Source organism: Pseudomonas brassicacearum subsp. neoaurantiaca (assembly GCF_013608025.1).
Lineage (GTDB): Bacteria > Pseudomonadota > Gammaproteobacteria > Pseudomonadales > Pseudomonadaceae > Aquipseudomonas.
Genome location: NZ_VDLV01000029.1, coordinates 219 through 56,033 on the forward strand (window position 1 = coordinate 219; position 55,815 = coordinate 56,033).

Genomic DNA, 55,815 nt, shown 5'->3' on the forward strand with positions numbered 1-55,815 from the left:
GGCCTTCGACCTTGACGGCTCGCGCCGGCACGTCGCCTTGGGCATCCTGCAACTGATCGAACTGAGCGGACTGCTGGCGAATCGCGCGCTGGATAACGTCGACCCCCGCTAGTCGAAACAACACATCCCCCTGTGGCGAGGGAGCTTGCTCCCGCTGGGTCGCGAAGCGGCCCCAAGATTCTGAGTAAATCCAAAAAGCTTGGGCCCGCTACGCAGTCCAGCGGGAGCAAGCTCCCTAGCCACAGAAGCCAGTGCGCTACCGCCCGGCCAATTCCATGATCATCCGCGACAGCAGATAAATCCTCGGCACCACGCTCTCGACCTCGGCGTATTCCTCGGGCGTATGAATATTCCCCCCGACGATGCCAAAGCCATCCAGCGTCGGCGTGCCAACCCCGGCGGACAAACTGGCGTCCGCCGCCCCGCCGCTGCCTTCTTCGGTGAGTTTGCGCCCCAGTTCGCCATAGATGCCCTGGGCCATCGCCATCAATCGATCCGATTCCTTCGTCTGCGGCATCGGCGGTAAGCCACGCTGCAGGCTGGTGGTGACTTCAGTATCGGCGATCAATTTATCCTTCGAGACTCGGGCCAGGTCTTTTTCGATGCGGTCGAACTCCTCTGGCACCGCCGCACGCACGTCGGCCTTCGCTGTGGCCTGGTCGGGAATCACATTGGTCCGGTCGCCCGCCTTGAGCACCGTGAAGTTGATGGTGGTCTTCTTCTCCGCGTCGCCGAGCTTGCCCAGTTGCAGAATCTGGTGCGCCGCCTCCATCGCCGCGTTACGCCCCAGCTCCGGCGCCACACCCGCGTGGGCCGCCTTGCCCTTGACCTCCACCAGCGCCGTTGCGCTGCCCTTGCGCCACACCACCAGACCGTCAGCCGGGCGCCCCGGCTCAAGATTGAGGGTTACGTCATGGGCCTTGGCGGTTTTCTTGATCAGGTCAGTGGCGGCGTCCGAGCCGGTTTCTTCGCTGGCGTCGAGCAGGAACGTGATCTGCGCGTAATTTTTGAAATCCAGGTTCTTCAATACCTTCAGCGCATAGATACCCGCGACGATCCCACCTTTATCATCCATCACCCCCGGACCGTAGGCCCGGCCGTCCTTGATATGAAAGGGACGCTCGGCGGCCGAACCTTCCTTGAACACCGTGTCCATGTGGGCCATCAACAGGATCTTCGCCTTGCCGGTGCCCTTGAGCGTCGCCAGGACATGCTGAGTGCCGTCCGAATTGGGCACCTTCTCGATGGTCGCACCCAGCTTCTGCAACTCATCGATGGCAATGTCGCTGACCTGGGTCAGCCCTGGCACATAGCCGGAGCCGGAGTCGATGTTCACCAGCCGTTCCAACAGTTTCAGGGCCTCGCCCTTGTACTGCTCGGCATCGGCCAGCACTTGCTGATGGGGCTGGGCGAAAGCAGCAGGCGCCAAGGCGCCGATGGCCAAACTAAGGCCAAGACTGACAGCCAGACGGGAGCGTAGTGCGGTCATCGTCATGAGTTCATCCTCGTTTCGTGGGATATGCCCGGGAAAGCCTACCTGACTGCGACGCAAGGCTCTAATCGCACACCACACCGTTTCACACCGATCGGTTCCCCCTCCTACGCCCACCAAAGAAGATTCCTTATTGGGCGTGGGAATCAACGCAGCAAAATCGTGAAAAGTAAAAGTGTCGGATAGGCCGAGAGGAACTTTCCCACGAAGTCTGTAGGTTGCCGCTCGGAAGTCGAAAATTTAACCTTCTCGACTCGTTATTAAAACGCTTCATCCAACATATTTTGCCAAGGAAGGCTTCATGCAAAATCAAAACCAACCACCAAAGCCAATAGATCTACCCACAATTGTCATAAGACCTGAACCGCTACCCATACCAACCGCCCCGGTTCGCCCTGGCCAGGGAACTATCGCAAAACCGATTCCTTGGAACGGAAAAACTATAGAAATAGCCAACATCAGTAATTTTTTTAAAAGAAGGGATATAAAATCTCCGTCACAGGCCATGACAATTATTTTCACCATCGCCACCCAGCAAAGGAGCATCGAACAAGCATATGCATCACAGAATCGCCTGATCAGATCCGATTTAAACGAAGAAATATCCAGCAAACTTACGAACAAACCCACAATATCGGAACAACTAAAACACCAAAAGGTCATCACAGATAATCTGCTATTAGAAAAAAAACTGGAGCTGAAGTCCAGCCAGGCCAAAGCAAATCACTTCTACCGGCGTCCCCCTCTAAACAAGGACCACGTAAAAAACGCAGTTGACTTTGCCAACACATTCCACAAAAGCCGAGAGCCCGCCCTTGCAACTTACAACAGCTGGCTATCGTCTATTACCGCGGCTTATACCGCAAAAATGCTATCTGAAAAGGTCAAGGTTCTGACCGAAGATTCCAGGCGGTTGGCCTCTCAAATCGCAGAAACCGAATCGAAGGTCAAACAAGCAGCAGAACGAGCTAACTCGGGGGTTATTCCTGCATCTCCTACTGACGTCAGTTTGGCAAAAAATATTGAAGAAGCACAAAAACTGAAAGAAGCCTCCAAGCTAATTGTCGGAGGCGGTGAAGCCGTAACCCTCGGAATTTTTTATACGAAAGTTAGAAACAAGGGGGAATGGGATTATAAACAGCGCGATAAGACATATGAAGATTTTGGCAATTTTAATTATGGCGCCACTGGCACAGCAGCGGGTATCCCGGAACAAGTTTTACTCAGAGCCGCAGGCGCCGCCCAGTCCATAGCAGGAACTTCAGATGAAAAATTTGGAAACTGGTGGACGGAGTCACCCTATGGTGATGACGAGATAGACCAAATATGGATCACGGCAGGTATCAAATATGCTAAATCAAAAGATTTTTAAAGTTGCTCTCGTTATTTTATCGATAGCATGCATACTTCAAGCATTCTACATTTTCCTCACGACTCCCAATCCACCGGAGCCGACCGAAATAATCTCCGTAACACCACTCGACACACAGATAGCCGTTTACGAAGTACTGTATGACTCAGGAGGCGCCACTGTTCCATTTATCTATCGTTATTTTATATTGGAGAGAAATATCGACGACTCCAAAATACTCAACAGAATCAAATCCTCCTCACCATTTCTCGTTACGAAAAGCTCAAGCGCAGTCCAGGAAACCTCACCAGACAGAGTAAAACTTAAGACAACGGACGCAGTGTACGAATATAGGAATATCGCCTATCCGAAAATAAATGGAGAATTGAAAATAGTTACCCTTGAACTGATCGCCGAGCCTCCAAAACTGCGTTTACCTCTATCCAACTAGGCGTAATGCTCGGGGCCGAGGCTCAGGTTTGGGTATTAAGAGATAATAATTCCCCGCCAAAAACCAGCCGATGTCGCTGACAGACAACCCGATTACGCCCGCCAGTCTTGGCCTCGTAGAGCATCTGGTCAGCGTCGTTGAGCCATGCGCTGGCATCGCCATAAGCCGGGCTGAACGCCGCCAGGCCAATGCTCAGGCTCACTTTCAAAGTCGGATCCTGTTCATAAGCGAGCGTGGCGAAACGCTCGCGCAAACCGTCCATGGCCTGCACCGCGTTGTGCAAGGTCAGGTCCGGCAGGATCACGCAAAATTCGTCGCCGCCATAGCGCCCGACAATATCTGCAGCCCGCAGGTTTTGCCTGAGCAACTTGCCGAGCTGGCGCAAGACGACGTCACCGGCACCGTGGCCGTAGGTGTCATTGATGGCCTTGAAATGGTCGATGTCGATCAGCGCGATCGCGCCCTGGGTTCCGTCCGATGGATGACGCAGGCAGCGCTGGAACTCTTCATCGAGTCGATCTTTCCAGGCGCCATGGTTGAGTAGCCCGGTGAGGCTGTCGGTACGACTCAGGGCCAGCAATTCTCGCTTCTGCCGGCCGAGCGTGTAGGCCTGGCGAAAGCAGATCCAGCCCAGCGCCAGCGGATAAAGACACAGCAATGGCAGGCAGGCATAGAGCTGTGCGGGGCTGGTCATGGGCACGCTGGTCAACGGGAAAATCACGCCACCCACCGCAATGCCGGCCACTTGGGCCGCGGCTCCGACCAGCAGGAAACGCAGGCCACCGATGGCGACATTGTTCATCGCCATCATTGCCAAGGTGACGGCAGTAGGCAGCGGATTGAATTGCATCGCAGCGACCCAGAAGCCGCCAAGAAAAGCATCGATCATCAGGTTACGGTGTTCGGCGTGATACGGCACCGCCGAGCGACGGGCCCACTGATAGGACACGTGCGGCCAGAGCAAGCCGTTGAACAGCATGAAGCCCCAGACCCAGGGCGCCGGGTCAAGGGGATAGACGGCAACACTCACCACCAACAACCCCAGCGTCAGGCCGAGAATGCGCGATGTGTACAGCCTCCTGGCCAGCGAAAGTCCCTTTTTTCCCGTCTTATGCATAGAGGCCTCTGCACCGCAGGTCTCCCGGTTACCGGGATGGGGTTGTTGGGAGTCTATCAGGGTGGCGTCAAATAGCCATTACTCCATGCAAGGGTATTTATCCCACCGGACGGACGTGGTTCTTCGCGTATTTTGGCTATACATGAGAAAGGGAAACTCGTTGCCCGACACAGCGCGTATCAAAGCAGACACGTACCTGGCGTCGCGACATTCCAAGGTTTCAGCTTCACTTACCTTGATCCGTCGGTTCATATCGACGGGTCAACATCCAACGTGACCCATGGAGGGCAAAGACATGCTGGTGTTGTGGGTGGTCCTCGCCGTGTTCATCGCCTGGAGCTGGCTGACGTATCCGGGCATTGGCCACGTGCTGTATGACTTGGGCATGGCCCTCGAAGCACGGCTTTACCGGCTGCACAAGATCACGGTGCCCATCAGTGAAATGACGGTATCGACCTGGCAAGGTGGTCCTTATGAAGCGTCCGGCAGCATCCTGATGCTGCACGGCTACAGTGGCGACAAGAACCTCTGGCTGCGCTTCGCCCGGCATTTTGTCAGCCAGTACCGCGTGGTGATTCCCGACTTGGCCGGCCATGGCGAAACCGGCTTCAAGGCCGGCGGTGGCTATGACATTCCGACCCAGGCCCGGCGGGTAATCGAGCTGCTCGATGCCTGCGGCCTGGACAAGGTCCATGTCATCGGCAACTCCATGGGTGGCCACCTCGCGGCGTGGCTGGCGGCGACCTCACCCGACCGCGTGCTGACCCTGGCGTTGATCGACCCGGCGGGTGTCACCGCCCCCCAGCCCAGCGACATGGAACGCCATCTGGCCGCCGGGCATAACCCGTTCCTGGTGTACACGCGGGATGATTTCGCACCGTTCTACGCCATGACTATGGCCTCGCCGCCCTGGCTGCCCAGCGTGGTGCTGGCGGCGCTGGCCGAACGTTACGAACAGCGCCGGGAGGAACTGGCGGAAATTTTCGTCGATCTTCGCGCCAGCCCACCGATGGAGCCCCGCCTGGCCGACATCCGTGCGCCGTCGTTGTTGCTTTGGGGGCGCAAGGATCGGCTGATCGACGTCAGCAGCGTGCCGGTCTGGAGCAAGGGCATTGCCGACCTGCGCGTGGAAATCTGGGACGGGGTCGGCCATATGCCAATGGTGGAGAAACCCGGGAAAACCGCGGCGTTGTATCGGGATTTCCTGAAGGGATTGGGGCAGTGACAACGATGTAAAAAAGCCATGGACCATTGTGGGAGCGAGCTTGCTCGCGATGCTGCCTGACAGTAAATGATGCCCTGACTGACAAACGATAATAGTTGGGTCAGCTTGCAAAAGTGGTGAATATGCAGCCGCTATCGCGAGCAAGCTCGCTCCCACAGGGATTTGCGTTGACGCTCAGCGCCACGGTGCTCCAGCCTGCGGATCAGTCCCTGACAGAATGAAGTCCTGAAGATTCTTCGTTTGCCGGCATTGGCGAAGGCTGCGATCTTTCGTTCAACTTTCCCACAGCCCTCGCCAGGAATTCTTACGATGAGCTTCGTCAGCCCCGACTTGATCCGCCAACGCTTTTCCAGGGCGATGTCCGACATGTACCGCGACGAGGTGCCGCTGTACGGCGCATTGATGAACCTGGTGGAACAGACCAACGCCCAGGTGCTGGCAAACGACTTACCGCTGGCCGAGCATCTGCGCAGCACCGGCGAGCTCGAACGCCTCGACCTGGAACGCCACGGTGCGATCCGCGTCGGCACCGCCGCCGAACTGGCGATGTTGGGTCGCCTGTTTGCGGTCATGGGCATGCAGCCGGTGGGCTATTACGACCTCACGCCTGCCGGGGTGCCGGTGCATTCCACGGCGTTTCGCGCAGTCCACGAGACATCGCTGCAAGTGAGCCCCTTCCGGGTTTTCACCTCGCTGTTGCGCCTGGAACTGATTGAAAACGCTGAGCTTCGAGATTTTGCCGAGTCGGTGCTGGCCAAACGGCAGATTTTCACTGCCCAAGCCCTCGATCTGATTGAACTGGCCGAGCGCCAAGGTGGCCTGACGGAACACCAGGCTGACGAATTCGTCCTGCAAGCGTTGGAAACCTTCCGCTGGCACCACAGCGCCACGGTCACCGCCGAGCAATACCGGCAACTCAGCGCCCAGCATCGGCTGATCGCCGACGTCGTGGCCTTCAAGGGCCCACACATCAATCACCTGACGCCGCGCACCCTGGACATCGACATCGTCCAGGCCCAGATGCCGCGCAATGGCATCACGCCGAAGGCCGTGGTCGAAGGACCGCCCCGCCGACGCTGTCCGATCCTGCTGCGCCAGACCAGTTTCAAGGCCCTCGATGAACCTGTTGCGTTCACCGACTCGCCTCAATCCCAGGGTAGCCACAGCGCGCGTTTTGGCGAGATCGAACAACGCGGCGCCGCCCTCACGCCCAAAGGTCGTGCGCTGTACGATCAGTTGCTCAACGCCGCGCGGGATGCCTTGGGGGCGTTTCCCAACGAAGCCAACGCGCAACGCTACAACACGTTGATGGCTGAACATTTCGCCCAGTTCCCTGACACCCTCGATGAGTTGCGCCAGCAGGCATTGGCGTATTTCCGCTACTTTCCGACCTCCAAAGGCCTGGCCGCCAAGGGCACGTTGGACAAACCGGTCACACTGGAGCGTCTGCTGGAACAGCAATACCTGCGCGCCGAACCCTTGGTTTATGAAGATTTCCTGCCAGTCAGCGCCGCCGGTATTTTCCAGTCGAACCTGGGCGATGCCGCCCAGAGCCACTACGCCGGACAATCCAATCGGCAGGCATTCGAAACAGCACTGGGACGACCAACCATCGATGAGTTGGCGCTGTATGCCGCGACACAGCAGCGCTCCATCGATGAGTGCATGTCCGCGCTGGGCGCTTAGAAAATGCCGAAGGCCAGACGGCGCAGGAAGTTGCACGGGGCGCTGGCTCCAGTCCAGCGCTTGTCGCCGTTTTAGCCGTCCCAGCGCAGTGTGCAATCGACGGTGATACGCGGCGCAGTCCATTGCGTGAATATCCGGCGTTCGTTGCCAAAGCGGACAGCGAAATTTAACCAAGCCATTGATTTATAGATGCTTTTTATCGAGTGGCACAGCTCTTGATAACTCAGGCAGCCTCGGGACGATTCGCGGCCCGGGCTTTCAGATTATTCCGCAAGGAGAGCATCCATTGGCTACCCCCGCTTACATGTCCATCGAAGGCACCAAACAAGGTCTGATCACTGCCGGCGCGTTTACCGCCGACTCGGTGGGCAATACCTATCAGGAAGGTCATGAAGACCAGGTCATGGTGCAAGGCTTCGAGCATCAGGTGATCATCCCGCGCGATGTCCAATCTGGGCAGCCAACCGGTCAGCGCGTGCACAAGCCGCTGGTGATCACCAAGGTATTCGACAAGGCCTCGCCGCTGCTGCTCGCAGCCCTGACCAGCGGCGAACGCCTGACCAAGGTCGAAATCCAGTGGTTTCGCACGTCAGCCGCAGGCACTCAGGAGCACTACTACACCACCACCCTGGAAGACGCGATCATCGTTGACATGAAAGACTACATGCTCAACTGCCAGGATCCGAACAATAGCCACTTCACCCATCTGGAGGATGTGCACTTCACGTATCGCAAGATCACCTGGACCCATGAAGTCAGCGGCACGTCGGGCTCCGACGACTGGCGCTCGCCGGTCGCCGGCTAAGTCGCACAGGTGTTCGCCCAGTGCGACGGCCTCGGCATTCCATGCACTGGTAAAGAGCCTGACACTGGGCGAACGCAGACAATAATAGTGGAGCTTGCGCGGGATGTCCGTGAGCCCCACTTAAATAATTCTTCATGCCCTGGGGCAAGGAATCCTTGCCCTCTCCTGCCCAACTTCAATCGCGCCGAGCCGTTTTCTGCGCATCGGTTTCCTGCGCATCGGGATTGCCGTGGCGTTGCTCACGCTTGGCCGGGTCGTTGGGCCGCAACGCGTCGTTGTCGCGCTCCACTTCACCAGGCATGGCCGGCTTATCGGGGTTGTGTTCGGATGGGTCGGATGTGGTTTTCATCGTGAGCTCCTTGGGCTGTAGCGCCGACTGCTGGCGTGGGATTGGATGACGGCGATGGCGTTATTAACGCAGGACCGAGTCGTCCCTTTCGCGAGCAGGCTCGCTCCCACATTAGAATGCATTCTTGTGGCTTCCACATTGGAGTGCATTTTTGTGGCTCCCGCATTGGAATGCATTCTTCTGTGGGAGCGAGCCTGCTCGCGAAGAGGCCGTCAGAACATCAGGCGTCGGGGTCTGCCACTTCCGCTGCGACGTTGGCATCCGGCGAGCGCTGGTGAAGTTCCTCGGCCCTGGTCTTCAGTTCTTGCCAACGGTCCAGGTCAATCTCTCCCTGGCCGAACAGATCGTTGACCAGCCGCATCAGCTCGGTGAAATGAGCATCGGGCGACTGCTGGAAATAGGCCTTGTCGTCGAACAGTCGCTGCCAATCGGCCAGCGACGGTGGTTTGAGGTCATCGCTCATGAAGGGCTCCCGCGAGGCATTCATAAGGTATGAGGGGCGACGGATACGGGGAGTTCCGGCGATTCTCAATAGCCCGTCATTTCCAGATAAGCGTTGCCGCCATGACTGCCGCTCACTTGCACCGGCCCTTCCCAGTAGGGAATGCGCAGGTTCATCCAGGCGCCGGGGTTCAGCGCCCGGGTAGTGATGTCGAGCTGTTTGCCGGGGATCTTGACCGACCAGCGCACCGGCATCGCGCGTCCAGCGACCTTGGCGGTGTCCAGCGGTACAAGGCTGATTTCGCCGGCATGCAATGTCGTCGCCTGGCCCTGGGCATCGATCCAGGTTCCCGTCAGATACGGTGCCCCCTCCTTATGGCGCATGCGATAGAGCATCACCTGTTCGCCGCTTTCCAGGTGCAGCGAAAACCAGTCCCATCCAGTCTGGTTTTCCGTCAGCGGCTGGCTGCTCCACTCACGGTCAAGCCAGGCCGAGCCGCTGACTTCGTAGCGCTTGCCGTCGATTTCCAAGTGACCATGGGCCTTGAAGAACGGCTGGCTGTAGTAATACGACGCCTGGCCCTGCTCGGATTTCTGACTGAAGCCCTGGTCGCCTTGCAAGACCAGCGGGCGCGTCGACGTCAGCTGCAGTTCATAGTTGAAGTGTGCGTCACGCGCCTTGAGCTGCATCGCCGCCAAGGGGTCGTTGCCAGCAGCTTGAGTCGTCAATTGCCAATCATCGATCCAGGCGTCGAAAGGCGTTGTCCGCACCCCGGCCTGCCCGACGCCACCCCGGGCGTAGCGCTCGGCGGCATGGTGGACGCTGGCGGAGGTTACGGCGGCGTGGCCGAGCCAGATCGTCTGGTTGCGCCAGCCACTGCCCCGCACCGCAGGATCCTGGGCGCTCCGGAACAACGTCCACTGCACACCGAAATCCCGCCCTTCGGCGTCCTTTAGATTAGCGGTGATGTACCACCATTCGATGCGGAAACCTTCATGAACACCATGATCGGCTGGAAAGCTGAACACGCGCCCGGGCACCACGGGCGTGAACGCAACGGTGTGGGTGCCGAGACCGGCAAAACCCTTTTCCGGCGGCGTCGAGTCATCACAACCGGCAAGCAGTGCAAGGAGCATCAGGCCGACTCTAATCTTCATGGGCGAACGTCCTCAGCAAATCCGCCGGCTGCGTACGGTACAGCGCGTACAGCGGCCAAGCCGACGCCAGCAGCGTGGCGAGCATCGCCAAGGCCAGCAGTTGCGCCAGTTGCAACGGAAAGACCCGCAACGGCAAGCGCCAGCCAAAGGCCTGCACATTGATCACCGCATCCAGGCACCAGGCCAGGGCAATGCCCAGCGGCACGGCCAACAACAACAACGTCAGCAGCGCCAGCAGCCAGGTCTGGCCAAGGTTGAGCAGCATCAATTGCCGCCGCGTGACGCCCACCGCCCACAGCGGTGCCAATTGGCCGAGGCGGCTCTGGCTCTGGGTCAACAGGCTGATGAACAACGCCACCCCGGCCACGGCCAGGGTCAGGCTGTTGAGCGCGGCGGTGGCGGCAAAGGTGCGCTCGAACACCTGGGTCGACCAACCTTTGAGCCGGGCCTGATCGACGATGCGGCTGTCGTCGAGGTTGAACTGGTTCTGCAACGCCGCGAGCAAGGGTGGGATCTTCGACGGTTCGATGCCCAGGTTGAAACGATACGGTGTGAGCTGCGGCCAGTGCGCCAGCAGGTGTTTCGCGTTGATCAACACGTGGCCCTTGGGATTGCCGTAGTCGGCGTAGATTCCGACGATGCGCGGCGTCCACGGGCCTTGTGGGGTCGGGAGGGTCATCCGGTCACCGATCCGCAGCTTCAGGCGTCGGGCCAGTTGTTCGCTGAGCATCAGCGTGTCGGCGCCGGCCAGTTGCTCCCATGCTTGGCCGTCGGTCGACTCCAGCAAGGGCCAGTGCTGGCGATAGGAAGCATGGTCGATGATGCCGAAAATATCCGTCGGCCAGCCCTGCAAGGGAATCGACACCTGCCAGTTGGGCAACACGGCGGTGATCGTCGGTTGTTGCTTGAGCCAGTCGTACAGCTCGCCCGCCTGGGCCGGCGTTTGCGGGCTGATATACAACTCAGCGGTCAATCGTTGCTCCAGCCAGTCGCTGAACGTCTGGCGAAAACCGGCGGTCATGCTGCCGGCTCCGATGTTCGCCGCCAAGGCCAGCAGCAACGCCATCAGCGCCAGGCTCAACGTGGGCAATTGCTGGCGGCAATCAGCGAGAAACCATTGCCCGAGCACCGAACGGCTGCCGCGCAGCAACCGGTTCAACACGCCGTTGAGCAGCACCGGCAAGGCCAGCGCCGCGCCCAGCAACAACGCCGTCATCAAGATGAAACCGCTCGCCAGGCTGTCACCCCAGACCAGCACCAACACGGCGACCAGCGCGGCCAACGTCGCCACCACGCCCTGTCGCCGCAGCCAGCGCGCATGGGCTTGGTGCCAGGCCTGGGGATTGGCCAGTGCCAGCAAAGGCAGGCGTGCTGCGCGCAAAAGACTTTGGGCCCCGGCCAGTAGTGCGCCGAGCAGGCCCAGGCCAATTCCACCCAGCCACCACCAGGGGCTGAGGTTCAGCTGCCCGGGCACTTCCGCGCCGTACAGGCCCCGCAGGCTGGCCGCGACATCGGGCAGCAACAGACTCGCCAGCCAGTATCCACTGAGCACGCCAGCCACCCCGCCCAGCAAGGCCAACGCGCCCAGCTCCAGCGCCAGGCCGATGATCAGCGCCCGCGCGCTGACGCCGCAGGCCCGCAGGGTCCGCAACAGGCTGCGTCGTTGCTCCAGCGCGAGGCCGATGGCGGCGTGAACGATGAACAAACCCACCACAAATGATAGGAACCCCAGCGCGTCTAGGTTCAAATGAAAGCTTTCGGTCAGGCGTGACAGGTTGTTTTCCTCGTCGGCGCGCTTGAATTGCAGCAGGCCGTTGAACGCCTCGGGCAACGTGGCCGTGAAAGTGGCGGGCAATAGCAGTCGCGAAATCTGCTCCGGCAAGCCCAGTAGTTCCTGGGCGAAACCGATGTCCATCAACAACACGCCCGGCGCCATGTCGGGTTGCACATGCAGGGGTGGCAGAACCTGGTCGCCGACAGTGCGAGGCTGGTCATTTTCCTTCAATCCCAACGCTTGCAAGGTCGATGGGGCAATCCAGGTACGGCCGGCGCCGGTGAAAAATTCCACCACCTCGTCAATTTCCCGCGCCTGCCCCGCCACGGCCGAACCCGGCGGCAGCGACACCGGGTCAATGCCCATCACCTGCAGCCGCTGCTCTTCGTGGCCCTTGAGCGTCACCCGCGCCTGCAACACCGGCGACACGGGCCAGCCTTGGCGACGCAGGTCGACAAACCATTGCTGCGCGAAGGTGCCGCCGCCCGGTGCGCTCAGGCTGGCCTGGGGTTCGCCGCCGATCAACTGGCTGGCCCGGGCGTAGCTGTCGCGGGCCTGGCTGTTCAATGCCTGCACGCCGATAAGCAGGCTGGTGGCGAGCCAAAGCCCGGTCAGCACACTGAAGAACTGCACCGGGTGCCGGCGCCAGTGGCTGAGCAGGGCCTTGAGTGTCTGGCGGAAAACCATCAGGCCTGGACCGCCTGTGCCAAGCGCCCGCCTTGCAGCACCACGCGATGCGCGAGACGCGCCGCCACCCGTTGACTGTGCGTGACCATCAACAGGCTGGTGGGGCTGCCGTCGAGCAATTCCAGCAGCAATTGCAGCACTTCGTCGCTGGTGCCTTCGTCGAGACTGCCGGTGGGTTCGTCAGCCAACAGCAACGGTGGCCGTGAAGCCAGCGCCCGCCCCAGCGCCACCCTTTGTTGCTGCCCACCGGAGAGTTGCTCGGGATAACGACGCAACAGGTCCGACAGGCCGAGCCGCTGCACCAGATGCGCCTGCCAGCCGGCATCGAAACGCCCACACAGGCGCGCCTGGAAGGCGAGGTTGTCGTCCACCGACAGGCTGCTGATCAGGTTGAATTGCTGGAACACCAGGCCGATTTCCGTGCGCCGCCAATGGGCCAGTTGGTGTTCGCTCATGCCGTCGAGCTGGTAGCTACCGCTGCGGATGCTGCCTCGGTCCGCTATGTCCAGGCCAGCGACCAGGTGCAACAGGGTGCTCTTGCCGCTGCCCGATTCCCCCATTAGCGCCAGGCTGCTGCCCGGGAGCAACGTGAGATCGACACCTTGCAACACGGGCAGCGGGCCTTGGGGTGTGGCGTAGCTTTTGAAGACGTTGCGGACTTCCAGCATGGGCAAGACTCGGGCGCAGATCGGCGAAGGCGTCAGGATAGCGGAGGTCGTGGAGGTTGTGAGAGTTCCAAAAAGATGCTTGGTCTGGTGTCCAACTGTGGGAGCGAGCTTGCTCGCGATGGCGGTGTGACAGTCGATGAAGATTTTGAATCGGCTGACCTCATCGCGAGCAAGCTCGCTCCCACAAGGGATCTGCGGTGCGCGGCCCCCTTCGGTTATAGCGCTGGCTTAGCCAATATAGCCCCTTCCTTCACTGCCCCGCCGCCACTTCGGTCTTCACCGGCCCTGGTGTGACGATGCTGTTCAGGTCGATGTGTTTCCAGGCCGGCTTGGCCCCCAGCCGGGCATTGAAGCGGTAGTTGAAGGTGAAGTCGTCTTCGGTCGCTTGGTTCAAGGGCTTGCCATATTGGGCGATGACCGCGACCGGGTCATAGCCCATCAGCTCGAGCAGCGTCGGGAAGATGTTGTAGTGGCTGGAGCGGTCCTTGTTCTGTGTCAGGGTGCTGCGCCAATCCAGCGTCTGCAGTTGGCTGCCCTGGATCACGACGAGCGGCACCAGCCCTTCTTCTTCCACCGGATCGCCGCCGCAGTGGGTGTTGAGCCCGGGGTTGCCGCGTTCATGGAGGTCCTGGCCATGGTCGGAGGTGTAGATCAGCACGGCGTTCGTGAGGTTGCCTTCACGGAAAAGTCGTTGGAAAAACTCGCCGACGTTCCACAGCAAGGTGTTCTGGTAAGCGTTGCGGTAGAGCGCCCAATCGCCTTTCTCGCCGTTGAAACCATCGCGGCTGCCGGTGTCGCTCACGTCTTGGAACTGCCCGCGCGGCAAGGCCGGACGGTAGGACATGAAGTCATCGGGGTATTTGTCATGGACTGGAAAATGCGCGCCGACCTTGTTGATCACCACCAGCTCGGCCCGGTCGTTACCCAGCAACTCGACCAGCTTCGCCACGGCCGCCATGTCCCTGTCACGCACGCGGGCCTGGTCGAATTGGACGAATTGATCGATATCTTTTTTTTCAAGCGGGGTCATCAGGTTCTGCAGGTTGCCGCCGGTGCGCTGGGCGTCGATGTAGACCGTGCGCAACCCGGCCTGATGGGCGTACTGCCAGATCGACGGTTGCGTGCTGTTGATGCGCACGTAGTCGCCTCGGGTGCCGCCATAACGCAGGGTAACGTTGGTGTCGGCGCTGCAATTGGCAACAGATGCCGCGTAGCCATAATTGAAGATGTCGACGCCGGGTGGCGGTGTCTTGAGCCCCGTGGGAACGCCGGACGGCGTATTGATATCGAGGTAATTTCCAGCCACGCTTTCGTCGATGATCAGCACAATATCGTGGTCGATTGGAGACGATTGCCGGAGGATACTGACTGGCTCCCGAGGCCCGACGGTGTTGTGCAACGTCTCGTAGGCAAACAGGTTCAGGTAGGCCAGCGGCGTGTACATCACCGGCAAACCGCGCGCGCCTTCGCCCGCCCGCACGAACAGCACACCGCTGAGCAGCAGCACGCCCAGCACGGGCGCGATGATCGGCACGTAGCCGGGCAGCGATAGACGACGCCGCGGCTTGAGGGCGATGCCCAACAACAGCAACACACCGCCGGCCACCGCGCTGATGATGACCTCGCGATATTGATAGGCCGCCTCCTGGATAAAACCACCGGAATACACCAGCGACACGAACTGGCTGTAGGTCAGGTAGCTGTCGGTCACCCGCGTATACACCTCGAAGAACACCGCCGAGACAAACATCGCCAGGGCAAACAGATGCCTGACCAACGCCGGGCGAATGTAGGCGGTCATCCATAGCGCCAGCACCAAGACCAGGAACATCGCGCCAAACAGCGCCGCTGCAAAGCCAACACCCAACGCTGCCAGTCGTTCCAGGTACAAGTCATGCCCCCGGAAAAGGTACAGCACCAGCAGCACTTCCTTGAGGTATCGGGTCATGGGTTTCTCGACGGCGTCGCGCAGCAATGGAAGGTTCGTTTTCTGCACACTAGCAGCGGGTTTTCAAAGCGCAAGAAACTGGACGAACGGCCAGAGCGTCAAAAAAAAGTTAGCCCAAAAGTGACACCTTTGACGCCTCAAAAACATAAAAATCTATGAATCAGTACCGTTCATCGCCTACTTAAAATTCGTTAAAGCCCTTTAAAATCGGCACTTCTTTAAGTCTGTCAATGACTTGATATCAAAAAGCCCCAATCTCTCGAGTTTGCCAACACTGACAACTGTCATTTTGCTGACACGCTTTTCAGAAGCTGCGCTATACCCCTCTAAACAGTTTCATCCGAGTTACATCAATCGGTTTACGAGGCGCGCGAAAGATGGACGTGAGCGTATTTGGAACGGGGTATGTAGGGCTGATACAGGCGGCGGCGCTGGCCGACGTCGGGCACCGTGTCCTGTGCGTCGACATCGACTCGAACAAGATCCGTCAATTGCAGCAAGCGGTACCGCCGATCAGCGAGCCGGGGCTGTCCGGTTTGCTCGAAGACAACATCAAGACCGGACGCCTGTCGTTCAGCTCCCAGGCCAGCGATGCGGTGAACCATGGCGAACTGATCTTCATCGCCGTCGGCACCCCCGCCGATGAAGACGGCTCGGCGGATTTGAGCCATGTGTTGGGGGTCACCCGGCAAATTGCCGATTTCATGGACAGCGACCGCACCCTGATCATCAAGTCCACGGTGCCGGTCGGCACGGCTGACAAGGTGGCCGAATGCGCTCGCCAGGCGTTGGCGCGGCGTGGCCTGAAACAGCTGAATGTCCGCGTTGTATCCAACCCCGAATTTCTCAAGGAAGGCAGCGCCCTGGCCGATTGCATGCGCCCGGACCGGATCATCATCGGCACCGGCGATCAGTTGGCGCGCGATCAAATGAGCGAGCTCTACGCACCGTTCTGCCGCAACCACGAAAAACTGATGTTCATGGACAACCGCAGCGCGGAGCTGACCAAGTACGCCGCCAACGCCATGCTCGCCACCCGCATCAGCTTCATGAACGAACTGGCCAATCTCACCGAACGCCTGGGTGCCGACATCGAGGCCGTGCGCAAGGGCATCGGCTCGGACCCGCGCATCGGCTATCACTTCATCTACCCAGGCTGCGGCTTCGGCGGCTCATGCTTTCCCAAGGACCTTCGCGCCTTGCTGCACACTGCAGAACAAAGCGGCATGCCCCTGCGCCTGCTGCGCAGCGTCACCGAGGTGAACGACAGCCAACGGCACATTCTCTTCGAAAAACTGGCGCAGCAGTTCCCGAGCGGATTGGCCGGCAAATCGATCGCCATCTGGGGCCTGGCCTTCAAGCCCAACACCGACGACATGCGCGAAGCCCCGAGCCGCTACCTGATGGAAGCGCTCTGGCGCGAAGGCGCGCGTGTCCAGGCCTACGATCCGGAAGCCATGTCCGAATGCCGGCGTCTCTACGGCTACCGCAAAGACCTGAACCTCTGTGCCACCCGTGATGACACCCTGGAAGATGCCGATGCCCTGGTGATCTGCACGGAATGGAAGAATTTCCGCGTGGTGGATTTCGACCTGCTGGCCAGCAAGCTGCGCGCCCGGGTCATCATCGATGGTCGCAACCTGTACAACCCCGAGCACCTGGCCGCCGCCGGGCTGCTATATCGCGGCATCGGCCTGCGGCACACCGTGCCCAGCGTCCCGGGGCCACAAGCGTGAACATCCTGGTGACCGGCGCGGCCGGTTTCATCGGTGCCCACTGCGTGCTGCGGTTGCTGCGCGACGGCCACGACGTGTGCGGGCTGGACAATTTCAACGATTACTACGACCCGCAACTCAAGCACGACCGCGTGGCATGGGTGAAGGATCAGGTCGGCGAGTTTTCACTGGCGCACATCGACCTGACCGACGCGTCGGCGATCGATGAACTGTTCCAGTTCCGCCGCCCGGACGTGGTGATTCACCTCGCCGCCCAGGCCGGCGTGCGTTATTCGCTGGAAAATCCCCGCGCTTACGTCAACAGCAATCTCAGCGGGTTCCTGAACGTTCTCGAAAGCTGCCGCCATCATCCGGTCAAGCACCTGATCTACGCCTCTTCCAGTTCGGTGTACGGCGCCAACCAGCGCACGCCCTATTCGGTACAGGACGGCGTGGATCATCCGTTGTCGTTGTACGCGGCCACGAAAAAGGCCAACGAATCGATGGCCCACAGCTACAGCCACCTGTTCGGCATCCCTTGCACCGGCCTGCGTTTTTTTACCGTGTACGGCCCCTGGGGCCGGCCGGACATGTCGCCGATCCAGTTCGCCAAGGCCATCACCGGAAACCAGGTGTTGCAGCTCTTCAACCACGGCGAGCACACGCGCGACTTTACCTACATCGATGACATCGTCGAAAGCATCGCCCGGCTGATCGAACGTCCGCCTCGCCCGACACCGGACTGGAATCGCGAGCAACCGGACCCGGCCACCAGCCTGGCGCCATGGTGCCTCTACAACATTGGCGGACAGCACCCGGTAGCCCTGCGGACCTACGTCGCGCTGCTGGAAAAACACCTGGGCCGCACGGCCCGGATCGAGCTGCTGCCCCTGCAACCAGGGGACGTGCTCAACACCTGCGCCGATGCCAGCGACCTGGCCCTGGCCACCGGTTTCCAACCGCGCATCGAACTGGACGACGGCCTGGGTCGCTTCGTCGACTGGTTCCTCGATTACTACGTGCGCCCCATTGTCCACGCGCCGCTTGCGGCCCAATCCCAGCGGAGGAGTCTATGACCCGACATGAACAAGACATTCCGATCAGCGCCTTCGGACGCGACAAACGTGTCGACCCGGAGCATCGCCGACGCCTGGACGCGGCGATGCACCGCCAGGGTCGCGGCTGGTTGACCGGTCGCGATGGCGGTCGGCCCTGGACGGTCTCGCGGACCAATCGGGTGGTGGCCTGCCTCGGCGCACTGTCGATCCTGGTACTGCTCGCCCCGCTGCTGCTGGGCCTGGCACTGCTGGTCAAATATTCCAGCCCTGGCCCGGTGCTGTTCGTGCAGAAACGCACCGGTTATCGCGGGCGCGTGTTCGGCATGTACAAATTCCGCACCATGGTCGCCGATGCCGAGGCCATGAAAGAGTCGCTGCGCCACCTCAACAAACACGGCGCCGACGCCATCGATTTCAAGATCGACAATGATCCGCGCATCACCCCCATCGGCCGGTTCCTGCGACGCAGCAGCCTCGATGAACTGCCCAACCTGATCAACGTAGTGACCGGCGACATGCGCCTGGTCGGCCCCCGGCCCACCTCGTTCAACGCCTATCGCTACAAGGACAACCATCTTGTGCGCCTGAGCATCTACCCCGGCCTGACCGGCCTGTGGCAGATCTCCGGGCGCAGCAATATCGACTTCGACCAGCGCGTGGAACTGGACCTCAGCTACATCGCCGAGCAGAGCCTGCTGTTGGATTTGAAGATCCTGATGATCACCCCCTTCAAAGTTTTCAGCGGCCACGGAGCGAGTTAAATGGACGGTTCGACGAATATCCTGACCATAGCCAGCCCGAGCGAGTCCAACCTGACCTCGACCGTGCTCGACCCGGATCTGCGGATCCTTCTGATGACGGCCGCCAACACCGGCACCGGCACGAGCACCAGCGCGATGGCGTTGGCTGCCCAGCTGGCGCAGATGAGCAACGGTCGCGTGCTGCTGGTGGACGCAAGCCAGTCGCCGCATAACCTCAGCCAGCAACTGTCGTTGCAAAAAGAGCGCGGCTTCAGCGATCTGCTGTTCAACAGCCTCGCCCCGCCCCTGCTGCAGGACTGTGTGGTGCAGATTTCCAGCCTGCCCTTCGACGTGCTGCCCAACGGTCGTCTCGGGCACAACGCCGAACGCCTGAGTCCCGAGCGACTGCGTCCGTTGTTCCGGCAACTGGCGACGCAATACCGCTTCGTGGTGATCGACGCCGACGCGGTGTACTCGGCCACCGACACCTTGGTCATGAGTACCCAGGTGGACGGCGTGGTGCTGGTGGTACGCGGCGAGGACACCCGCTGGGAAGTCGCCCAGGCCGCGCGGCAGCGCTTGGTCCAGGCCGGCGCGAAGGTCGTCGGCAGCGTGTTCAACCGCCGCAAGTACTACATGCCGAAGTGGCTCTACAACAACCTTTAAGCCTGCAAAAGGATGACGAGATGAACGCCAGAATGCTTGTCCTGCTGTTGCTGCCGCTTGCCGGTTGCTCCAGCCACAACGAAAACACGACGATGCCGGTGCAGATCCTCACGGCCGCGCCGGCCAATGCCCAGGCCACCGACATGCCCCGGGTCGAACAGACGCTGCGGCCGCAGGACGTGCTGGATGTGATTTTTCACATCGACACGACCTCTTCCCAGGCTTATCGCGTGCAGCCGGGCGACCAGGTTGCCCTGAACTTCACCGCTGCCAGCCAGCTCAACGGCACGCAACAGGTGATGCCCGACGGCACTATCGAACTGCCGGGCGCCAACACCTCGGTGAAAGTCGCCGGCCTGACCACCGACGAGGCACGCCTGGAAGTGCAGCGTGCCTACAACCAGAAGATGCTGTTCCAACCCAACCGCAACCAATTGAGCGTCCTGGTGACCAGCCCGATGTCCGGTGAGGCGAACTTGCGCAACACCTTGATCCACCCGGCCACGGGCATGAGCCGGGAGATCATCGTGGGCCGGGATGGCTACGCCGCCTTCCCGGAAATCGGTTCCGTGCCGTTGCAAGGCATGACCGTTACCCAGTTGGAGACCTTCCTCAACGAGCGCTACGCCCAGTTGCCAGGCCACATGACCGTCGACGTGCTGCTCAAGTCCACCGCCGGCAACGAGATCTATGTGCTGGGCGAAGTGGCCCAACCCGGTTCCTACCCGATCCGCCGGCCCATCTCGGTCCTCGAGGCGCTGACGCTGGCCCGCGGCACCAACGTCAAGGCCCGGCTCGACTCGGTGGTGATCATGCGCCGCAACGGCAACCAGGTCGAAACCCGTCATTACGACGTGGAAAAAGCCTTGAGCGGCGATGCGTCGCAGATCGCCTACCTGCAACCGGAAGACATGCTCTTCGTACCCAAGACCGGCCTGGCCAAAGCCGGTGAAATGGCCCGGCAACTGGCCGACGTGGTGCTGTTCCAGGGCGTTGGCGTCAGCTTCGGTTATGACCTCGACAACAATAGCAACGGCAACTGACCCGGGTGAATGATCATGAATCCCAAGGAAAACTACCTGCACGAGTTCTTCAGGATCTTCTTCGCCAACAAGCAGTGGGTGAAGCGCGTCTTCCTGATTTTCGCCGTGATCGCCCTGGTGCTGCCGTTGATGCTCAAGCAGAGCTTCGACATAACCGCCCAGGTGATCGTCCAGTCGAAAAAACTCTCCCAAGGCGATGCCACGACTTCGCTGAACCAGGAAAACGCAACGTTCGTTCCGCCATCCCTGGCGGACATGGAAACCGAGAGCAACATCCTGCGCTCGCCAGCGTTGATTCGCGAAACCATCAAGGCCCTGCGCGACCAGGGGGAATACACCCCAAGCCCGGGCGTCCTCAACAAATGGGTGAGCGAACCGTTCAAGCGCTACATCACCCAGCCGCTGCGCGAATACGTCATCAACCCGGTGCGTGACGGCCTGGGGCTTGAAGTCGACCCCGTGCGCGACACGGTGCTCGACACGCTGACCGACGAGGCGATCGAAAACCTGAAGATCGAGACCCTGCCCGGTTCCAACGTGATCTCCATTGTCTACAGCTTCGGTGATCCGGCCCAGGGCACCCGGTTCGTGGGGCAACTGCTGCAAAACTACCTCACCGGCCGCCAGGACTTGCAGTCGATCGAGTTGCCCCAGACGTTCTATGAGCAGAAGAAAGTCCAGTACCAGACGCGCCTTGACGGTTTGGAAGGCAACCGGCTGACGCTGCTCGAGGGCGTTGGTTCTTCCGATCCCAAGGAAGAAATCACGTTCCGCTTGAATGCGATCAACACCGAAGAGCAGGCCCTGAACCTGTACCAGGATCGCCTGCTGCAAAGCCAACGCTGGCTCGATTACCTCAAGACCAGCCTGGCGGCGGCGAACAGCTCGCGGTTCAACGACTACACCTTCCCCTTCACCTTCACCACCACCGTGGACAACATCGCCTTCGAAGACAGGGAAATCAGGCAATTGGGTGAGCAATTGACCAGCCAGGTCAGCCGCTACATGAACGACCTGGCGATTTTCCAGCCCAGCAGCGAACCGATGTTGCTGGCGCGCGAACAGATCATGCGTACCCGCCAGCAATTCCTGAAAGTGGTGAATAACCGCATCCAGGAACGCACCACCGACCTTGCGGTGGTCAGCTCGGTGATCAATCAGAAAGTCGAACGCATCGCCGCCTTCAAGGACCGCATCCACCAGTTGCAGGAAACCCAGAGCAAACTGCGGCAAATGGACACCGAGATCAACGCGCTCCACGCGGCGTTCTCCACCTATGCCCAACGCTTCGCCGAAGCCAGTTCCGCCCGCTCGCTGGACAACGACCTGTCCAACGCCCGGGTCCTGAGCCCGCCGTTCGAACCGACCGCCGCAGCGTTTCCCAAGCCGGTGCTGATCATCGCCTTCGGCCTGTTCAGCGGCCTGCTGCTGGCGATCGCCCTGGTCTATGTGCGTGAGTTCTTCGACCATCGCTTCAAGCACCCTGCGCAAATCAGCCACCAATTGGATCTGCCGGTGCTGCTGGTGATCAACGAGCAATCGCCCGAACAGATCAACCCGCACCGCAACTGGAGCGTGCCCAGCCTTGTCCATTGGGTGAAAAATTGAACGCGCCGTTCGGCCCGTCCCGCCAAGACAGCCCCCTGTCGATCATTCATCTGCTCGACAGCGGCGGCTTCTATGGGGCCGAGCGGATGTTGCTCGATCATTGCCTGGCGACGCCCGGCCAGCATCAAGTGGTGTTCCTGGCGGCGCCGCCGACGTTGATCACGCGGTTCCGCCAGGCCGGGGTCGATTGCTGCCATTGCGCCAATTGGGCTGAGCTGCTGCAGCATTTGCGGCACCGGCGTGACGAGCGACCGCTGATCAATACGCACAACTTCAAGGGTCTGTTGTTCGGCTGGGCCGCGGCCACGATGCTGCGCCTGCCGCTGGTGATCACTCAGCACGGCTTCACGCCACGCAGTCCCAAGCAGCGGTTCTATACGTGGCTGAGCCTGCAACTGTGCCGCACCGCGCCGGTCAAGCGTGTGGTGTGCGTGGCCGAAAGCATCGCGGCGCTGCACCGCCAGGCCAGCGTTAAGGCGGAGAAGCTCGACGTGATTCCCAACGGCCTGCCAGCCGCCACGACGCCGCTGCCCCACCGCGACGACAGGCAACGCTGGCGGGTCGGCTACGTCGGCCGCTTGAGCAGCGAAAAAGGCCCGGACCTGTTTCTCGACGCCATGATCCCGCTGTGCCAGCGCCATGCGTCCTTGCACGCGGTGATGCTCGGCGACGGCCCGGAACGCCAGACGTTGCTCAAACGCATCGCCGATGCCGGGCTGCCGACGCGTATCGAGTTGCCCGGCTATCAGACCGACATGGACGACTGGTGGAGCCGCCTCGATGCGCTGGTGATCAGTTCACGCACCGAAGGCACGCCGATGATCCTGCTCGAAGCCATGCAGGCCGGCGTGCCGGTGGTGGCGTTCGGCGTCGGCGGTATTCCCGATATCCTGCAGGACCGTCACAACGGCCTGCTCGCCACGCCGGCCGACAGCGAGGAGCTGGCACGCCAGATCGAAACGCTGTACAGCGAACCGCCCCTGGCGCGAATCCTCGCCGACAACGCGCGCCGTACCCAAAGCGACCGCTATGACCTGCGCACGCTGGCCGAACGCTGGTCACAACTTTATATCCGCACGGCACGGGAGGCTCGGCCATGATCGTCCCGCTCTCGATCGTCAGTCTGCTGGGGCTGGTGTGCCTGGCATTGCTGGCCAGTCCTTATCCGTTTCTCGCACCGGGTGCGGTGCTTGGGCTCGTGGGCGTTGCCATGCTGTACCGCAAGCCCACTTGGGGTTTGCTGGGCATTGCCGCGCTGCTCCCGTTCGAAGGCCTGTTCAAGGACAACGCGTTTTCCGGCAGCAAATTCCTCGGTGTGGCGCTGATCCTGATCCTGATGCTGCAGTTGGCCTTGCACCAGATTCCTGCGACGCGCTTGCGCAGCAATATCTGGAAGCCGCTGCTCGGCTTCATGGCCCTGTATGGCCTGAGCCTGTTGATCTCGGAAAACATGGACCTGTCCCTGACACAGCTGCGTGAACTCTCGGTAGGGCTGATTCTGTTCGTGATCACGTTGCTGATTGGCCGCGAGCTGAACCTGGATATGTTCGCCCGACTGATGACCGTGAGCGTCGCCACGGCCTGCGTGCTCGCGATGTTTTCAGCCAAATACCAGGATCAGGGCCGCGCCTCGGGTCTGTTGGAGGACCCGAACGCCTTTGCCCTGTTGATTGCGTTTACCGTGCCGCTGGCATTGTGGTTGACCATTCGCAGCCAGAACTTGCTGCAACGCTTGTTCTGGGGTGGCGGTTTCATCCTGTTGTTGGGCGGCATGACCAAGACCGAATCACGCTCAGGCCTAGTCGTGTTGCTGCTCAGCCTGGTGATCGGGTTGTATCACTACAGGGCGCAGCTGCCACGCATACGTCCCCGGCACCTGGGGTTCGCGATGCTCGGCCTGGCGCTGGCTGTTCCGGCGACAATCGCCTTGATGCCGGCTGGCTACGTGGCACGCATCCAGTCATTGAGCATTCTCAGTTCCGGCGCCAACGCCTACCAGGACGGATCCTTGGGACGCCGCGCCTCGTACATCGTGGTGGGCAGCCAGATGATCCGGGAGAAGCCGATACTCGGTTCCGGCCCGGGAACGTTTCCAGAGCACTACGCCCCCACCGGTTACGCGAAGGCGTTCTCGGCCAATCGCAAACGCGGGGATCTGTACCGCCAGGCCCATAACACCTACCTGGAAATCTTCAGCGAAATCGGCGTGCCAGGCGGCTTGATGTTTGTCGGCATGATCGGGCTGGGGCTCTACAACCTGGTGCGCGCGCGCCAATTGTGGCTCCAGCGCCGGGACTGGGCCCAGGCGGATCTGTTGACGCACCTGGGCATGAGTTTCCTGTCGCTGGCATTGTTCCTGATGTTCCTCAGCGCCCAGAACCACAAGTTGCTGTGGATCATGCTCGCCTTGACCGGCATCTTGCGCTACGACGCCGAACGATCCGCGCCGCTGGAGGCACGTTCATGAGCCGCGTCAGTATCGTGATCCCGATGTACAACGAGGCCCGGCACATCGGCCGCACGCTGCTGGCCGCGCGGGAGGCCGCACGCCAGGCACGACTGGAATGCGAGCTGATCGTGGTCGACAACGGCTCGGACGATCACGGCCCGCGCATCGCCAACGAACTGGGCGCACGTGTGCTGATCGTGCCCGGCGTGCACATCGGCGCCCTGCGCAATCGCGGCGCGGCGGTCGCCCGCGGTGATTGGCTGGCGTTCGTCGACGCCGATATGGAAATGCCGGCCGATTGGCTCAAGTTGCTGATCGAAATGGAAGGCCGCCAAGGTGATGTGCTGGGGCTTGACCTGGACACGCCCGGCCAGGCGCCCTGGTTCGCACAGGCTTGGCAACGCCGCAGCCAGCGGCCGGGGTCCCGCTCCTTGCATCGCGTCCAATGGTTGCCCAGCGCCAATCTCTTGATGCGTCGCACCTGGTTCGATCAGGTCGGCGGCTTCGACGAAACCCTGCGCACGGGCGAAGACAAGGACTTCTCCCTGCGCCTGCGCCAGGCCGGTGCGCAATTGTTGCTGGTCAACGAAAGCCTGGCCGTGCACTGGGGCTACGAAGGTAGCTGGCGCGAGTGGATGAGCAAGGAGTTGTGGCGCCAGGGCAGTCATTGGCAGTTGTTGCGCAGCCATGGGGCGAGCCTGCGCCTGTTGCGTTTTCCGGCGTTGTCGATGGGCGTCTGGGGCCTGGACTTGCTGGCGCTGATCGCCCTGCTCCAGGGCCAGGCGCGCCTGGGGCTGACGCTGTTGTTCATCAGCACACTGCCGGCCTTGGTACTGAGCCTGCGCCAGAGCCAGCGAGACCCGCATCTGACGTTGCAACTGTGGGCCTTGCATGGCGTGCGCCTGCACCTCACCGGCGCCGCGTTACTGCTCAATATTTTTCAATGGAATGCCAGGAGACCTGCCCGTGGCTGAATTCTTTTATTGGTCTTGCCTGTTGCTGCCGGTTTACGCCTACCTCGGCTACCCCGTGCTGTTGACCTCGCTGACGCCTTTTTTTCCGGTACGCCGCTACGGCAAGCCCTTGCCGATGGATGTCAGCATCGTCATCGCCGCCCATAACGAGGCGCGGCACATTGAAGAAAAATTGCGCACCTTGCTGGCCCAGGACTATCGGGCGCATTCGCTGCGGATCATTCTCGCCAGCGACGGTTCCACCGACGACACCGTGGCCTGCGCGCGCAGAATCGGCGACTCGCGCATCACCGTGCTCGACCTGCCACGCCAGGGCAAGGCCGCCGCCCTCAATACCGGCGTGGCCCATAGCTATGGCGAGATCCTGGTGTTCACCGACGCGGACAATCAATGGGCCCCCGACACGCTCGGCCACTTGCTGGCGCCGCTGGGCGATCCGGAAGTCGGCGCCTGCGCCGGGCACATGGACATCCCCGTGCCGGGCAAAGGCCTGAGCCTGGGCGACAGCCTCTATCGGCACTATGAAGGCTGGCTGCGCCGGGTGGAAAGCCGCACAGGCTGCATGGTCTCGGCCGACGGCGCCTTGCTGGCCCTGCGCAGGGCTTTGTTCCAGCCGATTCCGGCCCAGGTCAACGATGATTTTTTCCTCAGTACCTGCGCGCCGGCGGCTGGCAAATCCATTGTTTATGCACCGAAGGCACGGGTGACGGACCAGGGCGTGGATGAAGCCGACAAGCAGTTTCGTCGTCGCCAACGGGTCACCGTCGGCGGGTTGCAGAGCCTCGCCCAGCGTCGGGAATTGCTCAACCCTCTGCGTCATGGGCTCTATGCCATCGGGTTGATCAGTCACAAACTGATCCGCCGCCTGGCGCCAGTGCTACTGCTGCCCTTGTTGTTGAGCAACGCCTGCCTGTGGAACGACCATCCGTTCTATCGCCTGAGCCTGGTGGCACAGTTGCTCGGCTACGCCATGGCACTGATCGGGTTGATGGACGCAGGCCACCGTTTGCCCCGGCCCTTTCGCCTGGCGGCGTTCGTGCTGGTGACGCTGGCGGGCATGAGCATCGGACTCTGGCAGTTCCTTCGGGGCCAGCGCTACAGCCAATGGAATCCCGAGCAGAATCGTTAAGGAGACGGCCGATGTCGATCAAATACGTTTTCAAGCGCACCGGCGGCTGGCTGTACCTGAACACGTCCCTGGGTCGCCATCCGTTGCGTGGCGCCGGCGTCATCCTGATGCTGCACCGGGTGCTGAACAACGACCGTGCTGCCGAACTGCCCCATCGCAATGAGCTGTGCGTGGGGCCCGACGCATTCGAACATTTGCTGATCTGGCTGCAACGGCATTTTGAATGCGTGCCCCTGATGACGTTGCTGCTGGCCGACCCTGAAAGCGTTCCGAACCGTCCGCGGGTGGCCCTGACCTTCGACGATGGCTGGCGTGACAACGCCATGAACGCCTTTCCCCTGCTGCGCCAATACCAGGTGCCGGCGAGCATTTTCCTGTCCACCGATTTCGTCGGCAGTCGCCAGCACTTCTGGTGGGAAAGCATCGGCGAAACCCTGTGGGGCAGCCATGGGCAGGTAGCACGGCATTCGCTGATCGAGCATTTGCAGCATGCCGGCCGGCCGCTGCCGGTACTGCTCGATGATATCGACGACGAACGCCGCAGCCTGGCGTTGCTGCACTATCTGCAAAGCCTCAAGACCCTCGATGCGCGCACCTTGAGCGACCTCACCGAAGCCTGCCCGCACGGAGCCCAGCCCCAGGCGCTGGACTGGCCCCAGGTGCGCATGCTGGAAGATTCCGGCCTGGTCCGCTTCGGCCCCCATGGCGCCAGCCACGCGATTCTGACCGGGCTCGACGACCAGCGCCTGCACGAGGAACTGACCCGCAGCTGGACAGCCCTGGAGAATGGCTGCGCCCAGCCCTTGCCGGTGTATTGCTACCCCAACGGCGACAATGACGTCCGTGTGCGCGAACAGGTGGCAGCCCACGGTTTTCCGTTCGCACTGGGCACCCAGGCCGGACTGTATCGCCATGACGGCGACCCGCTGAACCTGCCGCGTTTCGGCGTCAGCCAACGCAACGCCTGCCACCCGGAATTGTTGGCTTGGCGCATTCGTCGAGGAGCCCGCTCATGAACCGCGCACGTTACCTCAAGCTCCTGGTGTTGAGCATGGGCACAAGCCTGGCGATGCTCTGCCTGCGCCTGTTGCGCAACGTCTTGCTGGCACGGATCCTGGGGCCCAGCGAACGCGGGCTGTTGGCGCTGCTCAGCACCCTGCCGGACCTGATCAGCGCCATCACCAGTGGCGGGCTGAATTCCGCCGTGGGTTATCAGGCGGCGCAGCACCGCTCGATGAGCCTGCTGCTCAGCCATGTACTGGTCTTCGGTTGCCTCCTGGCGGGACTGCTGACGTTGCTGGTGGTGGCGCTGGTACGTGAGTTCGGCGCCGAACTGGACATCGCCGTACAACTGGGGCTGCTGGCCTGGCTGCTGTTGCTGGCCGTACCGCTGGCGGTACTCAAGAGCGGCCTGCTGACGCTGCACAACGCCTCCGGCGGGGTTGGCGCGTTCAACGCCTTGCGGCTGATGGAATCCCTGGTGCCGCTGTTGCTCTTCGTGGCGCTGTTCTGGATATGGAAAGACACGGCGCTGGAAGCAGCGCTGATCAGCTGGCTGGCGGGCCTGAGCCTGGTGGTGCTGGCAGGTTGGATGTGGTTGCGTCGCGATCATTCGATCACCCTGCGCTGGGACCGCACCGGCCAGAACGAACTGTTGCATTACGGTGTCCGCAGTCACCCGGACATCCTGTTCCAGCAATTGATGATGCGCTCGGACTACCTGTTCATCGGCGCACTGCTGGGCAGCACGGCGCTGGGACACTACGCCATGGCCAGCGCCGCCGCGGAACTGCTGCATATCGTCCCGGAAGCGGTCACCACGCCGCTGATGAAAAGGCTCCTGCAGCAAGACACCGATATGAAGCGCCTGACCCCGTTGGCCTTGCGCCTGACCGCCACCGCCATGCTGGGCGCCTGCCTGGGCATGGCACTGGTCGGCGAATGGCTGATCGTCACCCTATTCGGCAGCGCCTATCAACCGGCGTACCCGGCCCTGCTGGCGCTGCTGCCAGGGGTGTTCGGGTTGTGCTATGCGAGCATCCTGCGCCTGGACCTGCTGGGCAAGAACCGACCCGGTAGCGTTTCGTTGTTGATGGGCGTGGGTGCGCTATTGAACCTGGCGCTGAACGTTGTCCTGATTCCGCGCTACGGCATCGTTGGCGCTGCCGCCGCTTCGTCCATTGCGTACCTGGGCGTGACCCTGCCGATGCTCGTCATGTATTGCCGCCTCAGCGGCGTGGCGTTGTGGCAGACGTTGATTATCCTGCCCAGCGATCTGCTGCCGATGCGTCAGATGTTGCTGGGGAAATCCGCGTGAACAGCGTCGCCAGCCAAGCCGCCATCGCGAGCAAGCTCGCTCCCACAGGGTCCGGTGGCGAACATGACATCTGCATCCACCGAAGATCCACTGTGGGAGCGAGCCTGCTCGCGAAAGCGGTGGGTCAGTTTGCGATGATGTTGAAGGTGACGGCCTCTTCGCGAGCAGGCTCGCTCCCACAGAGGAGAATCGCGGCGGGTCTATGTCTTCTGGTATTGGCTTGCTCGGCCCAAGCAGCGGCCATGCAATGGACCGGCATCCGTGACGGCAGCCTGTATCTGCAAACCGACCGCCCGGACACCGTCACCGTCCGCTGGGTGCCCGCCTGGCAAGCCGAGGCCAATGCCGAACATCTGTATCTGCTCGACGGCCATGGGCGATTGGCGGGTGAGCGCCTGGTCAAGGCGGATCAGACCCGTGGCGAGCAGCAATGGCCGCTGCTGCCGGGTGCCGCCAGTTACCGGTTGGAAATTCCCGGCTACAGTTTCCGGCGCTACAGCGTCGAACACGACGCGCGCACCCGTGCCCTGTTCGCCCCGGCCAAGGTGCATTTCAGCGCTGAAGCCCACGATGGCGATGAGCTGTATTTCAAAGTGGCGGCCGGCGAACAGGCGGTGCTGGCAGGCAAGTTCCACGGCGGCGTACATGCGTTGCAAGCCCGGCGGGTTGCGGACGGAAAACAGTTGCAACTGAATCTCAAGCCACAGCGGGCCTATTGGCAATTCGATCAGGTGGCCCTCCCGGTGGCGGACACGGACCAAATCTGGCGCCTGCATCTGCAAGGCAACGGCAAGGTCGCGTTCTGGCTGGACGGCACCGCCAACCTGTTCGCCCAAGACCCGGCGCACTTGCAACCGGTGCGCCAGGATCCGGGGCAGACCCATCTGACGCTGCACGACGAGGCGCTCGGCACGACCCCCAAGCTGGGCATATACCTGCCCTATGAATTACTGCCGCCCTCCAGCTACGCGGTGCTCGATGCGCTCAAACCCCAGGCGGCTACCCTCTACAGCTTCGTTGATGTCATGGCGGCCAAGGTCAATCACGAAGATGCTTTCCGACGCTTGTACCGGGGGCGCTTCGGCATCAGCCAAGACATTACCCTGTTGGCCGCCAGTCAGCGCCGGGCGGATCTGCAGGCCGACCGGACCAGTCTCAGCGGCCTGCAAGCCTGGCTCATGTCGACCCGAGCATCGAGCGACAACGGCGTCCACTACCTCAGTTTTGCCGATGAGCCCAACCTGAACTACCCGGACTTCGCCAGTTTCCAGCAAGTGTTCCAAAGCATGGCTGCCCAGGTCCGCGCCGATCCCGCCAACGCACGCGCCGGTGTCCGCATTGCCATACCCGCCAGCTCCCGGTTCACCAATGGCCCCTTTACCGACAATGCAGCTGACAAGCGCGGGATCGACTGGGCACGGCGCCTGCTCGCGACGTCCGGCGACCAGATCGACGCCCTGGCCTGGCATGAATGGATGATCCGCGACCTGCTGGCGACCCGGGTCTACCGCGACAGCGTCCGTCAGGCCGCCAACCTGGTGGGACTGGACAGCCAGGGCCGGCCCCGCAAGGCTTTGCTATTGGACCAGACCAACATGTCCAGCGGCTCGAGCCTGAGCCCTTACGACCAGGAAACCCACTACGCCGCCTTGTGGTGGACCTCGGTAGCGATCAACGCCTCTGCGGATGGATGGCTCGACATGCTCAACTGGTTCATGCTCGCCGACGAACCTGAATACCCCAAGGGCATGGTGCGGGTGCTGGACAATGAGCGCTTCGAACTCAAGCCCGTAGGCCTGGCCCAGCAGTTCATCCAGCAGCACTGGCTCGACCAGGTGCTGCACCTGGACAACGACGCGTTTGAAGTCGACGTACTGGCCATGGCCACCGGCAAGCAACGCAACCTGCTGGGCGTGAACAAAAGCACGCGAGCCCATCAGGTCAGCCTCGACGGCACGGCCTGCCCCCAGCCAGGCATGAGCCTGCTGTATTTCGGCCCGGACAACCGCAGCCACAACGTTCCGTTTGATTGCAAGGCCGGCCAGGTCGGCTTTCTCCTGCCAGGGGAAACCGTGTTCGCCCTCGGTTGGACAGCGCCGCTTTCACCCCAACCCGCCACCCGTCAGGAGGCACCATGAACACTTTGCAAACATTGCGTGATCGCATCCACAAAAAAGGTCTGCGCGCCGTCCTAAGGCAGCTATCCAGACGCTATATCTTTTCCCACACCCGACTGGTGTGGCTGGAGCACGATATACGGACCCCGCTCCCCCCGCACAACCTCAAGCCCTACCCACCGATGCGCCTGGAATCCATCACAGTCGCCAATGCCGATGCGTTTGCCCGGCACTTCGGCGACCGCGTCGAAACCATGCGCGAGTTGGCGGCCGAAGGCTACACAGGCTTGATGTACCTGGATGATCAGGGCGACAGCGTAGGGTTCGCCTGGGCCAGTACCCGGGACTATTTCGACCGTCATTTCTACCGCTGCAATTTTCCGATCAAGCCTGGCGAGTACTTTCAGTTCGGTGGCGAGGCCATTCGTCAATATTGGGGCACCAGCATCTCGGCGGACATGCAGTTGGAGGTGTGGAAAGTCATGGCGGACCAGGGTTGTCACACGATGGTCGATGTCTGCGATTTGCAGAACGTCCAGGCGATCAAGATGCATATCCGCATGGGCTTCCAGGAGCGCGGCAAGATCACCCACGTGTATCGCCTGTTCGGTCATTGGAGGTTCTTTCGCAACACGCTTTACCGCGGTTCTGTGCTGGACGGCTTTCGTAAACCGGCCCAGCCGGTTACCTCGACAGCAGCGGCCTGACGTCCATGGCGATCCGGTTCCAATGGTGTCGCTCCCTGGGCGCAGAGGATTTCCCTGCAACAGCTTATGAACAGCTGCGAACGCAGGTGGCCGACGCAACACCGTTCAACACCCTGGCCTGGCTGCAAGCGGCGGAATTCGCCCTGGTGCCGGAGCAGCAACTGCATATCCTGCTGGGCTGGCAGGACCAGACCTTGTGCTTCTGCCTGCCCCTGATATCAGGACTGGAACGTATCGGCGGGCTGCGGTTCCGGGTGTTGCGTCATTTGGGTTTTCCAATGGCCGACCGCATCGCCCTGCTGGCGCGCATGGACGCCGAAGGCATGGGCCAGGCGTTGATGCAGATCCGTCAGCATTTGCCTCACGCGTTGCTGCAAATCAATGAAGTGATCGAGCCCGTCGGGGAGCAAAGCGTCCTCAGCGCCTGGATGGCGCTGAGTTCCACCGGAGAGCGGCGCCTCAGTTGCCGGGTTCCGGTGCACCTGATCACTGAAAGCGACCATGAGGAGATTTCTGGCGATCCACGCTACAAGCTGCGTCGAGCGCGCAAGCGAATCGCGGCTTGTGGTGCCGAGATCCGTCGGATAACGCCAGACGCCATCAGTATGGGGCAACTGTTGCGCGCCCTGGCCGATGTCGAGGATGCCAGTTGGAAAGGCGAGGAAGGCGTCGGCATCTTCGCCAACCCCCTTCGCCGGCAATGGATGAACCTCGCCTTCACCGCCCTCGCCGCCCAAGGCCTGGTGCGAGTGGTGATGCTGGAGCTGAACGGCGAGTGCATCAGCTATCGCCTCGGCCTGTTGGACCAAGGCCGGCTGTATGACTACAACCTGGCGTTCCTGCCGCAACACGCCGACCTGGGCAGCGGCCGGGTATTGCTCGAAGAGTGGATTCGCTGGGGGCTGGACGAAAACTGGCGGTGGGTCGATGCGTCGCGCGTCAGCCTGGAAAACTCCAGCCACCAACTGCATGAACGCATGACCGGACAACTGGAACACTGGCGTTGGAGTTTTTATTCCTGGCAACCCGATGGTTTGCTCCTGGGGTTTGCCTTGCGGCTATGGAAGAGCCTGAAACCCTGGCTCGGCAAGCGCAAGGCCAAACCAACCGCGACGACGGCATCGTCTTCCACCAAGCACCAGGAGAATACGCATGCCTCGCCAAGTGATCGTCAACGCTGACGACTTCGGGCTAAGCCTCAGTGAAAACGAACTCATCCTGCGAGCTTTCGAGGCCGGCGTGATCAGCTCCGCCACGGCAATGGCCAATATGCCGGGGTTCGACCAGGCGTGTGAACTGTCCCGCCACCCATTGCTTGAAGGCCGCGTTGGGCTGCATTTCAACCTCAGTTATGGAATGCCGCTGAGCCAGGCGATCAAGTCACGGAAAAGATTTTGCAATGCCGCCGGCGAGTTCGACCTGAACCTCTCGCGATACTGCCTACGCCTTGGGTCGCGAGATCTGGCAGCGGTGGAAGAAGAGCTCCAGGCCCAGTGGCAGTATTGCCTGGACCGTGGCCTGCGTCCCAGCCACTTGGACTCGCATCAGCACGTGCACAACATCTGGCCCGTCGGAGAACTGGTGGCGCGTTTCGCCGCGCGACACGGCGTACCTGTGCGGCTGGCGCGCAACCTGGGGGCCAACCTGAGCGTGCCCAAGCGCGTCTTCAAGACATTGTTCAATCATCGCCTGCGCCGGCTCTGCGGCGCGACCGCCGACTACGTCTGCACACCAGCGGACCTTGACCACGCCGCGCCGCCGAGCCACGGCTCGCTGGAAGTCATCGTCCATCCGCTGGAACTGGACGGTGATTTCGGTGACGCCAGTCTGGTACCGGGCAGCTCACTGACCCAAATACTGCACCAGCGCCTGGCAGGAGTGCCGAAGGTGGGATATGGCGAGAATGGGCGCAGGTTCGTGTTGGTTGAACTGGGCGATGTGCACTGAGGATGGTATGCATGCCTGTGGCGAGGGAGCTTGCTCCCGCTGGGCTGCGCAGCGGCCCCGGCGAGGCGATGCCGAAACCGAAACCGAGGGGGCGCTCCGCGCCCAACGGGAGCAAGCTCCCTCGCCACAGGGGTTGTCGTGTTTCAGTGACCCAGGCTCACCCGCGCCAGCGAGGCGCGGCGATCGATGGCTTCACGCAGCCGACGTTTTTGCGCCTCCCACACCATGGCATCGACCCGGGCCGAACGCATCAACGCCAGCATCGCGGCCTTGGCATTCAGGTATTCAATCCATGCATCCCGGGCCTTGAGCCTGTGTCGTTCTTCAACGCTCATGTCCATGCGCCTGAGCGCCAGGGCGCACTCGTCCTGGATCAAGGGCCCAAGGGTCGTCTGGATCCGGTGAGGTGCCTTGAAGCCTGCCGTACCGGCGACGATTTCCCGCGCCCGATCCAGGCCCCACTCCAGCGCCTGGGGAAGCGGTTCACGCACGGCGCGGTCATGGAATTCCTCGACCCAGACGGAGCCGTTCGGCCGATAAACACAGACGAAAACCTGTGTGATGCTCTGCTGGTTGATCCGCGTCTGGACCTCGACCTGCGTGCCGTCCTCGAGCATTTCTTCGTGGTTGCGACCCGGCAACCGGCTGTTCACCCAAAGCCAATACTGTGCGCTTCTACGTCGCATCCCGTTGCCCTCCCCCTAAGGAACAAGGAGTAAGGCACACGGGCAAAGTATTTTCCAGCCGCCAAAGATGCGCTCCGGACGAATGACAGCGTCGTCTATCGGCCGAGCTTTTTCTCCACCTGGGCGACCTTGTCATGTAGTTTTTCGGCGTCCTGTTCGTGGCTCTTGATCGACTTAGGCGTGATCGTCTTGTCCACGTCCTCAGTAGCAGGATCAGGCTGGCGAACGTCGCGCTCGACCACGTTCACCGGCTCGCCAGAAGCGTCTTTCGCAGGTGCGTTGTTGCCAGGTTGGGTCTGTCCTTTTGAATGCTCGATCGTCATGACGTCGTCCTCAATGTGATGGTTGTCGAATTTTCGAGTGGGGCGAAACGGCGAGAGTTCGATCGGGTTGCGGTGACCCTTTGAGAACAGCGAGGCCTTCGTGGCGAGGGAGCTTGCTCCCGCTCGGCTGCGCAGCAGTCGCCAAAGATCGATGCGTGTTCAAGGCGCAAGTGTCATTCCATCGGGGGCCGCTACGCGACCCAGCGGGAACCAGCTCCCTCGCCACGGGCAAGCTGTCCGAAAACCCTGCGCGCGATCCAGAGAATCTGCTAAAACGCAGCATCTATCCCAGTAGCGAATCCCATCGATGCCCGCATTTTTATTTTCTCGCTTCAAACGGCGTTGGCTGGCCTGGTCGTTGATGATCGCAATGGTGGTCGGCCTGCCCGTGGGCTGCGCGGCGTTGCAGCACAAGGAGCGAGAGCTGGTGTTTCGCATCGAGCCGGGGACGGCGAGCTGGTTCAATGGCCTTCCCAGCGGTCTACAGGAATTCGATCTCAAGCCCAAGCATTTCAAGGCTGGAGAAAATATCCATGGCTGGTGGTGGCCGGCTGAACGCAAGAACGCACCGGCCATCCTGTACCTGCACGGTGTGCGCTGGAACCTGACCGGGCAATTGTTTCGCATCCAGCAATTAAGGGCGCTGGGCTATTCGGTGCTGGCAATCGATTACCGTGGCTTCGGCAAGAGTCAGGGGGACCTGCCGTCGGAAGCCAGCGTCTACGAAGATGCGCGAGTCGCCTGGAAGCGTCTCGAAGTGTTGCAACCGGATCCGGCCCTGCGGCTGATCTACGGTCATTCGCTGGGTGGCGCCGTCGCGGTGGACCTGGCGGCGGAACTGGGTCAGGAGGCTGCAAGCAACGGCACCCCGGTGCCGGCCCGAGGCCTGGTGATCGAATCCACATTTACATCGCTGGGCGATGTCGCCACCGCCATGGCCGACACGTCCTTGCCGGTGCGCTGGTTGCTCTCGCAGAAGTTCGACTCCATCGACAAGATCGGCGAGATCAACATGCCGCTGTTGATTGTCCATGGTGCGGCCGACCGCTACGTGCCCCCCCGCTTCAGCGGACAGTTGTTCAACGCCGCCCGGGAACCCAAGCGTTTGCTGCTGGTGCCCGGAGCCACGCATAACAACAGCATGAGCCTGGCAGGCCGGACGTATCGGCAGGCGCTGGACGCGTTGATGAAAAGTACCCCCTCGCCGGTGGCTGGAAACGCCCAGGCCAGGCCGGACAAAGCGGGTTGATCCACAACCACCTGTGGGAGCGAGCTTGCTCGCGATGGCGGCGGCACATTTACATGGATGCAAACTGAACCACCGCTATCGCGAGCAAGCTCGCTCCCACAGGGGATTGGGTTACTTCATATCCTGGGTAATAAAAAACGGCACCTTTCGGTGCCGTTTTTTATGGCCGGTACAAGGTTACTTGCGCGCCGCCTCCCAAGATTTCAACAGCTCGGTGTAGCTCACGGTTTCACCTTTAGGCTTCTCGTTCGCCAGTTTCGGCTTCGGTGCGCCCGGCTGGTCGAACCAGTATTGCGCGTCGCGCTCAGGGTTCATCTTAGGCGCGCAGGTGGCCTGGGCCTTGGAGCGTTCCAGGCGCGTCATGATCGCGTCCTGGTCCTTGGCCAAGCCATCGAGGGCCTGCTGTGGCGTCTTCTCGCCGCTGGCCGCTTCGGCGATGTGGCTCCACCACAGTTGCGCCAGGCGCGGATAGTCCGGCACGTTGGTCCCGGTCGGGGTCCATTGCACGCGGGCCGGGCTGCGGTAGAACTCCACCAGGCCACCGAGTTTCGGTGCCAGGTCGGTCATCGCCTGGGAGTTGATGTCCGACTCGCGAATCGGCGTCAAACCGACGATGGTCTTTTTCAGCGACACGGTTTTCGACGTCACGAACTGTGCATAGAGCCAGGCCGCGAGCTTCTGCTTCTCAGGCGTGGACTTCATGAACGTCCAGGAACCCACGTCCTGATACCCCAGCTTCATGCCCTGCTCCCAATACGGACCGCGTGGCGAAGGCGCCATGCGCCATTTCGGCGTGCCGTCGGCGTTCACCACCGGCAGGCCCGGCTTGGTCATGTCGGCGGTGAACGCGGTGTACCAGAAGATCTGCTGGGCGATGTTGCCCTGGGACGGCACCGGGCCGGACTCGGAGAAGGTCATGCCCGCCGCTTCCGGTGGTGCGTATTTCTTCAGCCAGTCCACGTATTTGGTGGTGGCGAACACGGCGGCAGGGCCGTTGGTGTCGCCGCCACGGGTGACGCTGGAGCCGACCGGATGGCAGTCTTCGACGCGAATGCCCCACTCGTCCACCGGCAACCCGTTAGGCAGGCCTTTGTCACCGCCGCCAGCCATGGAGAACCAGGCATCGGTGAAGCGCCAGCCCAGGGACGGATCTTTCTTGCCGTAGTCCATGTGCCCGTAGATGCGCTTGCCGTCGATCTCCTTGACGTCCTCGGAGAAGAACTTGGCGATGTCTTCATAGGCCGACCAGTTCACCGGTACGCCCAGCTCGTAGCCGTACTTTTCCTTGAACTTGGCCTTCAGGTCCGCGCGCTCGAACCAGTCGGCGCGGAACCAGTACAGGTTGGCGAATTGCTGGTCGGGCAGTTGATAGATCTTGCCGTCCGGCGCGGTGGTGAAGGAAATGCCGATGAAGTCCTTGATGTCCAGTGTCGGCGAGGTGTAGTTCTTGCCTTCGTTGGCCATCAGGTCGGTGATCGATTCGGTCTTGCCGTAGCGAAAGTGCGTACCGATCAGGTCCGAGTCGTTGACCCAGCCGTCATAGATATTCTTGTCCGACTGCATCACCGTCTGCATTTTTTCCACGACGTCGCCTTCTTGCAGCAGGTCGTGGGTCAATTGGATACCGGTGATTTCGGTGAAGGCCTTGGCCAGTACCTTGGATTCGTATTCGTGCGTGGTGAGGGTTTCCGACACCACGTTGATCTTCATCCCGCGAAACGGCTCGGATGCCTTGATGAACCATTTGAGTTCTTCGAGCTGCTGGGCGTCCGTCAGGGTCGACGGCTTGAATTCACTGCCGATCCATTTTTTTGCGGCGTCTTCATAGGCGTCGGCCCAGGCCGTAGCGCTCAGCCCGCTGAGTGCCAGCATGGCTGCCAATGAAACGCTATGTCGCAGCTTATTGTTTTTATCGAACATAGAGACCTCCTGTTTGGGTTTAAGAGCCTGATCGTCGAGTTGTCGACGTGGCCTGTACGGTTAATTCGAGTACTCAAATTCGAGTGCCAGTGCTTGCCAGGCAAGGCGCCATGACGAGTCGTAGCCCGCTACGGCGAGGAATGGCAACGCAGCCTGGCGAGCACTGGCGCCGAAGTTGAGTGCACGAATTAGCCACACAGGCCACTTAGCCCCACCGCATCACTGCCAACAGCCACACCCAAGACAACGCGAACGCTATCCAGATGCTCCAGTCGGTGGCGCCGATTACCAGCAGATGCAGGTAGGCGCTACCGAGAAGACCGATAAACAACCGATCGCCACGGGTCGTGACAATCGGCAGAAAACCACGCCGAGGGATGCTCGGCGAACGCAATTCCCAAGCGGTCATGCCTGCCAGGAACAAGGCGATGACGCCGAAGAATGCCGCCGTGGGGGCGGTCCAGTTCATCCATTCCATCATCGACTCCTCAGACCCGGCCCAGGGCAAAGCCCTTGGCCACGTGGTTGCGAACGAACCAGATCACCAGCATGCCCGGCAGGATGGTCAACACCCCCGCCGCCGCCAGCACGCCCCAATCGATACCCGACGCCGATACGGTGCGGGTCATGACCGCCGCGATCGGCTTGGCATTCACCGACGTGAGCGTGCGCGCCAGCAACAACTCGACCCAGGAAAACATGAAGCAGAAAAACGCCGTCACGCCGATGCCGGAACCGATCAACGGGACGAAGATCTTGGCGAAGAACTTGGGGAAACTGTAGCCGTCAATGTAGGCCGTCTCGTCAATTTCTTTCGGCACCCCAGACATGAACCCTTCAAGGATCCACACCGCCAGCGGCACGTTGAACAGGCAGTGGGCCAAGGCCACGGCGATATGGGTGTCGAACAACCCGATCGACGAATACAACTGGAAGAACGGCAACAGGAACACTGCCGGTGGCGCCATGCGGTTGGTCAGCAGCCAGAAGAACAGGTGCTTGTCGCCGAGGAACCGATAACGGGAAAACGCATAGGCCGCCGGCAACGCGACCGCCAGGGAAATAACCGTGTTCAGGCTCACGTAGTACAGCGAGTTCAGGTACCCGGTGTACCAGCTCGGGTCGGTGAAGATCACCTTGTAGTTGTGGAACGTGAAATCGTGCGGCCACAGGGTCAGGCCGCCAAGGATCTCGGTATTGCTCTTGAACGACATGTTCAGCAGCCAGTAGATGGGCACCAGCAGGAACAGGATGTAGATCAGAAGCGGGATCAGCTTTCGGTTGCTCATTGTGCGGGCCTCAACGGTTGGCGTCGGAGTGCGTCATGGCGGTGTAGAACAGCCAGGACACCAACAGAATGATCAGGAAGTACACCAGGGAAAACGCCGCCGCCGGGCCCAGGTCGAATTGACCGATAGCCATCTGCGTCAAGGTCTGGCTAAGGAACGTGGTGGCATTGCCCGGCCCGCCGCCGGTGAGTACGAACGGCTCGGTGTAGATCATGAAGCTGTCCATGAAGCGCAGCATCACGGCGATCAGCAGCACGCTCTTCATCTTCGGCAACTGGATGTGGCGGAACACGGCCCAGTTCGACGCCCGGTCGATCCGCGCCGCCTGGTAGTACACGTCGGGAATCGCTCGCAGCCCCGAATAGCACAGCAGCGCCACCAGCGATGTCCAATGCCAGACGTCCATCACCAGCACTGTCACCCAGGCATCCATGGTGTTAGCCGCATAGTTGTAGTTGATGCCCAGCCCATTGAGCGCCGAACCCAGCAAGCCGATGTCGGCACGGCCGAAAATCTGCCAGATGGTGCCGACCACGTTCCACGGGATCAGCAACGGGATCGCCAGGATGATCAGCACCAGGGACGACCACTTGCCCTTGGTCGGCATGGTCAGGGCGATGGCGATGCCCAGGGGGATTTCGATCAGCAGCACGCACGCCGAGTAGATGAACTGGCGCAGCAGCGAATCGTGCAAGCGGGGATCGAGCAGCACCTGCTTGTACCAGTCGGCGCCGACGAAATAACGGCTCGACTGGTCGAAGATGTCCTGCACCGAATAGTTGACGACGGTCATCATCGGGATCACGGCACTGAAGGCCACCAGCAGGAACACCGGCAACACCAGCCACCAGGCTTTGTTGTTCTGCACCTTGTTCATGGCTGCACCTCGCCTACAGGTTCAAGCAAATATTCATCGGCATAGACCATCAGCCACTGGGCCGGGAAACTGATGTACGCCGTGCCTTCCGGCACCGGTTTGTCTTCGGCCAGGCGCACTTTCAGCGGCGCGCCATCGAGGTTGAGGGTCAGGATCTTGTAGGTGCCCAGGTCTTCGACATGCACGACATCGGCGCGCATGGCGTCGTCGTAAGGGCCATCCCAGACATGCACGAACTCGGGGCGGATGCCGACCTTCAGACTTTTACCCTCGGCCTCAGCGACACGCCGTTGCAAGGTTTCGGACAAGGGCAAGTGGGTCGATCCAAAGCCGACGCCACCGGGTTGTGCCGTGACCTCGATCAGGTTCATCCCCGGGCTGCCGATGAAGTAGCCGACGAAGGTGTGGCTCGGCCGTTCGAACAAGTCCCGCGGGGTGCCGAACTGCACGATCTGGCCGCCGTACATCACGGCGATCTTGTCGGCGAAGGTCGAGGCTTCCAACTGGTCGTGGGTGACGTAGACCATGGTGATGTTGAACTGCTCGTGAATCTGCTTGAGCTTGCGCCGCAGCTTCCATTTCAGGTGCGGGTCGATCACCGTCAGCGGCTCGTCGAACAGGATCGCCGACACATCGTCACGCACCAGGCCACGGCCCATGGAGACTTTCTGTTTTTCGTCGGCGGTGAGGTTGCGGGCCTTCTTATCCAGCAGATTCTGCAGGTCGAGAACCTCGGCGATTTCCTGCACCTTGGTGTGGATTCGCGCCTCGGCCATGCCCTGGTTGCGCAGCGGGAAGGCCAGGTTGTCGAACACCGTCATGGTGTCGTAGACCACCGGGAACTGGAACACCTGGGCAATGTTGCGCCGCTCCGGGGTCAGCTCGTTGACGACTTTGCTGTCAAACATCACCTGCCCTTCGGAAGGGCTGAGCAAGCCGGAAATGATGTTGAGCAACGTGGACTTGCCGCAGCCCGAAGGCCCGAGCAACGCGTAGGCGCCGCCCTGCTCCCAGATGTGGTTCATCTCGCGGATCGCGTAATCCTCGGGGCCCGCCGGGGTGCTGGTGTAGCTGTGGGCGAGGTTCTGCAAACGAATTTCGGCCATCAGGCAACCCTCGCAATACGCTGGCCCGGGGCTTGGACCAGCTTGCCCTGGGCGTCGAAGACAAACAGTTTATGGGTCGGGATGTAGATGCGGATCGGCGCGTCGACGTCGTATTCATGCACGCCCGGCAAATGCAGCACCAACAGGAAATGTTCGTTGCGCACATGCAGGAACGTTTCCGAGCCGCTGATCTCGGCCACCTCGACGGTCACGGCCAGTTCGAGGTCGTCGTCGTTGCTCGGCACCAGTGAGATATGGCTGGGGCGCACGCCAAAACGGAACTCGCCCTCGCCCACCGGGCGCAGGTCGACGTTCAGCGGGAAGTGGACAAAATTGGCGAAGCTGACCTCATTGCCGGCAATGCGCCCGGGCATGAGGTTGATCGGTGGTTCGGAAAACAACTCGGCGGCCAGCACGGTTTGTGGCTGGTGATAGACCGAAGAAGACTTGCCGCTCTGGATCACCCGGCCTTCGTGAAGAATCGTCGTGGTGCCGCCCAAGGCAAGTGCTTCGTTGGGCTCGGTGGTGGCGTAGACAGCGATGGTGTGGCGGGCCTGGAACAGTTCGCGCATTTCCTGGCGCAGCTCTTCACGCAGCTTGTAGTCCAGGTTCACCAGCGGCTCATCGAACAGGATCAGCTCGGCGTCCTTGACCAGCGCCCGGGCCATCGCCGTGCGTTGCTGCTGACCGCCTGACAATTCCAGCGGATGGCGCTTGAGGAATTTCTCGATCCGCAACATTTTTGCGGTTTCCAGGACTTTGCCCTGGATGATGTCTTCGGACACACCGCCCTGGCGCAACGGCGAGGCAATGTTTTCGAAAACGGTCATGGTCGGGTAATTGATGAACTGCTGGTAAACCATCGACACGTTGCGCAGCCGCACCGGGCGGTGGGTGACGTCGACGCCGTTCATCAGGATGCGGCCGCTGTCGGGCTTGTCCAGACCGGCCATCAGGCGCATGAGGCTGGTCTTGCCGGACAGCGTGCGGCCCAACAGGACGTTGAAGGATCCGGGTTCGAAACTCAGATTGGCATCGTCGATCCAAGGCTGGCCTTCGACGGTGCGACAGATGTGCTCAAGCTTTAATGACATGGCTCGGCCTTTTTATTATTTGGAGTCAAGCGACCCGAGTTGGAAAGCGAAAGCCGTGCCAGAAACTGCAAGTTATTGATCAAGTTGATATTTATATTGAATCGCTGGGAAAAGACGTTCGTTGATGAACACAAGTGAACAATCAGGAATGAACAACTGAACAGCGGCAAGGTTGACAATGAACAATTTTGAACAACACTGGATGAACGCTATCGGCTAGCCTGACCATGTCCGTTGTGGGAGCGAGCTTGCTCGCGATAGCGGTAGATCAGTTGCATTAATGTGACTGACACACCGCTATCGCGAGCAAGCTCGCTCCCACAAGGATCGGTGTATGAAGTGATATTCAGGCCTGCCCCAGCACAAGGAACCTGTGCGAGACTTGCCACAACAATAAAAACAGCTCCTGCGAGAGTGCCCCATGGCCGCACCTGCTCCTGCCTTGTCCCACGAGGCCATCATCCAGGCTTCCTGGTCCCGTTGCCGCGCCTTTGGCCTGAATCACCAGAGCGTGCCCGCGTTCGATCAGCTGCCGGCCGACGGCATCGCCCATTTGCTGGAGAGCCAGCATTCATTGGTGCAGACCACCCACCAGGAAGTCCTGCCGTACTACGAGAACATCCTGAGCAATTCCAATTGCCTGATCATGCTGGCCGACCATCAAGGCCAGGTCCTGACATCCTGGGGCACCCAGCGCTTCATCGACCCGAAACTGGCCCATGGCTTCAGCGCCGGCGCGAGCTGGATGGAGCGCTGCACCGGGACCAACGCAATCGGCACCGCGCTGGCCTGCGAGCAGGCGGTGCACATCGAACACGATGAACATTTTCTCAAGGCCAACCGCTTCATGACCGGTTCCGCGGCGCCGATCTTCGACGCCGAACGCAAGGTCATCGCCGTACTGGACGTCTCCAGCGACAGCTATCTGCCGCCCTCCCACACCCTGGGCATGGTCAAGATGATGAGCCAGACCGTGGAGAACCGGCTGATCCTCAACCTGTTTCGCGGTGAACATTTCCAGCTGACGTTCAACACCGGGCTGAACAACCTCGACAGCCAATGGGCCGGGCTGCTGATTTTCGATGAGAGCGGCCAGGTGCTCTCGGCCAATCGCCGCGCCGACAATCTGCTGGGCCTGAGCCTGTCGCGAGTGAGCATCGAAAGCCTGTTCAAGGTCTCGCTGATGGAGCTGCTGAACCAGCCCGATGGCCTCCCCTTCGCCCTGCAAGCGTCCGGACGCAATCGCTTCCAATGCCTGCTAAAACGGCCGAAGCAGGTTTCGGTCAAGCCGCGCATCTTCGCTGAACCCACGCCCTCGCCCACGCCAGCGCCCGCTAATAACGGGATCAGCCTCAACACCTTGCATTTCGGCGACAGCCGCGTGGAAAAAGCCGTGCGACAGGCCGAACGCCTGCTCGAGAAAGATATTCCGCTGCTGATCCACGGCGAAACCGGCGTCGGCAAGGAAGTGTTCGTCAAGGCTCTGCACCAGGCCAGCTCGCGCTGCAAGCAGCCGTTTATCGCGGTCAACTGCGCGGCCATTCCCGCCGAGCTGGTGGAATCCGAACTGTTCGGTTACGAAAAAGGCGCCTTCACGGGCGCCAATCAAAAGGGCAGCATCGGCCTGATCCGCAAGGCTGATCGCGGCACGTTGTTCCTCGATGAGATCGGCGACATGCCGCTGCCGACCCAGGCCCGGCTATTGCGCGTCTTGCAGGAACGCTGCGTGCAACCGGTGGGCAGCGCCGAGCTGTTTGCGGTGGACATCCGCATCATCTCCGCCACCAATCGTTCGCTGCGTGAACAGGTGCAACTGGGGCGGTTTCGTGAAGATCTCTACTACCGCATCGGCGGCCTGACCCTGGAGCTGCCGCCGCTGCGCGAACGCAGCGACAAGCAGGCATTGTTCAAACGCCTCTGGGAACATCACCGCGAACCGACCCAATGGGCCGGCCTGAGTCGTGAGGTAGTGGATCTGTTTGAACGCCACCCCTGGCCGGGCAACCTGCGACAGGTCAGCAGCGTGCTGCAAGTGGCCCTGGCAATGGCCGAGGAACAGCCGATCCGCCCGGAGCATCTGCCCGACGACTTTTTTGTCGACCTGGAAATGGAACCGGTGGAAACGCCTGAGCCGCTGGCGGTGGATTTGAACGATGCCGAGGATTTGAACCGTCAGTTGCAGGCCGTGGGCGGGAACATTTCCCACCTGGCGCGGCGGCTGGGGGTCAGCCGAAATACCTTGTACAAACGCCTGCGGCAATCTGATAGCTGATGCAAATCCTGTGGGAGCGAGCTTGCTCGCGATAGCGTCGGTTCAGCCGATGATGAGGTAACTGATACAACGCCATCGCGAGCAAGCTCGCTCCCACAGGCCGCGCTTTCATTGGAACAACAGGTCAGTCGAACGCACCGTTGAGCACTTCATAGATGATGCCGCTGGCGATCGCCACCAGGATCAGGTCCGTGCCGACCTGCTGCCATTCATAACCGTCGTAATGGGGCAGGCGCCCGAGCAAACGCCCGTCGAGTTTTTTGGCGATGCCGGGTGGTAACGGTTTGCCCCGGGCAAGGTTCTTCTGTATACCCGGCGGCAGTGCCGGGCCTGGGCTCCAATAATCGCGATAACCGCCAATCACGCCAAGAATGCCGCCACGATCGATGCTCGGGCCGTTATGCCAATCGCCGCCGCCACCGCCTTGGTTGCCCTTGCCGCCCTGATTGCCTTTATTACCTTGGCCGCCCTTGTTGCCCTGCCCGCCTTTGCCTCCTTGACCGTGTCCCTGGCCCTGATCGAATTGAGCGTTTCCCTTGCCGTTACCCGGGTCCGCGACAACGATCCCAGGGCCTGCGGCCAAGGCGAAACAGGTGACTGCAGCAATCAACGAGCGCGATTTGAACATGGCAGTTCTCTCAAAAAGGGGATGTCCCCTGTAAAGATATAGAGACTAACGGTGATATTAGTTCCATATCACGCTTGCGTCATTTACGGGACCGACCTTGCGCTATTGCTCACACACCGCCGCCCTGCCCGACCGGCTGATTGACTTGGTTTTGTATTATCAGTGACTTATTTCTGAGGCATGGTTGAAACGTTGCCGGCCTCGACGGCCACTGGTCGCCTTTGAAACTTCGTGAACGTCACGCGAGCGTGTCTGGCTCAAGGTTTGCAGCGGACCGTGTTAGCAGCGCAGGACGACGTCTTCCTGGCGCGGCAGCAAATTCTCAACGCTTGGTCAGCCACCGGAGATGTACCGTGTCAACTCTCAACGAAATCGCAGCGAACCACGCGAGAATGGCAAAGTTAAAGGAAGAAGAGTCGATGCGGCTGAATGCGCTTCAAAGCCAGATAGTGGGCAGTTTTGAAATGCCATCGACGCAACCTGGACAGGAAATGCCGCTGCACTTTCTGACGATGGCGACGGAGCATGTTTTTGCCGAGGCCGTGCTTTAACGGTTTGCCCTGGTATTCGATCAACCTGTCGCCCGTTATAAAACGGGCGCGTCACGTTCGCCTGCCTTCGACTTCCCTAGCCTTTTCCCAAGCGCCCTGCCTGCGTCCGCAGGATCTACCGTGATGCCCATCACAGATCAGATAGTCAGCTAAACAGCCAGTGCGGTATTTTCGTGCGCGAACGCTTATAAAGCGCACAGTAAAAACTGCTTCAAAGTCGCGCGGTCTTTCGAGAGAACGAATTCTTTCATGGAAAACAAGGAACGATAAAAATGAGCACCCCCGAACACGTGCAAAGCACCGGCAAATACAGCGCCAAATGGCAAGAACGCTTTGACTTCTTTGAGACCTATGGCGCGCCAAACGACCCGCGCTATAAGGAAGCCGTCAAGACGCTGCCAGACTTCAAGAAAAAAATCCTGATCAACGCCAACGTGATTGCGTTTTTCTTCGGCCCTATCTACCTGTTTGTCCTCGGACTTTGGAAGAAGAACCTGGCCCTGCTCGGGACCTTCCTGGCGATCAACATCGTATTGAGCGTGGTCTTCGCCATCATCGGCATGGATTTCCCCCGACCTTTGAGCATGGGCCTGAACGTCGCGATGTCGATGATGTACGCGCTGATGACCAACTACGCCTACTACTTGAAAGAAATCAAAGGCGAGCAAGACTGGAACCCGCTCAAGGGCATGCGTCTCTGATAACGGTTTTAATCGTCAGTACGCATAAAAATGGCGTAAACCGTCGCGCCTGATTGTCTATTGGACGTCGCCTGGGATAACCAGGCTTTCTTCCAAGGAGCTCGAAAATGGCTGACGACTTGAGCAACCGCGGACCGCGAGACCGGAGCCGCATCAACACTTCCGAAGAGTGGGAACTGAGATACTGGACCAAAGAGTTCGGCGTAACCGAAGACGAGCTCAAGGCAGCGGTCGCGGCCGTTGGGGCAGGAGCCGAAGATGTTCGCAGGCAACTGAAGAAGTAAGCCAAAAAGCCCTACATGACTGTAGGGCTTTTTTGTAGGTTGGCGCCGCTCGATAAGCCTGTTAGAAAAAATGAATTCCCTCTCGCCGCGTCACAGAACAGGATCGATCAATTCGCTTTGACCTGCGCCGAAAGTGGAACATCAAACAGACGATCGAATACCCACTGGAACCCCAGTGAATAAAAAAAGAAAAACACGAACAACCCCAGATTCGTCACCAGCGCCAACCATAGGCTGATACCCAACCAGGCTCCTATCACCGGCGTCAGGATCAGCGTCAAGCCGCCCTCGAACCCCAGGGAATGAAGCAATCGGCGCCGCCAGTTACGATGACGGTCGGCTTGGCGACGCTCCCACCATTCGAACAGGCCGTTGAAAAGCATGTTCCAGGCCAGCGCGACGGCAGAAATCACCAGTGACAGCAGGGTCGAATAGGCCATGCCCTGCCCATAGACGAGCGCAAGGGATGGCGCGACAAAAAGCACACCACCGGCCTCATAGAGTATTGCCTGAAGAATTTTGCGAGCTGCGCCTTGCATCGATGGACTCCAGGAACTGAGAAGGAACCACAGCCTGGCAAGTTGAGCGCCCGCGCTCAATTGAGCTAAATTGAGCCACACTCAACCTGAGTAACCTCCTCGCCCATGTTCGCCAAACTGCCCCTCACCGCTTTGCGCGGCTTCGAATCCGCCGCACGGCTGGGCAGCTTCAAGGCGGCGGCCCAGGAACTGAATGTCAGCCCGGCAGCTATCTCCCATCAGGTCAAAACCCTGGAAGCGTTCCTCGGCGTGCGACTGTTCGAGCGCTCCAGTCAAAACGTGCGCCTGAGCGCTGACGGCGAGCGCCTCCAGCCATACCTGCACCGCGCCCTGCTCGATATCCAACACGGCCTGCAAATGCTATCGCCGTCGTGCACCGCGCAGTCCCTGGTGGTAAGCACAACGCCAGCGTTCGCCAGCCTGTGGCTGATACCTCGGCTCGGCGATTTTCATCGGTTGCATCCGGAGATTGACGTCAGGCTGCACAGCAGTAACGACGTGGTCGACCTGCGACGTGACGCCAGCATCGACCTGGCGATTCGCGCCCTCTTCACGCAGGATCCTCAACTGTTCGAGCAACCGCTGCTGGACGAATACTTTGGCGTTTATTGCCGACCCGGCTGGCAACCGCCCACAGTCGGCTCACCCGTCGAGCTCATCGACGTGCCATGGCTGAGCAGCGCAAACGTCGCAGTCGATTGGGCTGCATGGTGCGCCAAGGCCGGCACCCTGGGCTGGCTGGAGAACGCGCGTTACCGACGCTATGACGAGGAACAGCATGCCCTGCAGGCAGCGGTCGCCGGGCACGGGCTGGTACTCGCCAGTAATGTATTGGTGGCCGAGGCGGTTGCGCGTGGGGAGCTGGTTGACTACCGCCCTGAGGTTCGCTTGGCGGGGGCGCGGTATACGGTGGTGTGCGTGCCGGGGCGAGAGCGGCAGGTTGAGGTGAGGGCTTTTAGTGAGTGGTTATTGGGCCTTCAATGAAGCACCCTACGGCTTTCCCCTATTCTTATACGGTCAAGGGCGCGGTTTAACGCATCCAGCGCCTAAAAGTGCCTGCGCTTCAGCCTCCCGACCATCTCCCCACAGGCGCTCAGCCATCTTGTTGAGCGCCAGGATAGACCGCTCGATTTCGGCAGCACTCGCTGTCGTTTTGTCATCTGGCTGTTTCTTGGGCATGTTCGTCGACGCTTCTTTCACGGTAAGTCGAGGCTTCTTGCGTTGCAGCCTATACCACTTGCTCCCCAACGGCGCGCCTAAGCATCGCAAAGCGCCACGCTCAAGCCCAGATGGCCGTCTCTGTATTGATCTCGGCGAGAGACGTAGCATTGAACTGCCGCTGACGATGTAACTCATCGCGCATTTTCGGGTAATCGAGCTTCTTGCTCGTCAGCTCTTTCAGAACGAGATTGGATATTTTGTAGGTGCCGCAGTCAGGGCAGTCGATGAATTTTTCGCCTTGGTCCGCTTCGGACTGTTGCGCTTGCAACTCGCATAGATAGCACTTCATTTCAGATCTCCAGTTGCCGATGCTTAGGAGATCGTCTCGTAATGGCGGAAGTTTCAATTGGCTGACCTTCCGATCAGTAACTACGCCATATCCCATAAAAACCCGGCTCAATGGCCGGGCTCCATGGAATTGTCAGCGTCCGCCGTAGCCAACTTCGCACCGCCGTTGCCACGATTCGTCTGGGCGTCTTGGTCGGATCCGGGGTTTCCCGGCGGCGGATTCCAATCTTCCGGCCTCTCGCCAGTGCCCTGCTTTGGCTCAGACTCAGCCTGCTCAAGACCGGAACCATGTTCTTTGCCTGTATCAGGCGCTTTCTCATCTGGCCCCGGATATGGCGCTTCCGGACCGTTATTATCAATCACCATAATCCCTCTCCTGTCTGGAGCGCAGTTCTGCGCATACGTTTGAGAGGGCTTGCTTACATAGTAAGTGCTATGTCCGCGACGAGTGGAAGACCCCTTCGAAAAGGAAAAAGGCTCGATGCAGGAAACTGTTGAAGCGAGCGGCATCACGCCGCAGCCCTGATTGTTGTCCGCCAATCAGGCACAGGTGGGCCACATGACCAATCACTTCTGCTTCGCCTGGCAGATGAGCCAAGCGGCGGCCCGTCAGTATCGCGAAGTCGAGTCGTGTTGTGTCGACGCGCTGCTGAAACTCGGCAACCAACGGATCGTGCAGCGACCAGGCCCGGATGGAAATTTCCCGGCCAGGTTGTTTCTCTGCGGCAATGCTCAAGTAGCGTTTCAAGGTTTCGCCTGCGCTACGCCCCTCCCCCGCATAAGCGAGCCTGCGCCCCGTATAGTCTTCTTCCCAAACGGTCAGCAACGTACGGACAAAGTCTTCGCGATTACGAAAATGGTGATAGAACGATCCGCGGGTCACATTCAATCGGCGCGATAGACTTTCGGCTGAAACGCCAATATGCCCTACCTGGTCGAGGGCCTCAAAACCAGCCGAGATCCAACGGTTACGAGTCATTTTTTCCATTCGTTATTTCGCTCCTATTTTGCGCCATACAGGCTGTGTATGGCGCGCAACCGATTGATACCTTGCGAACACCGGCAAAGATGGCCGTTGCGTTTCATACGCCAGCAGTTCTGATGGAGCTCGCCTTGAAGAAAATCGTTCTAGTTGCTTTCGACCAGTTCACGGATATCGACCTATTCCTGATGTGGGACATCTTGGGCCGCAACACCACAGACTGGCACGTCCGGATATTGGGTTCCAGCTCTATGGTTCGTTCGGCCCATGGCCTGCCTGTTGCAGTGCACGGTCCGCTTTGCGAGGCCAACAGTGCCGACGCGGTATTGTTCGTCAGCGGCAAGGACGGGATACCCGCCGCACTGGCCGCTCCGGATTTCCTGCCATCGTTCGAACTTGACCCCAGGCGCCAGCGAATCGGCTCCATTTGCGCTGGAGCTTTCGTTCTCGAACGGCTTGGGCTGCTCAACGGCCGGGCAACTACGCACCCGGATGCACGATCGGGCTTGCAAGCCCTGGGACTCGAATCCGTGGACCAGCCGCTTGTATGCCAAGGGAATGTGGCAACCGCTGGTGGATGCCTTTCGGCGCTCTATCTGGTGGGATGGTTGATCGAATCGTGGTTCGATATCGACAAGCGTCGTGCGACATTACTCCCTGTTCTGCCAGCAGGGCAGCAAGCACTATACGATGCCTTGATCGGGCTCAGTATTCGCCAAGGAGAAATGGGCACCGCCCAACAAAAAAAGCGACATGGCATGTCGTCTAATTGGTAGTTAGAACTCAGGAGAGAGATCCCCAATGCCCCGAGAATTTGAGCTCATCACGTCCGTGCCGGTCCCCTCGAGGTCCGGTGTCATTCACCTCTACAAGTCGATGAACCTGGCGGACGCTTTTGCAATTCGGCTCCCTGCGGGCACGTCCAGCAATCCGGATCTGCTGGCGCGATTCATCCTTTCCCACCAACCATCCTGGATCGGATGGCTTATGAGCGTCAGAGACACCATCGCGGCCGGCTTTGGTCTCAAGACAGCCAAGCATTTGGCAACACTTGCTGATCGGATTCAAATCTTCAAGGTCTACAGCACGAACCAGACCGAAATAGTCTTGGGAGAGGACGACAAGCACCTCGACTTCCGGATATCGATTCTGTGTTCTGAAGAGGGAGAGCCAGAAGGCACTCGCCAACTTGTGTTTTCAACCGTAGTCCAGTGCCACAACCGTCTGGGCCGGGCCTACATCTTCGTTATTGCCCCATTTCACCGCTTGGTTGTTAAAGCCAGCCTCCGCCGTGCAGCGCGCGTTGGTTGGCCTTTGGCTGCCTGAGCCGCGCCCCCGTGGCGAGGGAGCTTGCTCCCGCTGGGTGGCGAAGCCGCCCCAAAAAAGGCGAACTGGGGACAGACCACGACTTGAGCTCAGTTGGGATCGCCCCGTCTCATAATCGTGGTCGGTCCCCGTATCCACCCGTATTCAGCATTTGAAAAGTACATTGCACCGGCTACACCACCCTTCAGCTGCGCTCCGGTTCATTGGAAAACGGAAGAGAGGATGCCCTGTATCGGCAACCGTCAAAACCAGTGAGAACCTTATGAACCTGCGCCGAATTTCGTCGGCTGGAACGCTCATGCCTGCCCCTTCGACTATTTGAAGAACGCCGCCCGATACCTTGCTGTCAATCTGTTGCCACTCGAACTGCCAGCCTGTTACCCAAGTGAAGTCTCGAATTTGATAGTCGCCGGTGACGCTTTGGCATTGAGCGAGTTTCTTGTTGGAGAGGTCAAAGGCAAAAAACAGGGAGTTTGGATAACCGAGCAGCTGAGTATCGTCCAGGCTCAGACCTTCCTTTTGGTTGATGGATGCTACAAGTGCTTTCGCTCGTCGCTTGCGCCATATCAAGTACCCTATGGCGAGACAAAAAATAGAAATAGAAGCTATGAAGAGCTGACGTCCTTCGACTGTAAGCTTATCGGGCGAAAACCGTATCAAGGCCCACACGAGTCCTATCGTCACAAGCCCCGATAACCCAGCGGCGGAAATCACTATTCTGTTAGCGAGGCTAACTCCGAGCATCCTAAAACCGCTTTTCATAGCTGTGTCCGATATCATTTATGAACAACTCGTTATTCCATGCGCTTGCGTAGCCCGAGTGGTCCGTGTCTCATAATCTCGCTCGCCCGCCTCGGTTGACGGGCGCTTTCAAGTTCGCACTACTTGGCTTTTGCGCTCTTGATATCGCTTATGATTTTTTGGGAAATGGCCTCTACCTGCTCTTTGGTCATCGCCGACATGACGCCTTCCCAGGCAGACGACGACGTGTCGTACGTTCGGGTGCCGATCAGCTGGCCTGATTTCAAGTCCGAGTAATCTGCGCTGGAGTTGACCCACGCATTCCCCACCATGACTCCTGCACCGTAACGTGCGCCAGGCGTCAGATAACGGAAATTGCTCACGTTGATCTTGATGCCGACACCCTCTTTGCCCCCAGGACTCGAAGCCTGGCCTTCCGCAAGGCTATAGCCGGCGCGAGTCGCTTCGACTTGCAGGGCATCGCGCCATTCCTGTTTCAAGCGAGGCCAGTCCTCGTTCTGTTGAACCTGGCTGTTTCCCTGGAAGTTCACCAACAGGTTTTGCTTGGCTGACTCCTGGATAACTAGCGTTTCAGTCCCGCCGCTTTTCACGGAAGCAGCGCATCCGCTCAACATCAAAACGGCAACGGCACAGGACAGCGCAATCGAAAGCTTGGAGTTGTTCATTGATTTCCGTATCCATAAAGTCAGTTAGATGGAGGTTAAATATGCCCGCCAGGGCCGATGGGTTATGAGCCGCCCATTAACGGACGCTTGCCGGGGGTCACTTCAGCACGAAGAGCGATCCATGCCAAGACTGAGATCCACACGACGCATACGCCGTAATTAAGCCGTTGGTACAGGCCAAATCCATGCCCTTCGGCGAATGACTTGGACATCATCGCTACCGTCACGACAGCGAGGATCAAGCAAAGCATCGAGAATCTTCCGAAACCAGGCGACGACAGTAGCCGTTTGCCGAGAAAACTCCACAACACAATGGCCAGCGCCAATGAGACGAACATGATCAAACCGGCCAGGTTATGAAGCTGTTGGGAAGTTGAAGGCTGCGCAGGTGCACATCCCTGATCACAAGAAAAATAGCCAGCAGCGAAGCTCGCCAGGCCGTGGAGCACTATTAAAACGGCGCTGAACAGGGCGAGGCGTGATCCTGCGAAATTGCGCGCCAAACCTACCGCGAACAGTACGAACAGCACGCCCAGCGGAAAGTTATTCACCCAGGCGGAATAACCGTGCGTGGGAGCCCCGGCCGCACCCAACACACTCAACGCCTGGTCGAGATGGCTATAACCCGGATAGCCCAGCGATGTCAGCGCCACACCAGCAAATAACCAAAGAGGAATCAACAGCCCCAGTCCCAGCAAAATTCGGTCAATGGTTTTCAAAAGTACGATGCTCCCTTTTTATGGCAATGAACCGCTCCGTCTCCTACGAAGCGTCTTCATGCTAGCGGGCGTCCGTCACGGCGGATATCAATTTTTGCAAGCCAGCGGGTATATGCGTCATCCTGTGGCCCCTTCGAACCATGGACGGTCCTCATGAGCAAACGCTTGTCGAGCACTTTTTCGCCTATTGTCAGAAAGCTATTCATTGCTGCGCTAGGCGTCTTATCGCTCATCCAGCCTTCGTCTTCCTTTGCTGATAACGCCAACGGCAAGACTCTCTATTTGCAGAGGTGTGCCATGTGCCATGGAACCGACCTCAAGGCAACGGGACCGCTGGCGAGAAAAAGCACCCCGCCCACACCCGACCTCACGACGTCCGCCTTCAAAAAGCGACTGAGTGATTATCCGGGCGTAATTGTGTCATCGATAATCCTTCGCCCGAACGGCGACTTGATTCCGAGGACGCTGCGAGAGAACGGCGTCAGGTTACCGCCACATGCCTGGAGCGTTATGGATCTGCGGGATTTAAATCAGTATATGAGCGGGGTTATTGCGAGAAATCGATGATCATCGAGACTGCTTGCGCCGGAGAGACAAAGGCTGTGTCTATACAAAACGGAGCTTCGTCCCATGGCTCATATTCATGATCCATTACAGACTGCCAGGTGGGTGGCATAAGCCCGAGAATATCGACCGTTCTTGTTTCGATCCGGCGTCGATGTTCATGTTTATCGGAGCAAATCACGTGGATATTTGCCAGTTGGCTACCAGCTTGTAGGGCGATTTCGCTCCACGCAATTCGGCTTTCAAGGACGGGATTGACGCAATCGACAATGACGGTACGGCCCAAACGAAGATTGCTCAGGGCAAGCTCATTGGCAACCATGTAACCACTGCGCCCCACGTCTTGCGCAAGAGCGCCAGAGTTTCGAATTGCCTGCTCAATCGTATCGATGCGCAGGTACACGGCGCCCGTCTTAGCGGCGAGATTATTGGCGATAGTCGTTTTTCCGGTACCGGGAAGGCCGCTGAAGACAATGAGCATTCCATTTCCTTTTGATAGTGGGCTAATCCAATGTAGGCAGTCGTTTTCCCGAGGCCGCTTCAATATTGCGGGAGCAGAAAAGCAGAAAAAGGTGAAAAAGGTGAAAAAGGGGGCGCCAGCACTACCCTGTCCGCCTTCTTCCGGCCGCTCACGGCGAATCGCCAAACGGATCATCGCGCCCGCCAAACGCAGCCCCTGCATGTAATCTTCCCGGACATTGAGGCAACATCTTGACTTTCAGTATCCGACTGGATACGGTCAGCGCATGAACTATATCATCCAGTAAACGCAGACATTCTCTGCTTGGCATTCATCGGTCCGTGATCTGAGAGCAAAAATCGCTATCGCCCGCCGCATTGATCGTGCCGCAGCAGGCAACTTGGGCGATGTCAAAGCGGTCGGGGATGGGGTTTCAGAGTTGCGCGTGGACATAGGCGCTGGGTACAGAGTCTATTTCATCATGCGCGGTGGAGTAGTCATCGTGCTACTGGCAGGTGGTGACAAATCTTCACAAAATGCTGATATTCGGCGAGCGAAAAAATTGGCAAAGGAGATTTGAACATGAGCCAAAACCTGACGACATTTGATATGGCTGCGCTGCTCGATAGCGACGAAGCAATCAGTGAATACCTCTCCCAAGTTTTGGCTGACGGAGACAGCGAGGAATTCCTCAGAGCGATTGGTTATGTAGCCAAGGCCCGCGGCATGGCGCAGATCGCCAAGGACTCCGGTTTGGGGCGAGAAAGCTTGTACAAGGCGTTCGCACCGGGATCAAAACCTAGATTCGATACTGTGCTCAAGGTCATTCATGCGCTAGGCATTGATCTTCATGCGCAGCCTGGGCATGGAGCTGAACATTCGCCAGCCTGAGTATGGGTTCCATTCCTTCGCGCCCTGCTATTTGGTTTGGCCGATTCTTTGCCCATAGCTTGCAGTCAATCGGGACACGTACCCTGCCCTCTTGAGTTTTTTCCCAAGCATTATGAAACGGGCGACTGATTAGTCGCCCGCTTTCGTTATTCCGCCCCCTGCGCCCGCAATCTCCGCCCGATCACATCCATGACGTTACAGCCATCGCGCAATGACGTGGTCAGCAATTTACAAAAATCAGTCAGCACCACCGTGTCTGAGCTGATGTCAGAGCGGAACGCGATATTTTCCAGAACCTGAGTCGCCGTGCGGATGCGGTAATCGGCGGTTTCGAAAAGGACGTCTAGAGGCGCTTCGGTGTTCGATGAGCAGGGTTGCGGGGATGCAGTCGATGCCGGTGATGGGCATGTATCGAGTCATGAGCAGGTACCTTCAATTGATAATGGCAGGAGCTTCTGCGCTTCATTCAATCGAGTCGCCAAACCCGAATCGCCATATGGGCGACAAAGAGACAATAGGTTGCGCATTGAAATGCTGCAATGCGCTGGCTTCCGAGATTTATGTAGGAATTTGCGCCGCTGCCGGTCGCGGCACACGGCTGTGCCTTCATCCGTCTCGTAATCGTGGTCTGTCCCCGATTCCTCTCCTTTCCACCGCTCATGAGCGAATGTCCTCACGTACCGAATTCCGGAGTATGTTTAGGGCTGTCACTCATCAACGGAGGCAGCAGCTATGACTGATCGCATCAACGAACAATCAGTAGAAAGGGCCGCTCGGGAATGGGCCACCAGATCCA

The 55,815-nt window shown here is 59.9% G+C and carries 56 protein-coding genes and 3 pseudogenes (1 of these 59 cut by a window edge); 33 read left to right on the top strand and 26 right to left on the bottom strand.

The features are described 5' to 3' along the window. Positions 1 to 112, top strand: a 112-nt coding sequence (locus FHK92_RS28150; protein ID WP_375154614.1) for a DUF6124 family protein, incomplete at its 5' end; no start/stop codon positions are given. A 144-nt stretch (positions 113 to 256) separates the two neighbouring features. Here the strand turns inward: FHK92_RS28150 and FHK92_RS16265 are convergent. Then, positions 257 to 1,495 carry a M20/M25/M40 family metallo-hydrolase gene (locus tag FHK92_RS16265; RefSeq protein WP_181288958.1) on the bottom strand — a complete coding sequence of 413 codons (1,239 nt, stop codon included), beginning with the start codon at positions 1,493 to 1,495 and terminating at the stop codon, positions 257 to 259. A gap of 298 nt (positions 1,496 to 1,793) precedes the next feature. Between FHK92_RS16265 and FHK92_RS27805 the strand changes: the two genes are divergently transcribed. Continuing rightward, positions 1,794 to 2,864 carry a polymorphic toxin type 44 domain-containing protein gene (locus FHK92_RS27805; RefSeq protein ID WP_258232675.1) on the top strand — a complete coding sequence of 357 codons (1,071 nt, stop codon included), beginning with the start codon at positions 1,794 to 1,796 and terminating at the stop codon, positions 2,862 to 2,864. 452 nt (positions 2,865 to 3,316) lie between these two features. On the opposite strand, the gene FHK92_RS16275 is transcribed toward FHK92_RS27805, so the two are convergent. Continuing rightward, entirely contained in the window at positions 3,317 to 4,411 is a 1,095-nt protein-coding gene (locus FHK92_RS16275; protein ID WP_181288959.1) for a diguanylate cyclase, read from the bottom strand. Between the two features lie 295 nt (positions 4,412 to 4,706). On the opposite strand from FHK92_RS16275, the gene FHK92_RS16280 reads away from it, so the two are divergent. The 3 genes from FHK92_RS16280 (at position 4,707) to FHK92_RS16290 (ending at position 8,127) form a co-directional block, all read left to right on the top strand. Further along, the gene (locus FHK92_RS16280) at positions 4,707 to 5,636 is read left to right on the top strand and encodes an alpha/beta fold hydrolase (protein WP_181288960.1); all 930 of its coding nucleotides are present in this window, start codon (positions 4,707 to 4,709) and stop codon (positions 5,634 to 5,636) included. 309 nt (positions 5,637 to 5,945) lie between these two features. Then, complete coding sequence (gene hglS, locus FHK92_RS16285) at positions 5,946 to 7,322, top strand: 2-oxoadipate dioxygenase/decarboxylase HglS (protein ID WP_219916081.1); 1,377 nt, start codon at positions 5,946 to 5,948, stop codon at positions 7,320 to 7,322. A 286-nt stretch (positions 7,323 to 7,608) separates the two neighbouring features. Further along, positions 7,609 to 8,127, top strand: coding sequence for an Hcp family type VI secretion system effector (locus FHK92_RS16290; RefSeq protein WP_181288961.1), 519 nt, complete (start codon positions 7,609 to 7,611; stop codon positions 8,125 to 8,127). A 175-nt stretch (positions 8,128 to 8,302) separates the two neighbouring features. Here FHK92_RS16290 and FHK92_RS16295 read toward each other — a convergent pair whose 3' ends face one another. From FHK92_RS16295 to FHK92_RS16320, 6 genes are all read right to left on the bottom strand, one after another. Further along, positions 8,303 to 8,476 carry a hypothetical protein gene (locus FHK92_RS16295; RefSeq protein ID WP_181288962.1) on the bottom strand — a complete coding sequence of 58 codons (174 nt, stop codon included), beginning with the start codon at positions 8,474 to 8,476 and terminating at the stop codon, positions 8,303 to 8,305. 220 nt (positions 8,477 to 8,696) lie between these two features. Further along, positions 8,697 to 8,939, bottom strand: a complete 243-nt coding sequence (locus tag FHK92_RS16300) for a hypothetical protein (RefSeq protein WP_181288963.1) — start codon at positions 8,937 to 8,939, stop codon at positions 8,697 to 8,699. A gap of 65 nt (positions 8,940 to 9,004) precedes the next feature. Next, entirely contained in the window at positions 9,005 to 10,075 is a 1,071-nt protein-coding gene (locus FHK92_RS16305) for a lipocalin-like domain-containing protein (RefSeq protein WP_181288964.1), read from the bottom strand. After that, a complete protein-coding gene (locus FHK92_RS16310; protein ID WP_181289018.1) occupies positions 10,065 to 12,539 on the bottom strand; it encodes an ABC transporter permease in 2,475 nt (824 codons plus the stop codon). Before FHK92_RS16310 ends, FHK92_RS16305 begins: the two co-directional genes overlap by 11 nt. Beyond that, complete coding sequence (locus tag FHK92_RS16315; protein WP_181288965.1) at positions 12,536 to 13,204, bottom strand: ABC transporter ATP-binding protein; 669 nt, start codon at positions 13,202 to 13,204, stop codon at positions 12,536 to 12,538. The genes FHK92_RS16310 and FHK92_RS16315 overlap by 4 nt, the downstream gene beginning before the upstream one ends. Positions 13,205 to 13,454: 250 nt before the next feature. Further along, positions 13,455 to 15,152, bottom strand: coding sequence for a sulfatase-like hydrolase/transferase (locus FHK92_RS16320; protein ID WP_181288966.1), 1,698 nt, complete (start codon positions 15,150 to 15,152; stop codon positions 13,455 to 13,457). Positions 15,153 to 15,529: 377 nt separating this feature from the next. Here FHK92_RS16320 and FHK92_RS16325 point away from each other — a divergent pair, with 377 nt between their 5' ends. The 16 genes from FHK92_RS16325 (at position 15,530) to FHK92_RS16400 (ending at position 33,622) form a co-directional block, all read left to right on the top strand. Further along, a complete protein-coding gene (locus FHK92_RS16325; protein WP_181288967.1) occupies positions 15,530 to 16,888 on the top strand; it encodes a UDP-glucose dehydrogenase family protein in 1,359 nt (452 codons plus the stop codon). After that, positions 16,885 to 17,943, top strand: coding sequence for an NAD-dependent epimerase (locus FHK92_RS16330; protein ID WP_181288968.1), 1,059 nt, complete (start codon positions 16,885 to 16,887; stop codon positions 17,941 to 17,943). Before FHK92_RS16325 ends, FHK92_RS16330 begins: the two co-directional genes overlap by 4 nt. Further along, positions 17,940 to 18,686 (top strand): sugar transferase, encoded by a 747-nt coding sequence (locus FHK92_RS16335; protein WP_181288969.1) that lies wholly within the window; start codon positions 17,940 to 17,942, stop codon positions 18,684 to 18,686. The genes FHK92_RS16330 and FHK92_RS16335 overlap by 4 nt, the downstream gene beginning before the upstream one ends. Continuing rightward, a complete protein-coding gene (locus FHK92_RS16340) occupies positions 18,687 to 19,331 on the top strand; it encodes a CpsD/CapB family tyrosine-protein kinase (protein WP_181288970.1) in 645 nt (214 codons plus the stop codon). A 20-nt stretch (positions 19,332 to 19,351) separates the two neighbouring features. Beyond that, complete coding sequence (locus tag FHK92_RS16345) at positions 19,352 to 20,374, top strand: polysaccharide biosynthesis/export family protein (RefSeq protein ID WP_030142087.1); 1,023 nt, start codon at positions 19,352 to 19,354, stop codon at positions 20,372 to 20,374. 15 nt (positions 20,375 to 20,389) lie between these two features. Then, on the top strand, positions 20,390 to 21,982 hold the full coding sequence (locus tag FHK92_RS16350; RefSeq protein ID WP_030142086.1) for a GumC family protein: 1,593 nt from the start codon (positions 20,390 to 20,392) through the stop codon (positions 21,980 to 21,982). Further along, positions 21,979 to 23,082, top strand: a complete 1,104-nt coding sequence (locus FHK92_RS16355) for a glycosyltransferase family 4 protein (RefSeq protein ID WP_181288971.1) — start codon at positions 21,979 to 21,981, stop codon at positions 23,080 to 23,082. Before FHK92_RS16350 ends, FHK92_RS16355 begins: the two co-directional genes overlap by 4 nt. Beyond that, positions 23,079 to 24,449 (top strand): O-antigen ligase family protein, encoded by a 1,371-nt coding sequence (locus FHK92_RS16360; protein ID WP_181288972.1) that lies wholly within the window; start codon positions 23,079 to 23,081, stop codon positions 24,447 to 24,449. The genes FHK92_RS16355 and FHK92_RS16360 overlap by 4 nt, the downstream gene beginning before the upstream one ends. Next, complete coding sequence (locus tag FHK92_RS16365) at positions 24,446 to 25,405, top strand: glycosyltransferase (RefSeq protein ID WP_181288973.1); 960 nt, start codon at positions 24,446 to 24,448, stop codon at positions 25,403 to 25,405. The genes FHK92_RS16360 and FHK92_RS16365 overlap by 4 nt, the downstream gene beginning before the upstream one ends. Further along, positions 25,398 to 26,534 (top strand): glycosyltransferase family 2 protein, encoded by a 1,137-nt coding sequence (locus tag FHK92_RS16370; RefSeq protein ID WP_181288974.1) that lies wholly within the window; start codon positions 25,398 to 25,400, stop codon positions 26,532 to 26,534. Before FHK92_RS16365 ends, FHK92_RS16370 begins: the two co-directional genes overlap by 8 nt. Positions 26,535 to 26,545: 11 nt before the next feature. After that, on the top strand, positions 26,546 to 27,550 hold the full coding sequence (locus FHK92_RS16375) for a polysaccharide deacetylase family protein (protein ID WP_181288975.1): 1,005 nt from the start codon (positions 26,546 to 26,548) through the stop codon (positions 27,548 to 27,550). Beyond that, positions 27,547 to 28,851, top strand: coding sequence for an oligosaccharide flippase family protein (locus tag FHK92_RS16380; protein WP_181288976.1), 1,305 nt, complete (start codon positions 27,547 to 27,549; stop codon positions 28,849 to 28,851). The genes FHK92_RS16375 and FHK92_RS16380 overlap by 4 nt, the downstream gene beginning before the upstream one ends. A gap of 242 nt (positions 28,852 to 29,093) precedes the next feature. Beyond that, positions 29,094 to 30,989, top strand: coding sequence for a hypothetical protein (locus FHK92_RS16385; RefSeq protein WP_181288977.1), 1,896 nt, complete (start codon positions 29,094 to 29,096; stop codon positions 30,987 to 30,989). Continuing rightward, positions 30,986 to 31,675, top strand: coding sequence for a GNAT family N-acetyltransferase (locus FHK92_RS16390; protein ID WP_181288978.1), 690 nt, complete (start codon positions 30,986 to 30,988; stop codon positions 31,673 to 31,675). Before FHK92_RS16385 ends, FHK92_RS16390 begins: the two co-directional genes overlap by 4 nt. 5 nt (positions 31,676 to 31,680) lie before the next feature. After that, positions 31,681 to 32,856: a GNAT family N-acetyltransferase gene (locus FHK92_RS16395; protein WP_181288979.1), complete on the top strand. Its 1,176-nt coding sequence runs from the start codon at positions 31,681 to 31,683 to the stop codon at positions 32,854 to 32,856. Beyond that, positions 32,828 to 33,622, top strand: a complete 795-nt coding sequence (locus FHK92_RS16400; RefSeq protein WP_181288980.1) for a ChbG/HpnK family deacetylase — start codon at positions 32,828 to 32,830, stop codon at positions 33,620 to 33,622. The genes FHK92_RS16395 and FHK92_RS16400 overlap by 29 nt, the downstream gene beginning before the upstream one ends. A 143-nt stretch (positions 33,623 to 33,765) precedes the next feature. On the opposite strand, the gene FHK92_RS16405 is transcribed toward FHK92_RS16400, so the two are convergent. Further along, positions 33,766 to 34,308, bottom strand: coding sequence for a hypothetical protein (locus FHK92_RS16405; protein WP_181288981.1), 543 nt, complete (start codon positions 34,306 to 34,308; stop codon positions 33,766 to 33,768). 95 nt (positions 34,309 to 34,403) lie between these two features. Then, positions 34,404 to 34,631 carry a hypothetical protein gene (locus tag FHK92_RS16410; protein WP_181288982.1) on the bottom strand — a complete coding sequence of 76 codons (228 nt, stop codon included), beginning with the start codon at positions 34,629 to 34,631 and terminating at the stop codon, positions 34,404 to 34,406. Between the two features lie 307 nt (positions 34,632 to 34,938). On the opposite strand from FHK92_RS16410, the gene FHK92_RS16415 reads away from it, so the two are divergent. After that, entirely contained in the window at positions 34,939 to 35,880 is a 942-nt protein-coding gene (locus FHK92_RS16415; RefSeq protein ID WP_375154613.1) for an alpha/beta hydrolase, read from the top strand. A gap of 177 nt (positions 35,881 to 36,057) precedes the next feature. On the opposite strand, the gene FHK92_RS16420 is transcribed toward FHK92_RS16415, so the two are convergent. The 6 genes from FHK92_RS16420 to FHK92_RS16445 form a co-directional block, all read right to left on the bottom strand. Further along, the gene (locus tag FHK92_RS16420) at positions 36,058 to 37,800 is read right to left on the bottom strand and encodes an ABC transporter substrate-binding protein (RefSeq protein ID WP_181288983.1); all 1,743 of its coding nucleotides are present in this window, start codon (positions 37,798 to 37,800) and stop codon (positions 36,058 to 36,060) included. A gap of 205 nt (positions 37,801 to 38,005) precedes the next feature. Then, positions 38,006 to 38,278, bottom strand: a complete 273-nt coding sequence (locus FHK92_RS16425) for a DUF2160 domain-containing protein (RefSeq protein WP_181288984.1) — start codon at positions 38,276 to 38,278, stop codon at positions 38,006 to 38,008. A 10-nt stretch (positions 38,279 to 38,288) separates the two neighbouring features. Then, complete coding sequence (locus FHK92_RS16430) at positions 38,289 to 39,089, bottom strand: carbohydrate ABC transporter permease (RefSeq protein ID WP_181288985.1); 801 nt, start codon at positions 39,087 to 39,089, stop codon at positions 38,289 to 38,291. Between the two features lie 10 nt (positions 39,090 to 39,099). Beyond that, the gene (locus FHK92_RS16435) at positions 39,100 to 39,966 is read right to left on the bottom strand and encodes a carbohydrate ABC transporter permease (RefSeq protein WP_181288986.1); all 867 of its coding nucleotides are present in this window, start codon (positions 39,964 to 39,966) and stop codon (positions 39,100 to 39,102) included. Beyond that, on the bottom strand, positions 39,963 to 41,072 hold the full coding sequence (locus FHK92_RS16440; RefSeq protein WP_181288987.1) for an ABC transporter ATP-binding protein: 1,110 nt from the start codon (positions 41,070 to 41,072) through the stop codon (positions 39,963 to 39,965). Before FHK92_RS16440 ends, FHK92_RS16435 begins: the two co-directional genes overlap by 4 nt. Next, positions 41,072 to 42,166, bottom strand: coding sequence for an ABC transporter ATP-binding protein (locus tag FHK92_RS16445; protein WP_181288988.1), 1,095 nt, complete (start codon positions 42,164 to 42,166; stop codon positions 41,072 to 41,074). Before FHK92_RS16445 ends, FHK92_RS16440 begins: the two co-directional genes overlap by 1 nt. 421 nt (positions 42,167 to 42,587) lie before the next feature. Here FHK92_RS16445 and FHK92_RS16450 point away from each other — a divergent pair, with 421 nt between their 5' ends. Beyond that, positions 42,588 to 44,438: a sigma-54-dependent Fis family transcriptional regulator gene (locus FHK92_RS16450; protein WP_181288989.1), complete on the top strand. Its 1,851-nt coding sequence runs from the start codon at positions 42,588 to 42,590 to the stop codon at positions 44,436 to 44,438. 124 nt (positions 44,439 to 44,562) lie between these two features. On the opposite strand, the gene FHK92_RS16455 is transcribed toward FHK92_RS16450, so the two are convergent. Then, positions 44,563 to 45,066, bottom strand: coding sequence for an anti-virulence regulator CigR family protein (locus FHK92_RS16455; RefSeq protein ID WP_181288990.1), 504 nt, complete (start codon positions 45,064 to 45,066; stop codon positions 44,563 to 44,565). A gap of 353 nt (positions 45,067 to 45,419) precedes the next feature. Here FHK92_RS16455 and FHK92_RS16460 point away from each other — a divergent pair, with 353 nt between their 5' ends. The 3 genes from FHK92_RS16460 (at position 45,420) to FHK92_RS16470 (ending at position 46,602) form a co-directional block, all read left to right on the top strand. Beyond that, on the top strand, positions 45,420 to 45,617 hold the full coding sequence (locus FHK92_RS16460) for a hypothetical protein (RefSeq protein WP_181288991.1): 198 nt from the start codon (positions 45,420 to 45,422) through the stop codon (positions 45,615 to 45,617). A 272-nt stretch (positions 45,618 to 45,889) separates the two neighbouring features. Then, positions 45,890 to 46,318, top strand: coding sequence for a DUF2628 domain-containing protein (locus tag FHK92_RS16465; protein WP_181288992.1), 429 nt, complete (start codon positions 45,890 to 45,892; stop codon positions 46,316 to 46,318). A gap of 107 nt (positions 46,319 to 46,425) precedes the next feature. Beyond that, the gene (locus FHK92_RS16470) at positions 46,426 to 46,602 is read left to right on the top strand and encodes a DUF3606 domain-containing protein (RefSeq protein ID WP_181288993.1); all 177 of its coding nucleotides are present in this window, start codon (positions 46,426 to 46,428) and stop codon (positions 46,600 to 46,602) included. Positions 46,603 to 46,709: 107 nt separating this feature from the next. On the opposite strand, the gene FHK92_RS16475 is transcribed toward FHK92_RS16470, so the two are convergent. Further along, entirely contained in the window at positions 46,710 to 47,141 is a 432-nt protein-coding gene (locus FHK92_RS16475; RefSeq protein ID WP_181288994.1) for a PACE efflux transporter, read from the bottom strand. A 105-nt stretch (positions 47,142 to 47,246) separates the two neighbouring features. Here FHK92_RS16475 and FHK92_RS16480 point away from each other — a divergent pair, with 105 nt between their 5' ends. Continuing rightward, positions 47,247 to 48,125: a LysR substrate-binding domain-containing protein gene (locus FHK92_RS16480; protein WP_181288995.1), complete on the top strand. Its 879-nt coding sequence runs from the start codon at positions 47,247 to 47,249 to the stop codon at positions 48,123 to 48,125. Here the strand turns inward: FHK92_RS16480 and FHK92_RS16485 are convergent. The 3 genes and pseudogenes from FHK92_RS16485 to FHK92_RS16495 form a co-directional block, all read right to left on the bottom strand. After that, positions 48,119 to 48,320 (bottom strand): annotated as a pseudogene (locus tag FHK92_RS16485) (hypothetical protein). The gene FHK92_RS16480 and the pseudogene FHK92_RS16485 sit on opposite strands and share 7 nt — an antisense overlap. Positions 48,321 to 48,420: 100 nt before the next feature. Continuing rightward, on the bottom strand, positions 48,421 to 48,762 hold the full coding sequence (locus tag FHK92_RS16490) for a hypothetical protein (RefSeq protein WP_181288996.1): 342 nt from the start codon (positions 48,760 to 48,762) through the stop codon (positions 48,421 to 48,423). A gap of 321 nt (positions 48,763 to 49,083) precedes the next feature. Next, positions 49,084 to 49,638: a TetR/AcrR family transcriptional regulator gene (locus FHK92_RS16495; RefSeq protein ID WP_181288997.1), complete on the bottom strand. Its 555-nt coding sequence runs from the start codon at positions 49,636 to 49,638 to the stop codon at positions 49,084 to 49,086. 125 nt (positions 49,639 to 49,763) lie between these two features. Here FHK92_RS16495 and FHK92_RS16500 point away from each other — a divergent pair, with 125 nt between their 5' ends. Then, positions 49,764 to 50,408, top strand: a complete 645-nt coding sequence (locus tag FHK92_RS16500) for a DJ-1/PfpI family protein (protein WP_181288998.1) — start codon at positions 49,764 to 49,766, stop codon at positions 50,406 to 50,408. A 25-nt stretch (positions 50,409 to 50,433) separates the two neighbouring features. Further along, on the top strand, positions 50,434 to 50,958 hold the full coding sequence (locus tag FHK92_RS16505; RefSeq protein WP_181288999.1) for a DUF2867 domain-containing protein: 525 nt from the start codon (positions 50,434 to 50,436) through the stop codon (positions 50,956 to 50,958). A 144-nt stretch (positions 50,959 to 51,102) separates the two neighbouring features. Here FHK92_RS16505 and FHK92_RS16510 read toward each other — a convergent pair whose 3' ends face one another. The 3 genes from FHK92_RS16510 to FHK92_RS16520 form a co-directional block, all read right to left on the bottom strand. Continuing rightward, positions 51,103 to 51,720, bottom strand: coding sequence for a hypothetical protein (locus FHK92_RS16510; RefSeq protein ID WP_181289000.1), 618 nt, complete (start codon positions 51,718 to 51,720; stop codon positions 51,103 to 51,105). 119 nt (positions 51,721 to 51,839) lie between these two features. Continuing rightward, positions 51,840 to 52,385, bottom strand: coding sequence for a DUF4410 domain-containing protein (locus FHK92_RS16515; RefSeq protein WP_181289001.1), 546 nt, complete (start codon positions 52,383 to 52,385; stop codon positions 51,840 to 51,842). A 62-nt stretch (positions 52,386 to 52,447) separates the two neighbouring features. After that, positions 52,448 to 53,104, bottom strand: a complete 657-nt coding sequence (locus FHK92_RS16520) for a DUF998 domain-containing protein (RefSeq protein ID WP_181289002.1) — start codon at positions 53,102 to 53,104, stop codon at positions 52,448 to 52,450. Positions 53,105 to 53,257: 153 nt separating this feature from the next. Here FHK92_RS16520 and FHK92_RS27810 point away from each other — a divergent pair, with 153 nt between their 5' ends. Beyond that, on the top strand, positions 53,258 to 53,671 hold the full coding sequence (locus tag FHK92_RS27810) for a c-type cytochrome (protein WP_258232676.1): 414 nt from the start codon (positions 53,258 to 53,260) through the stop codon (positions 53,669 to 53,671). Here the strand turns inward: FHK92_RS27810 and FHK92_RS16525 are convergent. Then, entirely contained in the window at positions 53,652 to 54,149 is a 498-nt protein-coding gene (locus FHK92_RS16525; protein WP_181289020.1) for an AAA family ATPase, read from the bottom strand. The genes FHK92_RS27810 and FHK92_RS16525 overlap by 20 nt on opposite strands. Before the next feature lie 265 nt (positions 54,150 to 54,414). Between FHK92_RS16525 and FHK92_RS16530 the strand changes: the two are divergent. Together FHK92_RS16530 and FHK92_RS16535 are read left to right on the top strand one after the other, a co-directional pair. Then, positions 54,415 to 54,708, top strand: a pseudogene (locus FHK92_RS16530) (type II toxin-antitoxin system RelE/ParE family toxin). 2 nt (positions 54,709 to 54,710) lie between these two features. After that, positions 54,711 to 55,019 (top strand): addiction module antidote protein, encoded by a 309-nt coding sequence (locus FHK92_RS16535; protein ID WP_181289003.1) that lies wholly within the window; start codon positions 54,711 to 54,713, stop codon positions 55,017 to 55,019. Between the two features lie 146 nt (positions 55,020 to 55,165). Here the strand turns inward: FHK92_RS16535 and FHK92_RS27815 are convergent. Beyond that, a pseudogene (locus FHK92_RS27815) lies at positions 55,166 to 55,439 on the bottom strand (hypothetical protein). Positions 55,440 to 55,751: 312 nt separating this feature from the next. Between FHK92_RS27815 and FHK92_RS16540 the strand changes: the two are divergent. Beyond that, positions 55,752 to 55,815, top strand: the start of a protein-coding gene (locus FHK92_RS16540) for a hypothetical protein (RefSeq protein ID WP_181289004.1). It continues 125 nt past the right edge of the window; the window shows 64 of its 189 coding nt (coding positions 1-64); it begins with the start codon at positions 55,752 to 55,754; its stop codon lies beyond the right edge, outside the window.

Excerpts from the sequence above, each read along its gene's own strand:
- FHK92_RS16440 (WP_181288987.1), bottom strand. The coding sequence starts at position 41,072 with ATGGCCGAAATTCGTTTGCAGAACCTCGCCCACAGCTACACCAGCACC.
- FHK92_RS16360 (WP_181288972.1), top strand. The coding sequence starts at position 23,079 with ATGATCGTCCCGCTCTCGATCGTCAGTCTGCTGGGGCTGGTGTGCCTG.
- FHK92_RS16495 (WP_181288997.1), bottom strand. The coding sequence starts at position 49,638 with ATGGAAAAAATGACTCGTAACCGTTGGATCTCGGCTGGTTTTGAGGCC.
- FHK92_RS16280 (WP_181288960.1), top strand. The coding sequence starts at position 4,707 with ATGCTGGTGTTGTGGGTGGTCCTCGCCGTGTTCATCGCCTGGAGCTGG.
- FHK92_RS16465 (WP_181288992.1), top strand. The coding sequence starts at position 45,890 with ATGAGCACCCCCGAACACGTGCAAAGCACCGGCAAATACAGCGCCAAA.
- FHK92_RS16335 (WP_181288969.1), top strand. The coding sequence starts at position 17,940 with ATGACCCGACATGAACAAGACATTCCGATCAGCGCCTTCGGACGCGAC.
- FHK92_RS27810 (WP_258232676.1), top strand. The coding sequence starts at position 53,258 with ATGAGCAAACGCTTGTCGAGCACTTTTTCGCCTATTGTCAGAAAGCTA.
- FHK92_RS16345 (WP_030142087.1), top strand. The coding sequence starts at position 19,352 with ATGAACGCCAGAATGCTTGTCCTGCTGTTGCTGCCGCTTGCCGGTTGC.
- FHK92_RS16445 (WP_181288988.1), bottom strand. The coding sequence starts at position 42,166 with ATGTCATTAAAGCTTGAGCACATCTGTCGCACCGTCGAAGGCCAGCCT.
- FHK92_RS16435 (WP_181288986.1), bottom strand. The coding sequence starts at position 39,966 with ATGAACAAGGTGCAGAACAACAAAGCCTGGTGGCTGGTGTTGCCGGTG.
- FHK92_RS16375 (WP_181288975.1), top strand. The coding sequence starts at position 26,546 with ATGTCGATCAAATACGTTTTCAAGCGCACCGGCGGCTGGCTGTACCTG.
- FHK92_RS16420 (WP_181288983.1), bottom strand. The coding sequence starts at position 37,800 with ATGTTCGATAAAAACAATAAGCTGCGACATAGCGTTTCATTGGCAGCC.
- FHK92_RS16455 (WP_181288990.1), bottom strand. The coding sequence starts at position 45,066 with ATGTTCAAATCGCGCTCGTTGATTGCTGCAGTCACCTGTTTCGCCTTG.
- FHK92_RS16315 (WP_181288965.1), bottom strand. The coding sequence starts at position 13,204 with ATGCTGGAAGTCCGCAACGTCTTCAAAAGCTACGCCACACCCCAAGGC.
- FHK92_RS16525 (WP_181289020.1), bottom strand. The coding sequence starts at position 54,149 with ATGCTCATTGTCTTCAGCGGCCTTCCCGGTACCGGAAAAACGACTATC.
- FHK92_RS16475 (WP_181288994.1), bottom strand. The coding sequence starts at position 47,141 with ATGCAAGGCGCAGCTCGCAAAATTCTTCAGGCAATACTCTATGAGGCC.
- FHK92_RS16405 (WP_181288981.1), bottom strand. The coding sequence starts at position 34,308 with ATGCGACGTAGAAGCGCACAGTATTGGCTTTGGGTGAACAGCCGGTTG.
- hglS (WP_219916081.1), top strand. The coding sequence starts at position 5,946 with ATGAGCTTCGTCAGCCCCGACTTGATCCGCCAACGCTTTTCCAGGGCG.
- FHK92_RS16395 (WP_181288979.1), top strand. The coding sequence starts at position 31,681 with ATGGCGATCCGGTTCCAATGGTGTCGCTCCCTGGGCGCAGAGGATTTC.
- FHK92_RS16390 (WP_181288978.1), top strand. The coding sequence starts at position 30,986 with ATGAACACTTTGCAAACATTGCGTGATCGCATCCACAAAAAAGGTCTG.
- FHK92_RS16325 (WP_181288967.1), top strand. The coding sequence starts at position 15,530 with ATGGACGTGAGCGTATTTGGAACGGGGTATGTAGGGCTGATACAGGCG.
- FHK92_RS16425 (WP_181288984.1), bottom strand. The coding sequence starts at position 38,278 with ATGGAATGGATGAACTGGACCGCCCCCACGGCGGCATTCTTCGGCGTC.
- FHK92_RS16380 (WP_181288976.1), top strand. The coding sequence starts at position 27,547 with ATGAACCGCGCACGTTACCTCAAGCTCCTGGTGTTGAGCATGGGCACA.
- FHK92_RS16350 (WP_030142086.1), top strand. The coding sequence starts at position 20,390 with ATGAATCCCAAGGAAAACTACCTGCACGAGTTCTTCAGGATCTTCTTC.
- FHK92_RS16515 (WP_181289001.1), bottom strand. The coding sequence starts at position 52,385 with ATGAACAACTCCAAGCTTTCGATTGCGCTGTCCTGTGCCGTTGCCGTT.
- FHK92_RS16365 (WP_181288973.1), top strand. The coding sequence starts at position 24,446 with ATGAGCCGCGTCAGTATCGTGATCCCGATGTACAACGAGGCCCGGCAC.
- FHK92_RS16305 (WP_181288964.1), bottom strand. The coding sequence starts at position 10,075 with ATGAAGATTAGAGTCGGCCTGATGCTCCTTGCACTGCTTGCCGGTTGT.
- FHK92_RS16430 (WP_181288985.1), bottom strand. The coding sequence starts at position 39,089 with ATGAGCAACCGAAAGCTGATCCCGCTTCTGATCTACATCCTGTTCCTG.
- FHK92_RS16340 (WP_181288970.1), top strand. The coding sequence starts at position 18,687 with ATGGACGGTTCGACGAATATCCTGACCATAGCCAGCCCGAGCGAGTCC.
- FHK92_RS16410 (WP_181288982.1), bottom strand. The coding sequence starts at position 34,631 with ATGACGATCGAGCATTCAAAAGGACAGACCCAACCTGGCAACAACGCA.
- FHK92_RS16470 (WP_181288993.1), top strand. The coding sequence starts at position 46,426 with ATGGCTGACGACTTGAGCAACCGCGGACCGCGAGACCGGAGCCGCATC.
- FHK92_RS16295 (WP_181288962.1), bottom strand. The coding sequence starts at position 8,476 with ATGAAAACCACATCCGACCCATCCGAACACAACCCCGATAAGCCGGCC.
- FHK92_RS16505 (WP_181288999.1), top strand. The coding sequence starts at position 50,434 with ATGCCCCGAGAATTTGAGCTCATCACGTCCGTGCCGGTCCCCTCGAGG.
- FHK92_RS16265 (WP_181288958.1), bottom strand. The coding sequence starts at position 1,495 with ATGACGATGACCGCACTACGCTCCCGTCTGGCTGTCAGTCTTGGCCTT.
- FHK92_RS16275 (WP_181288959.1), bottom strand. The coding sequence starts at position 4,411 with ATGCATAAGACGGGAAAAAAGGGACTTTCGCTGGCCAGGAGGCTGTAC.
- FHK92_RS16450 (WP_181288989.1), top strand. The coding sequence starts at position 42,588 with ATGGCCGCACCTGCTCCTGCCTTGTCCCACGAGGCCATCATCCAGGCT.
- FHK92_RS16510 (WP_181289000.1), bottom strand. The coding sequence starts at position 51,720 with ATGAAAAGCGGTTTTAGGATGCTCGGAGTTAGCCTCGCTAACAGAATA.
- FHK92_RS16385 (WP_181288977.1), top strand. The coding sequence starts at position 29,094 with ATGCAATGGACCGGCATCCGTGACGGCAGCCTGTATCTGCAAACCGAC.
- FHK92_RS16320 (WP_181288966.1), bottom strand. The coding sequence starts at position 15,152 with ATGACCCGATACCTCAAGGAAGTGCTGCTGGTGCTGTACCTTTTCCGG.
- FHK92_RS16535 (WP_181289003.1), top strand. The coding sequence starts at position 54,711 with ATGAGCCAAAACCTGACGACATTTGATATGGCTGCGCTGCTCGATAGC.
- FHK92_RS27805 (WP_258232675.1), top strand. The coding sequence starts at position 1,794 with ATGCAAAATCAAAACCAACCACCAAAGCCAATAGATCTACCCACAATT.
- FHK92_RS16480 (WP_181288995.1), top strand. The coding sequence starts at position 47,247 with ATGTTCGCCAAACTGCCCCTCACCGCTTTGCGCGGCTTCGAATCCGCC.
- FHK92_RS16300 (WP_181288963.1), bottom strand. The coding sequence starts at position 8,939 with ATGAGCGATGACCTCAAACCACCGTCGCTGGCCGATTGGCAGCGACTG.
- FHK92_RS16415 (WP_375154613.1), top strand. The coding sequence starts at position 34,939 with ATGCCCGCATTTTTATTTTCTCGCTTCAAACGGCGTTGGCTGGCCTGG.
- FHK92_RS16400 (WP_181288980.1), top strand. The coding sequence starts at position 32,828 with ATGCCTCGCCAAGTGATCGTCAACGCTGACGACTTCGGGCTAAGCCTC.